The 41,602-nt window shown below is 41.5% G+C and carries 38 protein-coding genes; 11 read left to right on the plus strand and 27 right to left on the minus strand.

The features are described 5' to 3' along the window. Window positions 1–361 precede the first annotated feature (361 nt). A complete protein-coding gene (locus RMX98_RS29270; protein WP_322679454.1) occupies window positions 362–640 on the plus strand; it encodes a hypothetical protein in 279 nt (92 codons plus the stop codon). 90 nt (window positions 641–730) lie between these two features. On the opposite strand, the gene RMX98_RS29275 is transcribed toward RMX98_RS29270, so the two are convergent. The 6 genes from RMX98_RS29275 to RMX98_RS29300 form a co-directional block, all read right to left on the minus strand. Then, the gene (locus tag RMX98_RS29275; RefSeq protein WP_322679429.1) at window positions 731–2,512 is read right to left on the minus strand and encodes an iron uptake porin; all 1,782 of its coding nucleotides are present in this window, start codon (window positions 2,510–2,512) and stop codon (window positions 731–733) included. 525 nt (window positions 2,513–3,037) lie between these two features. Continuing rightward, a complete protein-coding gene (gene pabB, locus RMX98_RS29280) occupies window positions 3,038–5,218 on the minus strand; it encodes an aminodeoxychorismate synthase component I (protein WP_322679430.1) in 2,181 nt (726 codons plus the stop codon). A gap of 172 nt (window positions 5,219–5,390) precedes the next feature. Then, entirely contained in the window at window positions 5,391–6,851 is a 1,461-nt protein-coding gene (locus RMX98_RS29285; RefSeq protein WP_322679431.1) for a hypothetical protein, read from the minus strand. A gap of 38 nt (window positions 6,852–6,889) precedes the next feature. Next, window positions 6,890–7,330 carry a potassium-transporting ATPase subunit KdpA gene (locus RMX98_RS29290; protein ID WP_322679432.1) on the minus strand — a complete coding sequence of 147 codons (441 nt, stop codon included), beginning with the start codon at window positions 7,328–7,330 and terminating at the stop codon, window positions 6,890–6,892. A 31-nt stretch (window positions 7,331–7,361) separates the two neighbouring features. Beyond that, the gene (locus RMX98_RS29295) at window positions 7,362–7,760 is read right to left on the minus strand and encodes a hypothetical protein (protein WP_322679433.1); all 399 of its coding nucleotides are present in this window, start codon (window positions 7,758–7,760) and stop codon (window positions 7,362–7,364) included. Window positions 7,761–7,990: 230 nt separating this feature from the next. Then, window positions 7,991–8,356, minus strand: coding sequence for a TrkA C-terminal domain-containing protein (locus RMX98_RS29300; protein WP_322679434.1), 366 nt, complete (start codon window positions 8,354–8,356; stop codon window positions 7,991–7,993). 905 nt (window positions 8,357–9,261) lie between these two features. Between RMX98_RS29300 and RMX98_RS29305 the strand changes: the two genes are divergently transcribed. Then, on the plus strand, window positions 9,262–10,680 hold the full coding sequence (locus RMX98_RS29305) for a calcium-binding protein (protein ID WP_322679435.1): 1,419 nt from the start codon (window positions 9,262–9,264) through the stop codon (window positions 10,678–10,680). A 203-nt stretch (window positions 10,681–10,883) separates the two neighbouring features. Here the strand turns inward: RMX98_RS29305 and kdpC are convergent, their stop codons facing one another. From kdpC to RMX98_RS29335, 6 genes are all read right to left on the minus strand, one after another. Continuing rightward, window positions 10,884–11,522, minus strand: coding sequence for a K(+)-transporting ATPase subunit C (kdpC, locus tag RMX98_RS29310; protein WP_322679436.1), 639 nt, complete (start codon window positions 11,520–11,522; stop codon window positions 10,884–10,886). After that, complete coding sequence (locus RMX98_RS29315) at window positions 11,522–11,791, minus strand: potassium-transporting ATPase subunit F (protein ID WP_322679437.1); 270 nt, start codon at window positions 11,789–11,791, stop codon at window positions 11,522–11,524. The genes kdpC and RMX98_RS29315 overlap by 1 nt, the downstream gene beginning before the upstream one ends. 6 nt (window positions 11,792–11,797) lie before the next feature. Then, window positions 11,798–13,939 carry a potassium-transporting ATPase subunit KdpB gene (gene kdpB / locus RMX98_RS29320; protein ID WP_409881105.1) on the minus strand — a complete coding sequence of 714 codons (2,142 nt, stop codon included), beginning with the start codon at window positions 13,937–13,939 and terminating at the stop codon, window positions 11,798–11,800. Window positions 13,940–14,036: 97 nt separating this feature from the next. Beyond that, window positions 14,037–14,402 (minus strand): hypothetical protein, encoded by a 366-nt coding sequence (locus RMX98_RS29325; protein ID WP_322679439.1) that lies wholly within the window; start codon window positions 14,400–14,402, stop codon window positions 14,037–14,039. 94 nt (window positions 14,403–14,496) lie between these two features. Beyond that, on the minus strand, window positions 14,497–16,242 hold the full coding sequence (gene kdpA, locus RMX98_RS29330) for a potassium-transporting ATPase subunit KdpA (RefSeq protein WP_322679440.1): 1,746 nt from the start codon (window positions 16,240–16,242) through the stop codon (window positions 14,497–14,499). Window positions 16,243–16,923: 681 nt separating this feature from the next. Next, on the minus strand, window positions 16,924–18,210 hold the full coding sequence (locus tag RMX98_RS29335; RefSeq protein ID WP_322679441.1) for a glycosyltransferase: 1,287 nt from the start codon (window positions 18,208–18,210) through the stop codon (window positions 16,924–16,926). Window positions 18,211–18,334: 124 nt separating this feature from the next. On the opposite strand from RMX98_RS29335, the gene shc reads away from it, so the two are divergent. Both shc and RMX98_RS29345 read left to right on the plus strand, forming a co-directional pair. Further along, window positions 18,335–20,257, plus strand: coding sequence for a squalene--hopene cyclase (shc, locus tag RMX98_RS29340; protein ID WP_322679442.1), 1,923 nt, complete (start codon window positions 18,335–18,337; stop codon window positions 20,255–20,257). A 143-nt stretch (window positions 20,258–20,400) separates the two neighbouring features. After that, window positions 20,401–20,859 carry a DUF2141 domain-containing protein gene (locus tag RMX98_RS29345; protein WP_322679443.1) on the plus strand — a complete coding sequence of 153 codons (459 nt, stop codon included), beginning with the start codon at window positions 20,401–20,403 and terminating at the stop codon, window positions 20,857–20,859. An 83-nt stretch (window positions 20,860–20,942) separates the two neighbouring features. On the opposite strand, the gene RMX98_RS29350 is transcribed toward RMX98_RS29345, so the two are convergent. Both RMX98_RS29350 and RMX98_RS29355 read right to left on the minus strand, forming a co-directional pair. Further along, a complete protein-coding gene (locus RMX98_RS29350) occupies window positions 20,943–22,103 on the minus strand; it encodes a peptidoglycan-binding protein (RefSeq protein ID WP_322679444.1) in 1,161 nt (386 codons plus the stop codon). Window positions 22,104–22,267: 164 nt separating this feature from the next. After that, window positions 22,268–23,335, minus strand: a complete 1,068-nt coding sequence (locus tag RMX98_RS29355; RefSeq protein ID WP_322679445.1) for a DMT family transporter — start codon at window positions 23,333–23,335, stop codon at window positions 22,268–22,270. 237 nt (window positions 23,336–23,572) lie between these two features. Between RMX98_RS29355 and RMX98_RS29360 the strand changes: the two genes are divergently transcribed. Continuing rightward, complete coding sequence (locus RMX98_RS29360) at window positions 23,573–24,697, plus strand: class I SAM-dependent RNA methyltransferase (RefSeq protein ID WP_322679446.1); 1,125 nt, start codon at window positions 23,573–23,575, stop codon at window positions 24,695–24,697. On the opposite strand, the gene RMX98_RS29365 is transcribed toward RMX98_RS29360, so the two are convergent. Then, window positions 24,698–24,859: a hypothetical protein gene (locus RMX98_RS29365; protein WP_322679447.1), complete on the minus strand. Its 162-nt coding sequence runs from the start codon at window positions 24,857–24,859 to the stop codon at window positions 24,698–24,700. It lies immediately after the preceding gene. Between the two features lie 13 nt (window positions 24,860–24,872). Beyond that, complete coding sequence (locus RMX98_RS29370) at window positions 24,873–25,010, minus strand: hypothetical protein (RefSeq protein WP_322679448.1); 138 nt, start codon at window positions 25,008–25,010, stop codon at window positions 24,873–24,875. 139 nt (window positions 25,011–25,149) lie between these two features. On the opposite strand from RMX98_RS29370, the gene RMX98_RS29375 reads away from it, so the two are divergent. Further along, a complete protein-coding gene (locus RMX98_RS29375; RefSeq protein ID WP_322679449.1) occupies window positions 25,150–25,416 on the plus strand; it encodes a hypothetical protein in 267 nt (88 codons plus the stop codon). A gap of 488 nt (window positions 25,417–25,904) precedes the next feature. Then, complete coding sequence (locus tag RMX98_RS29380) at window positions 25,905–26,171, plus strand: hypothetical protein (protein WP_322679450.1); 267 nt, start codon at window positions 25,905–25,907, stop codon at window positions 26,169–26,171. Between the two features lie 214 nt (window positions 26,172–26,385). Here RMX98_RS29380 and RMX98_RS29385 read toward each other — a convergent pair whose 3' ends face one another. From RMX98_RS29385 to RMX98_RS29395, 3 genes are all read right to left on the minus strand, one after another. Next, entirely contained in the window at window positions 26,386–27,270 is an 885-nt protein-coding gene (locus RMX98_RS29385; protein WP_322679451.1) for a hypothetical protein, read from the minus strand. Between the two features lie 424 nt (window positions 27,271–27,694). Continuing rightward, the gene (locus RMX98_RS29390; protein ID WP_322679452.1) at window positions 27,695–27,835 is read right to left on the minus strand and encodes a hypothetical protein; all 141 of its coding nucleotides are present in this window, start codon (window positions 27,833–27,835) and stop codon (window positions 27,695–27,697) included. A gap of 84 nt (window positions 27,836–27,919) precedes the next feature. Further along, on the minus strand, window positions 27,920–29,533 hold the full coding sequence (locus RMX98_RS29395; protein ID WP_322679453.1) for an NAD(P)/FAD-dependent oxidoreductase: 1,614 nt from the start codon (window positions 29,531–29,533) through the stop codon (window positions 27,920–27,922). Window positions 29,534–29,770: 237 nt separating this feature from the next. On the opposite strand from RMX98_RS29395, the gene RMX98_RS29400 reads away from it, so the two are divergent. Next, window positions 29,771–29,992 (plus strand): hypothetical protein, encoded by a 222-nt coding sequence (locus RMX98_RS29400; RefSeq protein ID WP_322676357.1) that lies wholly within the window; start codon window positions 29,771–29,773, stop codon window positions 29,990–29,992. Window positions 29,993–30,081: 89 nt separating this feature from the next. Here the strand turns inward: RMX98_RS29400 and RMX98_RS29405 are convergent, their stop codons facing one another. The 3 genes from RMX98_RS29405 to RMX98_RS29415 form a co-directional block, all read right to left on the minus strand. Further along, the gene (locus tag RMX98_RS29405; RefSeq protein WP_322676356.1) at window positions 30,082–31,107 is read right to left on the minus strand and encodes an LD-carboxypeptidase; all 1,026 of its coding nucleotides are present in this window, start codon (window positions 31,105–31,107) and stop codon (window positions 30,082–30,084) included. 178 nt (window positions 31,108–31,285) lie between these two features. Next, window positions 31,286–31,666, minus strand: a complete 381-nt coding sequence (locus RMX98_RS29410; protein ID WP_322676355.1) for a KGK domain-containing protein — start codon at window positions 31,664–31,666, stop codon at window positions 31,286–31,288. A gap of 110 nt (window positions 31,667–31,776) precedes the next feature. After that, entirely contained in the window at window positions 31,777–34,209 is a 2,433-nt protein-coding gene (locus RMX98_RS29415; protein ID WP_322676354.1) for a dynamin-like GTPase family protein, read from the minus strand. Between the two features lie 119 nt (window positions 34,210–34,328). Between RMX98_RS29415 and RMX98_RS29420 the strand changes: the two genes are divergently transcribed. Both RMX98_RS29420 and RMX98_RS29425 read left to right on the plus strand, forming a co-directional pair. Then, the gene (locus RMX98_RS29420) at window positions 34,329–34,439 is read left to right on the plus strand and encodes a PCC domain-containing protein (protein ID WP_409881102.1); all 111 of its coding nucleotides are present in this window, start codon (window positions 34,329–34,331) and stop codon (window positions 34,437–34,439) included. A gap of 597 nt (window positions 34,440–35,036) precedes the next feature. After that, window positions 35,037–35,441 (plus strand): response regulator, encoded by a 405-nt coding sequence (locus tag RMX98_RS29425; protein ID WP_322676353.1) that lies wholly within the window; start codon window positions 35,037–35,039, stop codon window positions 35,439–35,441. 12 nt (window positions 35,442–35,453) lie between these two features. Here RMX98_RS29425 and RMX98_RS29430 read toward each other — a convergent pair whose 3' ends face one another. Continuing rightward, complete coding sequence (locus RMX98_RS29430) at window positions 35,454–36,437, minus strand: polysaccharide deacetylase family protein (RefSeq protein WP_322676352.1); 984 nt, start codon at window positions 36,435–36,437, stop codon at window positions 35,454–35,456. Between the two features lie 365 nt (window positions 36,438–36,802). Between RMX98_RS29430 and RMX98_RS29435 the strand changes: the two genes are divergently transcribed. Beyond that, window positions 36,803–36,985: a hypothetical protein gene (locus RMX98_RS29435; protein WP_322676351.1), complete on the plus strand. Its 183-nt coding sequence runs from the start codon at window positions 36,803–36,805 to the stop codon at window positions 36,983–36,985. 271 nt (window positions 36,986–37,256) lie between these two features. Here RMX98_RS29435 and RMX98_RS29440 read toward each other — a convergent pair whose 3' ends face one another. The 4 genes from RMX98_RS29440 to RMX98_RS29455 all read right to left on the minus strand — a co-directional run bounded on the left by RMX98_RS29440 (window position 37,257) and on the right by RMX98_RS29455 (window position 41,500). Then, window positions 37,257–37,637, minus strand: coding sequence for a DUF3011 domain-containing protein (locus RMX98_RS29440; protein WP_409881983.1), 381 nt, complete (start codon window positions 37,635–37,637; stop codon window positions 37,257–37,259). A 214-nt stretch (window positions 37,638–37,851) separates the two neighbouring features. Further along, a complete protein-coding gene (locus RMX98_RS29445) occupies window positions 37,852–38,205 on the minus strand; it encodes a hypothetical protein (RefSeq protein WP_322676349.1) in 354 nt (117 codons plus the stop codon). A 39-nt stretch (window positions 38,206–38,244) separates the two neighbouring features. Next, window positions 38,245–38,514 carry a hypothetical protein gene (locus tag RMX98_RS29450; RefSeq protein WP_322676348.1) on the minus strand — a complete coding sequence of 90 codons (270 nt, stop codon included), beginning with the start codon at window positions 38,512–38,514 and terminating at the stop codon, window positions 38,245–38,247. 250 nt (window positions 38,515–38,764) lie between these two features. After that, window positions 38,765–41,500: a PAS domain S-box protein gene (locus RMX98_RS29455; protein WP_322676347.1), complete on the minus strand. Its 2,736-nt coding sequence runs from the start codon at window positions 41,498–41,500 to the stop codon at window positions 38,765–38,767. Window positions 41,501–41,602 lie beyond the last annotated feature (102 nt).

Consider the following 41,602-nt stretch of genomic DNA (forward strand, 5'->3'; position numbering starts at 1 on the left):
CCGAATTCAATAAACGACTACCCGAATTCAATAAACGACTACCCGAATTCAATAAACGACTACCCGAATTCAATAAACAACTACCCGAATTCAATAAACAACTGCCCGAATTCAATATAAGAACTTATAGCAATCTTATTTGAGTTGTGAAAATTTTTGTTATGGTCGTCCTTAGTCAGTTGTGATTACAAAGGACAAATGACTAATGACATCTTCATGCCCAATCTATGTAAAAATACTTAAAATTCTATTGACAAGTATAAAATTATACTATAAATTGAAATAAGAAAGGCGATCGCGGACTCTTGGCCGAGGGCGATCGCCTTTCATTTAACCCCTACAATTGGAGTCAAGTATGATCATTGCACAATCAAAAAAGTTTGCCAAATCACAACAAAAGCACTATTTACCTACCCAAGGCAACAATGCACCCCCTCTGAATCTATCTAACCAAAAGCAATCACCAAAAAGAGAACCGATTAAACATTTATTGATTGGTTCACCAAAAGCCGTTACCAGCACAATTCACTTGTTGCAAGTTCTCGGCTATGCCAGCGTTGGTGACTGGAGTACGCTACTACCAACAGGTAATCCAGATGAAGTCATGAGTATTTTAAGCCGTCAGATTTTGATGCAATAACTCAGTCAAAAATTAAAAACTAAAAATTGAAAAAGAATGCAGAATTCTGAATTTAGAATTCTGCATTCTTGACACTTTTGCTATAAACCTTTAGAAAGTGAAAGTTGTTCTCAGTGTACCGATAATTGCATCGTCGTTGTTGCTGTTTTGGCCAGGAGAGGTCAACCAGATGACACCAGGGGTGATTGAAATGTTATCTGACACGCGATACTTGTAAAAGCCTTCAAAGTGATAAGGTATATCATTACCAGTACCAGCAAAAGCTCCGCCTCGGTTACGGGCATAAGGTTCTGCACCAGCAAAAATCCCTAAAACGTTACCCTTTTTACCGAGGTCAGGTAAGGCCACTCCAAGACCGTAACTCCAAGCTTCATAATCATCACCAGCACCAAAGCCTGTGACATCGTGGTAAGAAATAAAGCCACTGACTGAGAGTTTGTCGCTGGGTCTAAAAGCTGCTTCTATACCGTAAGAATTACTGGAAGATCCGTTTAAGGCAGTTAGGGTGTTAGCTTGACCAGTACCTACGACGCGGTTAGTACTACCCAAACCACCACCTAGATCGAATAAATTACCACCTCCAGCACCATGATAACCGTGAACGTAGGTAGCAGCTATGGATAAGCGATCGCCAACACTAAAGTTCAACTGTCCCAAGGCTGCATAATTACCCTCTAATAAACCTAGATTTGCCCCAGGATTGTTAGCATTTGATGCCAAGTAGCCGATAGTCAGCGAACTTGGTTTGAAAAAACTGCCGCCCTTACCAAAGGGTAAAGTCAGTGCCGCACCTGCACCACCACCAATGCGATAAATCGGACTTTCAGAAGCAAAGGTAGACAAAGCACCATTACCGCCATCATAGTCCTCAAAGTAAGGGTTATTAGTGGCTACATAATCGCTATGAATACCTCCGGTGCCCGCAATGTAGACTTGGGCTGGGCCTATGGGTACGTAATACGCCAGCCAGTCGATAATCACACTGTTGTTAGTAGTGCTGCCGATTTGAAATGTTTGCGTACCTTCAGAAGTATCGATCCCAACACCATTATTCCCTACTTGTGTAAAGGCTAGTGCATTCCCGGCTGCAAGACGAGTGTGTAAAACGTCTTTACCCGTGAAGCTGGTTTGCAAGTCTAAACGTACCCTATCTTGGAAGACAGTATTATTCGCATCGCCAGTGTTATTGCCAAAAATATCAGTAGCGACAAAAATAGCTTCACCCACCAATTTTGTGGTAGTAGAAAACTGATTAGCTTCAAGTTCCGCAGTCCGCGCTTCTAGAGAATCTACTCGACCACGCAGAGTTGCTAGTTCTGCCGAGAATTCCTCCTGCAAGCGCTGGAGAGTCGCCAAATCCTGTTTTGTCACCAAGTCAGCAGTTGCTGTCGCAATCAGTTCATTAACTCGATCTAAACAAGCATTCAAACCTGCGGCAAACTCATAACGAGTCAGTGCCCGATTGCCACGGTAAGTAGAGTTTGGGTATCCTGCTATACAACCGTAGCGTTCAACTAGGGATTGCAAAGCTTGGAATGCCCAGTCAGTCGGTTGTACATCAGAAAACTGAGAAACTGATGTGACTTGAGATAGTGAATTCTGGTTCTTGCCTTCGCTGTTGTAGCGATTAACTTGTTCTAAAACCTGATTATCATCAGTCTTTTGGGCAACCAACTGCTGATTTTTTGGTTGCTTTGTTTGAATGAATATTGAAGCATTAGAAGCTATTGGTGCTTCTGTCTGAGCAGGTTTTAACTTTATATCTTCAAAAGAGCTTGCTCCTTCAGCAGCTATAGCTCTTGCGGAAACCAACACCGTCACTCCCAAAACTACTGGACTTAGTACCAGAGTTTTCCACAATAAATCAGACATTTTTATTTTCCTTTCCCAAAAATAACCTAAATCAGTTGGTTTAAGAAAAAGAGAACAAGCAATTATTCTACTTGTTAGAAATCTTATCAGATTGCTGTTACCTAAGCCATATCTAAGAAAGTTTTATCACATGAAGAATCGTAAAGTATTGCAGATGTATGTTTACTAAAGGTCGTGATTATAAGGTATTTTTGTGCGTTTTTGCGCTATTTGTGAACTTTGGCTTCTCGTTTTTAACCTTGATTTGCGGTAGATAGTTTTTATCTTTAAATTTATTGCTGAATCAAGAACGTGCATTTATTTATTGGGTTTGGAATTATGAATTAAGAATTTATTAACTATGAATAATTTTGACCATACAACCTGCGAAATATCGGTTTCAAGTCGAGGTAAACAGTGCGTAAAGCACTGCAATTAAGCGAGAAGGCAGCGATTTATTATCTATATAAACTGTTCGATCTGATTTATAACTGATTACTTCTATATTCCATCCAAAACACATTTTTATTTTTTTAGTTCCCTGATTTAAGCAGTTAATTTCTCATAACTATCGGCGATTGTTTCTAATCCCAGAATGTCATAATTCTTTGACTCAGAGGTTCCATCCATCGTCATAACCATAGCGTCGATTAAAGCTTTGGCTTTCAGCAGCGTTTCCTGAAACTCCATCTCAGGCTCAGAAAGAGCTATAATTCCACCACCTATACCAATGGAAGTTTGATTGGGAGTCAAAACAGCAGTCCGAATGACAATATTTAAATCGGCTGAACCATTCAAACCCAAAAAACCGATCGCACCTGAATACACTCCCCGCGCCTCTTGTTCTAGGCGATCGATAATTTGCATGGTGCGGATTTTCGGCGCACCAGTCATCGATCCTCCAGGAAATGCAGCTTGCACGCAATCCACCGCTTGTAAATCCGAACGTAATCGCCCGCGTATCGTTGTTACCAACTGATGTACTGTTGGGTATGTTTCCACATCCATTAATTTTGGTACGTGGATGCTACCGACTTCACAGACTCGTCCCAAATCATTGCGTAACAGATCGACAATCATCAGATTTTCAGCCCGATCTTTTTCGCTGTTGCGTAGCTTCTCACGGAGGACGAAATCGGCTTCGGGGGTTTCTCCTCGTGGTAGCGTTCCCTTGATGGGCTTAGTTTCTACCCAACCTTGGCGATCAATGCGTAGAAACCGTTCTGGAGATGAGCAAGCGATCGCTACGCTCGCCGCAGGCATCGCAATTTCACCAAAGCGCAAAAATGCAGAGTAAGGAGCTGGGTTGATTTTACGTAATGTGCGATAGAACGTCAATGGATCGGGGGTTACATCGGTATGAAGCTGATTTGTTAGGCAAACTTGATAGGTTTCCCCTTCGTGAATTTCGTTCAAGCAATGCTGAATATCTTGGATGTAATTTTGATAAGTGCGACTCAAACGGAACTTCACCGGCTGACAATTTTCTTGGGGTATAAGAGAAGAAAGAGGATCTAGAGTTTCGAGTTGTTGTTGGATTGTATCAAACCAAGTTTCTACCTGTTCTGTTTGTCCTTTTTTGATTAATTGCAGCAAATAAAGACACTGTTCTTGATGATCGATGGCAATCATGCGATCGGCAAGTAAGAAAATTGCATCAGGTAATGGTGAAGAATGTACCAATGACGATCCACACTCCGCCTTAAGTTCATAGCCAAAATAGCCCACAAATCCACAGTTAAAATCAAACGGTAACTCATCAGCTTGGCAACTTCGGCAGTTTATTTCTCGCTTCAAATACTCAAAAATACTTTCGGTGTGACGAGTTACGGCATCTGACTGGGTGACGATGATTTCTTGCGTTTCGGTATTATATCGCACCAACAGACTGTTTGCTCCGCTGCCATCACCCATAAACGAGAAGCGAGATAGACCAAGTTCTACACGGCTGCTATCTAACCAAAAAGCGTTGGGTGCATTCTCAAACAACTGCACAAATATTTGTTCTGTATTTGGGCAGATATCTAACTTGCGCGTATACAATTCAAATTTCTCTTCCTGTTTTTGGCAAGATTCATCTACAGTAGAAGTAACAGATCCATATCGAATGCAATACTGTTTTTCTGGACTTATTGACGATTTCTTTGGAAATTGCAGCGTAATATCTCGAAAGTTTTCTAGTAATCTTTGCCCATATTCTGTACAGATAGACTCTGGGTGAAACTGCACACCCCAAAAAGGTAGATGTAGATGACGCAATCCCATCACCAATCCTTCTTCAGTCCAAGCAATTTTTTCTAAACACTCAGGTAGTTCATCAGCAACTAATAATGAATGATAACGCACCACAGAAAACTGATTAGGAATACCTTGAAATAATTCTGAATTATTATGATAAATTTTACTGAGTCTGCCGTGTCGAACTTCCGGTGCATGAATCACTTTTCCACCATATAGGTAGCCAAGTCCTTGATGTCCCAGACAAACTCCCAACAAGGGCACATCCACATTCTCAATTATTTGCCGACAGACTCCAAAATCTTCTGATCTCTCTGGACGACCAGGGCCAGGTGAAATCACAATGTTGTCAAATGCAATTTCTTTCAATTCATCCCAGTTAAGCTGATCGTTATAAATTACTAAAGGTAGTTCCCCATTTACCTCGGCAATCATCTGGTAAAGATTAAATGTATAAGAGTCATAGTTATCAATAATTAGCGTTTGCATACATAGTCACTTAACTAGCACATATAGCAATCCTAAATCATTCGTGAAAAATTAGATCCCCGACTTCTTGAAGAAGTCGGGGATCTAGCTTAAGTTCTATAGGCGCATCTTCAAAAATAAAGGGTTTCAGAACATTTTCTTAGATGAATGCTGGCTTTGCCAAAGGTCGCATTTATACGAGAATTTCGCTCGATTTTGTGCCATTTCTAGATTTTACCTTCTTGTTTTTAACTCTGATTTGTGGTAAGTCTTTTTTGTCTTTGTAAAAGTAACAGATTTCTACTAAAGTTGGCCATATTTCTAGAGAGCCATGAAATTGGCTAATGACATCATCGATAATTCTGGAAACGTTTTGCTGAAAAAAGTCTGGTTCAAATCCATAAAATACTCTGGATAAATTCTCAGCAAATAATTGAAGTGACTGCTTGCGTTCTTCATTCTGGGTAGAGATTGAGGCTTTGACTACTTGTCTATGAATAGCAGAGATTTTTTCCAGGATTTCCTCAGAATCTTGTAAGGTGACTTCGCCTGAGTAATCAAACTTGATTCCCAAATCGTCAAGATGATAAACACTGTTTTTAATCTTCTTTTTCAGCAAGCTACATATTTCTTCATTAAATAGTTCGCTAGCCAAAGGATTACGCATATAGTTATTTCTAATATGGTTTTGGACAGCATCAACGTGTGCAGCTGCAATCCCTTCTTGCTGTATCCAAATCCTGTAGATATAATCCTCAAATCTAAGCCGAGTTGGAAAAAAGGGTGGTAAACCTAATTGATTATCATATCCAGCAACTCCACAATCCATTCGCCAGTTTTTATTAGTAATAACGGGTCGAAAATTGGTAAGAATATAAAAATCATTTAGGTCATTGGGACTAATTTGGTTTTCATCATTGAGATACATGTGAATAAAATCAAGTGTATCTATATCATTAGTTCCTGTGCGAAAAGTTTGGGCAATCTTAACGATCGCATTATTTAAGACTCTCCCCTGTTGTAATAAAAGGCTGTTTTCTCGAAAGTAACCTTTAGTTGTATTGGTTTCTAAATCCATTGCTGTATCAAGTACCAATTCTCCAGCCTCGAAGTTTTCTGGTACATGACTGGCTTTTTGACCTAAAACATCACCAAAAGCCGTGAGTAAGTCAAAAGATTTATGGACATAGCCGCCTTGTTGGCTAGACTTGATTAATTTTCCTCGGCATATTTCATCACCAGATAAAGATTCTGGGCTAGTTTCAATTAATGCATCTGGACGCATATCGTCATCTGCACTAACCATTAAATGTCCAAGGGTATACATGAGTGTGAAGTTACGATTTCCGCCATAACTAGGTCGGAATAAGTTTTTGACTAGTGATTCTAGCTTGCGATCGCGCAGTCTTTCATTTAAAAATGTAATAAATTGCTCTTTCTGTTGGGGACCAACATAATACACATCATTGACTGTCTTAGTCTGCTCCAAAAGTGGGTAATATTTCTCATGGTTAGCAACGCTAGAATCGTCAAAAACGATAATTTTTAAAGCATGACCATTCGCCCAGAAATTCTCATCATACTTTTCGATGGTCTGTGCTACATCTCTTAGGCGATGAGTCGGAATAACAAATATCGTCTCTTTTGATTTCATAAAATGTGTTTCAGGTTTTAAAATGAAGTTTTACAAGTTCAAACTCTGTTTAGATGTTTAAACATCTCTACATTGGTGGGGTTCAACGGTAGTAAACTTTGAAACATCAGCAGTAGTAGCGCTAAAACTGCCATTGCTGTATTGCTGAGTAAGAGAGCGATCGCATATTCTCTTCCAGTCATGCTCTTTTGCGGTTCAATACCTATAAAGAGATAAATTAAGCGCTCCAGTGGGTTCATTATTGGGCGTTGCTGATTGCGGTATGAAAAATAATTTTGCGTTATTTCAAAATCCTTGTAGAGACGTTGCATTGCAACGTCTCTACATCCAAATTCATACCTCGATTCAGCAACACCCATTATTGGATCAAGCCAGGTTCTTTCCATACAGAAGACTTTAGCTAGGTAGTGTCCTGCGATCGGTACTGATATCACAACCAAGAATAAGGTGAGGAAGATTTGCACAAAACCTTGGAGCATAATCGGGAAGCTTCGCCATAGAAGGACTCACTTATTTAGGACTATAGTCAGAGCAATTGAGCGCTTCTTTAGTTAGAGCAGTAGCAGGATTTACTGCACACTTTAGATAAGAATTTTTATGAAAAAATTGGCAGTTTTTACAAGGATGTTGCTCTAAATATTTGATGCTTACTATTTCGTCTTTATCTTGCGCCCTATTTTCTGGTGGATCTTCTATTGCTTTGCAGACAGATGAAACGAGATAAACGACAATTCCCCAAACAATCATGAAGGAAATATGAGCCAAAAATACTGCGACAAAAGGAATGTCTCCGTTTTGTGGTTTTACGTCACTATGTGTTGGCTTAACCAGGTTAGCTTCAATCAGGGTAGACTGATGAACACTTTTTTGGGCGAATACATAAAGTCGGAAAAGCTCCGAAGTATGCATATTAAAAACCTTTAATTTAGTCGAACTCAGATTCGGTAAATTGATGAAAATTCAACCTTTTTGTCAATTAGCAATAAACTATTGTGCTTGTTTTTCATCCAGGAATTTATAGATATTTTTTCTGAAAAAAATATCTATAAATTCCTGAAATTGAATTGTAATCGGATTACCTAAATTTTTTAATCATCTTTGGGTCAGATTGAGAAAAGAAGAAATAAATTTTCATTTGTCTAATAATATGTGGAATCGAAGGCTGTTGGCAGTCTTGAGTAATCTGAATTAACAGATTGAGTGTCTGTTGGTCGAGCTTCCAATAAGCAACAGTTTAGGGAATAGTAAAGAGAATGGATTTTTTTAAGAGTAACCTTGAGAGCGGGAACCATCATGAAATGAGTTGCTATTGCTAAGACGTAATCACCAGCAAAAATAATTGGATTATCTGTTGCATAAATGACTTGGGTTTCTCTTAAAATTACCAAAAAAGCACATTTATTAGGTAACTGAATTTCTGTTAAATGAATGCCGCAGTAAATACTATTTTCTTTAATTAAAATAGCAAATAAGCTTGGTTCTAAAAATTTTTTATTTTTCAACACAAAATGTTTTTATTGAACTCTAATAATATTGTCCAATACTTTGGATAAAATTTGATTTTTTTTGGATATATTTTGAAGGTATATGAATTATATAGATATAAATAAAAGATATATTTATTGACTAGTTAAAACGGCATATATTTAGAGATATATTTTTGATATATAGGACGCATATTTGATTCTTGAAAAAATTCAGTAGAACTCAAAGAGGCTTCTTGCCTATTGCAAGAGTGCCTCCTACGCAAATTAAGTATGGCTACGCCAAGCTGCGCGAACAGAAATCAAATCGGATTGCAATATGGCCCTAGTTAATCATTTGAGCGAAAGCTTAAACTGCTAACGGTAAAATTTTAGTCCATGCTTGACACCCACTGATTCATTTTTTTTGTATTTTATTATACTAAAAAATTTATATCTGATGCTTTATAACAAACATGACTCAGGTTTAAAAAAGGCGATCGCTCCATACATATACCTGGTTTAAAAGCTTGTAGAGCAAGGATATCAGCCGTTCATAGATGTAGTTATTTGCCTTGAAGAGCGCGATCGCTTACTTTAGTAAAAAATATTATACTTAAATTCAATATTACTCAGTATTAACATCTAAAAATACATAAATATACAAGTAAGCCAAAGTAAAAAAAAATATAGTTCGAGTAGTGACACTTAATTTTTTAAAGAATATAGTGATTAAATTAACTCAGTTTACTCTGTAAGCAGATTCTTGATTGCTGCTTGTAAAGCTATTAATGGCTTGATTATCTTGAAAAGCCAGCTTTGCATAATACGTAAGAAATTATACTTAGAATTAATAATCTAGGCTAATTTTTGGTGCGTGAAAACAGCAATACTAACGGGTTAATATCTCAAGCTTCCAAAACAATTAATTTAGGTAGGTAAAACTTATGGCAACTTTCAAGGGTACTAATGGTAATGATGTCCTCAATGGCACCGCGAGCGCTGACATTATCTATGGCTATGAGGGCAATGACTCCCTCAGTGGTGGAGCCAGTAACGATACCCTAGATGGCGGTACTGGTAACGATACATTGAAAGGTGGAGTGGGCAACGATATTTACATCGTTGATACCACTGAAGATATTGTCAGTGAAGATAACGGCTCCGGTGGCGATGCAGGTGGTATTGATACAGTTAAGTCTTCTGTTAGTTACACCTTGGGTAACTATATCGAGAACCTCATCTTAACCGGAACAACAGCCATAAATGGCTATGGAAATGCACTAAACAATGTGATTACAGGCAATAGTGCCAATAATTACATCTCTGGGGGAGATGGTAATGACAGCCTCTATGGTCTTGAGGGAGACGATACTCTGATTGGAGAAGCTGGAAACGACAAATTGTATGGTGGTGAGGGTAATGACAGCCTCTCTGGTGGCGAGGGAGATAATAGCTTATACGGCGATTTAGGTAACGATATTCTCAATATTTCCTCTTCTTCTGGGAAAAACCTTTTAGACGGAGGCTCTGGGAATGATTACTTTTATGCTCAGTATAGCACTGGCAACAACACCCTCAAGGGAGGAACTGGGAATGATAATTTCGATATTTATTATTCTTCTGGGAATAACCTTTTAGACGGCGGCTCTGAGAATGATATATTTTATGCTACCAATCCCACTGGCAGCAATACCCTCAATGGAGGAGATGACAATGACTCCTTCTATTTTAATGCCCCCTCTACTGCCCCCTCTTCCTTAGTAACTCAAACGGTAGATGGAGGTGCGGATGACGATTTTTTGTCCCTCAATTACGGCAATTATAATATCGAGGGAATCACTTCGACTTTCAATGCAACCACTAAGCAAGGCTTGATTACGGCTGGGACATACCGAGTTAGCTACAAGAATATTGAACGATTAAATCTCTACGGTACAGCCAACGCTGACACTATTGTGGGCAGTAATGGCGACGATAACCTCAATGGGTACGATGGCAATGATCTCCTGATTGGAGGGAAAGGCAATGATATTCTGTATGGAGGATCTGGCACTGATACCTTTACCTTTAATACATACAATCAAAGTGTTGATAGTCTTTATGACTTCGACACGACTGGTGAACTTATTCAGGTATCAGCTGCTGGTTTTGGCGGTGGGTTAGTAGCAGGTACAGTTTCGGCGGGTCAGTTTACCATCAATTCAGGCGCGACAACAGACGCTCAACGATTTATCTACAACAATAGTACAGGTCAACTTTTCTTTGACAAAGATGGTAGCGGTGCTGCGTTTATTCAAGTACAATTCGCACAATTAAATGGTGGACTCTCACTAAGCGAAGCCAATTTCGTTGTTGTTGCCTAATTGTAATATCAAATCTCGGCATTGCAGATTTACAGCGATCGCATCACAAAAACGGCGTTGCTGAATTGAAGTATGAATCTAGATGTAGAGACGTAGCAGTGCTACGTCTCTACAAGGATTTTGGTATTATGCAAAATCGTTTTCATAGATTGAATCTGCGTGTAGAGACGTTGCATTGCAACGTCTCTACAAAAGTTTTGAAATCACCCTTTAATCTTATCCAGAGCTAAATTCAGCTTCAACACATTAACTCCAGGTTCGCCAAAGATGCCGAGAAAGCGGCCATCGGTGTTTTGAGAAATTAAAGTTTCGAGTTGGTTCGGCTGAACTCCTCGCGCCTTGGCTACTCGTGCGACTTGCGCGATCGCAGCTTCCGGGGTAATATGCGGATCAAGGCTAGAACCAGAGGTGTAAACTAAATCGCCAGTCGGCTGCACACCTGCTTTTTTCAAACGATTGAAGTCACCTTCAACTTTTTTACTGGGGTCTGGGTCATCTTTACCTTTAATGCGTTCCATTAATGCGGGATTACTGGGAGCCAAGTTACTAGCGCCAGAAACCCCAGTTCTCAAAACTCCCGCATCGTCTTTTTTCGGATCGGCTGTGCTGTAGCTGGTGGTACTGGGGCGGCTGTTAAAATAGCGATCGCTACTAAAAGGTTGACCAATCAAAGCAGAACCGACAACTTGACCAGCGCTATTTTTCAGGAGACTACCGTTTGCTTGAAACGGAAACACAATCTGCCCAATGGCAATCATCGCAAAAGGATAAATAATCGCTCCAATAACCCAGAGTACCAAGGTAGAACGAACGGCTCTACCGGCTTCGCGTGCAAAACTCATTAGAATTTCTCCGGTACAAACATGACAAAAAATAAATAGATGGAAAGCCCTAGTGTCACCAGTCCTAACAGTCCCAATCCCCAAGATTGACTCCGGGAAAGTTGTTCATTAGTAGCGGCATAAACCATAGGTGCAACCACTAGGTTGAAACACATCGCCAAGAACAAATACAGTGGCAGCTTTTGCCTACGCCATTGACACCAGATTTCAGTTATTTCTTCTAATACTTGGGATGCAAGAATAGTGCGGCGGATCTGAATAAATTTCATAGTAAATTAAGACAAAGGTAGGATTATATCTATCAGTTTGATGGCAATGAAGGGAGCAACGATACCGCCAAGACCAAAGATAAAGATGTTACGACGTAGCAGTTGATCTGCTGTTAAAGGTAAAAACTTCACCCCTCTGAGTGCTAGCGGAATTAGTGCTGGAATAATTAAGGCATTGTAAATCAGCGCCGAGACGATCGCAGATTGGGCACTCTTTAATCCCATAATGTTAAGTGCGCCGATTCCAGCAGCAGCAAAGATTGTCGGAATGATCGCAAAATACTTGGCAATATCGTTAGCGATGGAGAATGTTGTCAACGCCCCACGAGTAATTAGCAACTGTTTACCGATGGTTACTAAGTCAATCAACTTAGTGGGATCTGAATCTAAGTCCACCATGTTAGCAGCTTCTTTAGCAGCTTGCGTTCCAGAGTTCATCGCCACACCCACGTTTGCTTGAGCCAAAGCAGGCGCATCGTTCGTACCATCCCCAGTCATTGCCACCAGTTTACCCTGAGATTGTTCCGAGCGAATCACTTCAATTTTGTCTTCTGGAGTCGCTTCGGCAATGAAATCATCCACCCCAGCTTCCTCGGCAATCACCGAAGCGGTAATTCGATTGTCACCTGTAAGCATGATGGTGCGAACACCCATGCGGCGGAGTTGGTCAAATCGCTCCCGCAAACCAGGTTTGACAATATCTTTCAGGTAGATGACACCATAAATTTTGTCATCTTGGCAAACAGCCAAGGGTGTACCGCCTAATCGGGAAACTCGCTCATAAGCTGCATCTATATCATCAGGAACATTGCCGCCACGGGAACGGACAAATCCCTTAATGGCATCTACCGCACCTTTGCGAATTTGTTTACCATCGGGTAAATTCGTGCCACTCATCCGGGTTTTCGCGGAAAATTCCACACCTTCGGCTTTATCAATGTTAAAGTCTACCCCAGCCTGGGACTTTTCTGCCAAAATCACAATCGATTTGCCTTCTGGCGTATCATCAAACAAGCTAGCAGCTAGGGAGACTCGCGCCACATCTATGATTGAGTGGTTATCCAGGGGAATAAACTCATCAGCCATCCGATTTCCCAAGGTGATCGTGCCCGTCTTATCCAGCACCAAGGTGTTGATGTCACCGCAAGCTTCTACCGCTCGACCAGAGGTTGCAATGACGTTAAATTGAGCAACTCTATCCATCCCGGCAATGCCGATCGCACTGAGCAAACCACCGATAGTTGTGGGAATTAATGCTACCAAGAGCGAGATGAGAATAGCAACGCTAGCACCCGCCCGCAAACTGTTCCCCGCTTCAACTCCAAAGGCGGTGCTGATAAAGCTAGCGATGTAGGCGACAAATGGGGGCATAGTTGCCACCACAATTAAGAACACCTGCGTTAACACTGCCAATAATACCGTCAAAGCAATCTCGTTGGGAGTTTTGCTGCGTTCTGCCCCTTCTACCAGGGCAATCATGCGATCGATAAAGCCTTGTCCAGGATCGGCACTAATGCGAATTGTCAACTCATCCGAGAGTAGGCGTGTACCGCCTGTCACCGAACTGGCAATATCTGTACCTGGTTGCTTCAGTACCGGGGCAGATTCTCCAGTGATTGCCGACTCATCCACCGAGCCGATGCCTTTAATTACATCTCCATCGGCGGGAATCATGTTATTTGCAACCACTTTTACCAAATCGCCCCGTCGCAGTTCTGTAGAATTGACTTTTACTATGGAACCATCGGGGAGGATTTTGTTGGCAACAGTATCCGATCGCGTCGAGCGCAGTGAATCGGCTTGTGCTTTACCGCGTCCTTCAGCTACGGCTTCGGCAAAGTTAGCAAAAACGAGGGTGAAAAAGAGAATGAAGGTAATTAACCCGTTTAATAAGCGTTGTTGATTAATATCTGCTTGAATTGTGCCAAACAAATTTGGGTTAAGGCTAACAAGAAAGGTGACAATTGTCCCCACCCAAACAACAAACATCACTGGGTTTTTGACAGTAATTCGCGGATCGAGCTTGACAAATGACTCACGAATTGCCCTTTGGTAAAGCCCCTGCATATTTGCTTTAGGCGTATGCTTGCGCGAGTCACGAGTTCCAGATCCAATACGAGGCGAAGGAGAATCAGTAGTCATTGGCATACATTAAATTTTGGGAATGCGGCATTGGGCACTTGTACTGAGTTTCGACACTTCGACTCCCTTCGGCTTTGCTCAGGGCAAGCCGCTCAGTGCATCGCTACGCGGTAATCGAGCGAAGTCGAGATTCAACTACCGCGAAGCCGTTGGCGTGGTCACTGAGCGTAGTCGAAGTGCAGCCTCTCGTAGAGAAGTATTGGGCATGGGAAGATGAAGTGGATGAATGAGTATCAAAGGTGGATGAATGAGTATCTGAGGTAGATGAATGAGTATCAAAGGTGGATGAATGAGTATCTGAGGTGAATGAATGAGTATCCAAGGTAGATGAATGAGTATCTGAGGTGAATGAATGAGTATCCAAGGTAGATGAATGAGTATCTGAGGTAGATGAATGAGTATCCAAGGTGGATGAATGAGTATCAAAGGTGAATGAATGAGTATCCAAGGTGGATAAATGAGTATTCAAGGTGGATGAATGAGTATCCAAGGTGGATGAATGAGTCTTGAAGTCAATGCTTTAACTCCTAACTCTTAACTCCCCACTCCTAACTCCTAACTCCCTACCCAATACCTTTAGCAATAAAGAAAGCTTCACCAATGGGCCCCAATGCCAGTACTGGGAAGAATGTAAGTGCGCCCAGGATTAAAATTACGCCTGCGGTAACGCCTGTAAATAGTCCGGTATCCGTTCGCAATGTACCAGTGGTGTAAGGAACAGCTTGCTTACGAGACATACTATCTGCTAGAAACAACAAACCGATGATGGGAATATAGCGTCCAGCAATTAAACTGAAGCAGGTACTCAAGTTCCACCACAAAGCAGTTGCAGTAGTTTTTGTACCTGTAGCGATCGCCAAAGGAGACGGTTGTGAATCTCCCAAACCTTCAAAGCCAGAACCGTTGTTAGCAGCAGCTGAGGCGTATTCATAGATAACTTGAGCAAAGCCGTGGAATCCTGGATTACTAATTCCTGATAATTGATCGGGAAACGCCAAGGCGATACCTGCGGGAATCATAATTGCGATCGGGTGAACTAGCAAAATCAGAAAACTAGCAAGTACAACCTCGCGCTTCTCAATCTTGCGTCCCAGAAATTCCGGTGTGCGTCCCACCATCAACCCTGTAGCGAACACAGCTAGAATCAGGTAAGCGAACAAATAAGCAGTTCCTGTACCCTGTCCACCCCAAATAATTTGCAGGAACATATTAGAAAGGGTAATAAAACCACCATTGGGCATGAAAGAGTCGTGTAAACTATTGACTGCACCGCACATCGTGCCAGTTGTACTTACGGCAAATAGCACAGATTGCGCCCAACCAAACCGGACTTCTTTGCCCTCTAAATTCGGTTGCTGACTACCCAGTAGTCCATTCACAGCCGGATTGCCGTTGTATTCACCAATGGCAGTGACGATGATAAATACTAAATAGAGAATGCCTACCATACCGTAGACTAACCAAGCTTGCTTAGTGTTATTCGCAAACAACCCATAAGTGTAGATTAGGGATGTAGGAATTGAAAGCATCGCCACGATTTGAATTAAGTTAGTAAATCCACTAGGATTTTCAAAGGGATGTGCTGAGTTGATGGCGAAAAAGCCACCGCCGTTCTCTCCTAATTGCTTGATAATTTCAAAATGGGCGACGGGGCCACGAGCGATCGCCTGACTAATATTCGCATCTTCCAAGGTGGGGAATACAACCGCACCCCCCAGTGTTTCGGGAACGCCAGCTGCCATAAGAGCGATCGCGCCGACAATACAAATAGGCAGTAAAATTCGGGTAATCGAGCGAATTAAATCTACATAAAAATTGCCTAACGATCTACCAGTCAATCCCCGAATAAAGGCAATCCCTACCGCCAAACCAGTAGCAGCAGAGGTGAACATGTGATAACCAAGCCCCCACATTTGGCTGCCATAGCTCATGTAGGTTTCACCAGAATAGTGCTGTTGGTTAGTATTAGTAATAAAAGAAATAGTCGTATGCAGTACTGTATCCCAAGTTGGGGCATTTATCTTGGTTGGGTTTAATGGCAGCCATCCTTGATTCATAATAATCAAGAAAATCAGCAACCCCATTGCGACGTTACTGTATAGGATTGCCCGCCCATACTGCCAGCCAGTCATATTTTCTTTGCTTTTAACGCCAACCAAGGAATAAAGCACTCGCTCGACTGGATTCAAAATCGGGTCGAGAAAAGTACTTTGTTCTAGGTAGACACGCGCCATGTAGCGTCCAAAAACGGGAGTTATCGCTACTACAATTAATAGCGTTAATACAATTTGAATCCATCCTTCTAGCATGAGTTAATCAAACTCCAATAAGAGTAAATTCGAGATGAATATCAGATATTTTCTGGTTACGAATTGGAAATATTTATGATTTATATCGGCATCATTATTAACTAACCAACTTATAACTATGGGCTTTCTCAATCAATCATGGAACTTTTTTTTGAAGAACACAAGGTATAAATTGATATTTAAACTAGGCTATAGAATAAATATATTCTTCTATATATCCAAGTCTTCAGAGCGTTTATTTCGATATATATCTGCAAATATAGAAGGACAGCCAAATACTAAACAAATAGCTATTTGATACTAACAGGACTTACGCAAGAACTTTCTGAAACTGTTATTCCTTTGTGTCCAACTCTTACGAGACGCTACGCGTAGCTTGCTTCCCCGCAGGGGTATGCGTCCTTTGCGGTTCGTTTTATCATAATTTGGCGTAAGTCCTAACTAAATCTAGCTGAGTCTTTGAGGATTACAGTAATTTTCAGCTTTATTGACTACGTAGTGAATAGACCTCTTGCAAAAGTCCCTAACACCCTAACCCCTCCCTGCTCTTCGCTATCCATTACCCGGATCTTTCTTAACATTTGCGATAGTCTTGACTCAGGTTTTGAATATTTTACAAAACACCAAATTAACCTAAATATCTCAATTCTGCTGTAACTCTTTTAATCAATCACTTTTGGCTTACTTGGATTTTACGGAATAAACTCTTCCTTTCCAAGCGCCGCCGCGCCCTTGCCAGTGACGTAGTGCTGAGTCTAGAGTCATCAGGGTATAAAGAAAAGCGATCGCAGGTAAACTAAAAACTAACCAAGGAGAACATTTATAAAAGCGGATCGTCGGGTAATAAGCGAAGCTCATTAACAGCCATCCTAATAAACCTGTAAGTGCGATCGCCCAATTGCTCCAAACTGCACCTAGAATTACACCCACAGGTGGAACTAGATAAATCAGAGGCATTCCCACCAATGTGCCCAATAGTAGTAATGGAGAATAATTCAGTTGGGTATAGGCAGTACGAGCAACCATATCCCAAATCGTTGCCAGCGAGTCATAAGGGCGCAAACTGCGAGTCAAGGTACTCAATCCTAGCCAGATACGTCCTTGATTGGGGATTGGGTATTGGGAAGAGGCAGAGGGGCAGGGAGAAGGGTGCAGAGGAGAGGAATTTTCCCCCTGCTCCCGTTCGGCTACGCTCACGGCAAGCCTGCTAAGAGCTCCCCTGCTCTTCTTAACAGCCTGAGCCAGGGCGCAATCGTCAATTAAAGCTTGGCGAATGACTTGAATACCACCGATTCTTTCTAAAGCTTCACGGGCAATCAAAATAGATCCCCCAGCTGCGGCGGCTGTGGGATTGTTAGGATTATTTACCCAGTGGAAAGGATAGAGTTTTTGGAAGAAAAAGACGAAAGCTGGAATCAAAAGTTTTTCCCAAAAGCTTTCACACCTGAGTCGCACCATTACCGAAACCATATCTAAATCTTCCTGCACAGCTTTCTTCACGAGTCGGCGGAGATTATCAGAATCGTGTTCAATATCTGCGTCAGTTAGTAAAAAATAATCGGGTGCAAATAAATTCGCGCTCTTTATACCTTGCTCAACTGCCCAAAGTTTGCCCGACCAACCGGGAGGCAGTGAAGCGCCAGAGATAATATGCAATTGCTGGGATTTACCTACAGCGTGTGCAACCCCTTCAGCAAAATTTGCTGTGCGGTCTGTGCTGCGATCATCTACCAAAAACACGTTGAAAGAACCAGGATAATCTTGAAGTAGGAGCGATCGCAAACTAGTTGGTATTAACTCAGCTTCGTTACGCGCTGGAACGACCGCACAAACCGCAGGTAACGATTGTAGCTGAGTTTCTGTAACCTCTAATTGCTGGTCTGTCCGCCAAAACTGTCCCCAAAAACCCAGTAATCCCAACCAAATTGTCAACGATAAGAGCATCAATCCTAATACAATTACATCCATGACCTATTGCAAATTATCAGTGACTCAGACACAATACTATGTCTATTGATAGAGGAAAAAAAATTTTTTCGCTGTAATACCGTGTTCATAAATAGTGTTGGGTGTTGAGGTTAAATAGTTTTTCATGCAAACACAAGACAGGGTAAAAGTCAATAAAGTTGCAGAAGCGATCGCAGCCAGTCAACAACATTTGCTTTCGATTCAAAATCTGGCAGGTTATTGGTGGGCAGAGTTAGAATCTAATGTCACGATCACTGCTGAAGTTGTCCTCCTGCATAAAATTTGGGGAACAGACCAAACAAGAGCTTTACACAAAGTTGAAGCATATTTGCGTCAAGAGCAACGACAGCATGGCGGCTGGGAACTTTACTACGGTGATGGCGGAGAACTCAGCACCTCGGTTGAAGCCTACATGGCGCTCAGACTGCTAGGTGTACCAGCAACCGATCCGGCGATGATTCGGGCACAAGCTTTTATTCTCCAACGGGGTGGGATCAGCAAAACTCGGATTTTTACCAAGTTGCACTTAGCCTTGATTGGCTGCTACAACTGGCGCGGTATTCCCTCGCTACCAGCTTGGGTGATGCTGTTGCCAAAAGCTTTTCCTGTCAATATCTACGAGATGTCTAGCTGGGCACGTTCTAGCACAGTGCCGCTATTGATTGTATGCGATCGCAAACCTGTTTTTCTCACCGACTCAGCTATCAACCTAGATGAGCTATATCTTGAAGGTATCGATCGAGTCCAATGGGAATTACCCCAAAGTGGTGATTGGACAGATTTATTCCTCACCCTCGATCGGGGTTTCAAGTTGGCAGAAAGTCTGAATTTAGTACCCTTTCGTGAAGAAGGCATCAAAGCCGCCGAAAAGTGGATTTTAGAGCGTCAAGAAGCTACAGGTGACTGGGGCGGCATTATTCCGGCGATGTTGAATTCAATGCTAGCTTTGCGGTGTCTAGATTATGACCGAAGCGACCCCATTGTGGAACGAGGTTTGCAAGCAATTGATAACTTTGCGATTGAAACAGAAAATAGCTATCGAGTACAGCCTTGTGTTTCACCTGTTTGGGATACAGCTTGGGCGATGCGTGCTTTGATAGAATCTGGCTTTGCACCAGATCATCCGGCTGTGGTCAAGGCTGGAGAATGGTTATTGCAAAAACAAATTTTAGATTACGGAGATTGGGCTGTCAAAAATCGCCAAGGAAAACCAGGGGCTTGGGCTTTTGAGTTTGAGAATCGCTTTTATCCCGATGTAGACGACTCGGCGGTAGTGGTGATGGCACTACATTTGGCAAAACTTCCGAATGAAAAAATCAAGCAGGCTGCGATCGCTCGTGCCTTAAACTGGATTGCATCTATGCAATGCAAACCAGGTGGGTGGGCTGCTTTTGATTTGGACAACGATCAAGATTGGCTTAACTCCATTCCTTATGGTGACTTAAAAGCCATGATCGATCCAAACACAGCAGATGTTACGGCTAGGGTATTAGAAATGCTAGGTGCTTGTAACTTGGCAATTGATAGTGATAATTTGGAGCGATCGCTGGTTTATCTTCTGCGCGAACAAGAAACTGAAGGCTGTTGGTTTGGGCGTTGGGGTGTAAATTATATCTACGGCACCAGTGGCGTTTTGTCAGCTTTGGCGTTAATCGCTCCTCAAAGGCATAAACTCAGTATAGAACGGGGAGCAGCTTGGTTAGTTGGATGTCAAAACCCAGATGGGGGTTGGGGTGAGACTTGCCGCAGCTATAATGATCCCAGTCTCAAAGGAAAAGGAAATAGTACTGCATCTCAAACTGCTTGGGCTTTAATTGGCCTCTTGGCAGCAGGTGAAGCAACTGGTAAATTAGCTCTTGATGTAATTGAACGGGGAATTAATTACCTGGTGGTAACTCAACAGCCCGATGGTACTTGGTTTGAGGCAGACTTTACAGGTACTGGATTCCCTTGCCATTTTTATCTCAAGTATCATCTGTATCAACAATACTTTCCTTTAATCGCGCTAGGTCGCTATCAAGCAGTGATATCATCTTCGGGAAATTAGTTATGATTCCCATAGTCATTGCACATTGAACTGATTTTGCCAAATTCTCTATCCAAGGGAAAAAGTAGGGAGTTTTATACCTCTTACTTTTGGCTGATTAGTGCCTGATTAATTTAGCGATCGCATTTTTTTGTGAAAATTTTATGGTTAAAGGATTGAGACTTAGTATGCTGCTATTAGCAGTTCTGGGAAATCTGGCATGGTCATTTACTGCCAAGGCAAATTTTAATAATGGCAAACTCAACGTGGAAATTGATGGCTTGAAGAATAAAGAAGGACAACTCTGTGCGAGTATATTTGCAAGCAGTAAAGGATTTCCTAGCGATGGCGATCGCGTCATACAAAAGCAGTGTACCAAAATTACTGATACTCCCTTAAACATTACCTTTGACAACTTGAAACCAGGTAGTTATGCCGTTGCTGTTTTCCACGATCAAAATAATGACGGCACTCTCAATACCAATATTTTAGGTATACCAAGCGAAGGCTTTGGATTTTCCAGCAACCCAGAAATTCTTGCAAGAGCGCCCAAATTTAGCGAAGCAGTATTTTTAGTGGCAGGGCCGGATACCAATATCCAAATACAGTTGAAATATTTTTAAGCTGACAATTTTAGATTTTAGGGCGCAACTTAGATTTTGGATTGAAGGAAAAATCTAAAATCTAAAATCGAATGATTTTTGCTCTATTCTGGTGAATCGTTGTCTGAGTCTTCCGGTAGACTTTGTTGTTCTGGCAAGCCACGCATTCGATTCATCTGATTTAAAGCATATCGTGCTGTTGCTTGCACTTCGGGATCTGGGTCTTCCAGTGCGTGGCGTAACATCTGACTCATTTGACCCATCATGTCATAAACGCGCGTCAGGTCACGGATCGCATTTTGCCGCACTTGTGGACTTTCATCTTGGATTGAAATTGCCAAAGCACGATTCATCGGTTTGAGTGTACGGATGCCAATTTCTGACAAAGCTGCCAAAATTAAACTGCTTTCTTGAGAATCAGCATCAATCATCAGGTCAACCAAGTGCTGAATTGCGCGCGAATCTCCCTGCTGACCTAAATCCCAAATAGCCTTGCGCCGCCTCATTCGGTCAGAACTGCGTAAGTCTTGAATTAATTCTTCAACGATATTCACTTTAGCAAGACGGGAAGTTTTTTCTGGTAGCAGCAATTGTGTGGCGAGTGGTGGCGTAGCTGTTTGTGGACTAGTTTCAGTCTCTGGTGAGGATGATGTCATTGGGTCTTGGTTAGCTTCACTAAAACTTTTAATATTTGATCTTTCGGACTTTTGAACTTGTTTGACCTGACGAATCCATCTCAGCAGGTAAAAAACTGCGCCTATACATCCTAGAACTCCGATGGCAAATATTAACCACCAGACAAAACCTCTTTCGGTTGCTCTTTCGGTTGGCTTAGGTTTTGCAATTGGTTTAGAAATCTGAGCAGGAGAGGTAAATATTGGAGAGGTGACAATCTGATTTTTGTTTTTGGCAGCCAAAGCTGCTTGCAGTTTTCTCCTAGTCTCCGAACCCGTAATACCATCTACTTTTAAACCCTTTGCTTTCTGGAATTTAGCTACAGCGATTTCCGTACTAGCGCTGTACTGTCCATCTACCACACCACTGTAGTATCCCAATTGCTTTAATTGGGTTTGTAGTCTCTGCACATCTGATTTTCGACTACCATATCTCAAAACAGCCGGACTAGCAGTAACAGTAGAACTAGTTTGTGCAAGTTCTAAAATTTTCGGTGCTAGGTTAGGGGTGGCTGTGCTTGAGCGATTCGGGTAAAAACCCATGCAAGAAAAACAGGTAAATATCAGAATTGAGGAACGGCATAGCCTCATATTGCAAGTTTCAGCCTGAACGTGCTTTTGAAGTCTTCGATACCACAATACCTTCTAGATGAGCAAATGTTAACTGTCATTTTTGGGGATTGGGAATTGGGAATTGGCGATTAGGGATTGGGGATGGTTATTCTCCTTGTTCCCTTATTTTTACCTTTAACGAGTTAGGGTAAAATTTCTGGTTCAGATTCTCTTACTGCTAGGCTTATAGAATTTAATTTTTTAGCAGATGTTTCTAAAACTGGTTGCTGTATATTAGCTATTTCGCCGACAGTAATTGTGTCGTTTTGTCCTACTAAGGTATCACGTTGGTTGATGAGATAGATGCTGATTAAAGTCAGAAATACTCCTACCCATTGCAATGGACTGAGGACTTCTGAGAGGAAAATATTGCCGAATAATAGGGCAAAAACGGGTGTGAGGAAGGTGAGGGAACTAAGACTAGTGAGACTGCCACTAGAGGCAAAGTAGAAGAATAACCCGTAGGCGATCGCACTGCCAAATACGGTAGCATAACTCAAAGCTGCTAAATCAGATCCGCCCAGATTCTCCCATTGCTGGGATTCGATAACTGATGAAACTCCCCATAGTGGCAATCCACCCAAAATCATGTGCCATCCTGTAGCAGTTACCGGGTCAGCATGTCGGCACACAAACCGAATCAACACTGTTCCCACTGCCATTGATAGGGCTGCTAACAGCATCAACCACTCACCACTAGCAAACAAATCTTGCCAGTTGCCAATTGTAATATTTGCGCCTGAGTCGAGAAAATGTAAAATCCACTCATCAGGTAAACCAATTAAACTAATGCCTGTGACTCCCAAGCCTAGCCCCAGCCATCCCCAAAAACCAATGTGTTCTTGGAATAACCACAACGACAGCAAGGCGACAGCCAAGGGTTGCGAGTCAATCATCACAGACCCTAACCCTGCACTAGTTCTGACTAATCCCTCTGCCAAAAAGCCTTGAAACAGTGCCCCATCTACTAGGGCAAATAAGGCAATCCACAACCATGCAGCCCAACCCTTCGGTTGGGGTTTACCCATGAATGCTGCTGCAATCAGAATTAACATCCCTGCTGGTATCAAACGCACTCCCGCCATGAATAGCGGTGTGGTATGGGGTATCACTCCTTTCATGGCTACCATTGCCGTCCCCCATAGGAAAAAGGGGGCGATTAATAGAAGCGGGGCGAAGGGAAGTCGAGATGCACTGAGTTTCAGTTGCATGGGTTTGCTGATGCCTTTGTTTAACAAGCGCAAAAATTGCTTTACCCAATTTTACCGAATTATGTAGTTTTGCGATCGCTTTGGCGGGTGCTTTGCACTATCGCATTGCGTCTTAGAAAGCAGGAATTAATGCTCAGGTGATGAAAGTCCGAATTACCAATAATTCGGTAACAAAATTTAAGTTAAGCTAAAGTTCGTCAATGGGTCAGCAGTGAAGACAAGGCTTTGGATTAGAGGATGAATCAATATTTTGCAACGGTTGCTCGCGGATTAGAAACCCTTGCGGCTCAGGAGTTAGAGCAATTGGGCGCTCATTCAGTGGAGCCAGGGTTTTGCGGTGTAGCCTTTGAAGGCGATCGCACCCTACTTTATCGCGTCAACCTCTGGGCTAGGCTGCCGTTCCGAATCTTGGTGAATATTCATGAGTTTCCTTGCCTTGATGCCAAGGATCTCTATCGCGGTATCCAAACTATCGATTGGCAAAACTATCTCACGCCAGACATGACCTTGGCGGTGAATGTCACGGGTAAAAACAAACACCTCAACCACACCCACTTCACATCTCTTCAGGTCAAAAATGCGATCGTTGACCAACAAAAAGAAAATCTCGGCGAACGTTCAAATGTAGAGCTTCATGAACCAGATGTGCGGATCAATGTTCATATTGAAAGCGATAGTTGTACCGTTAAACTTGACAGTTCTGGAAATAGTTTGCATCGCCGAGGCTACCGCCCTGCGGTTGGAGTAGCCCCTCTCAAGGAATCTCTCGCTGCGGCTCTCATTCAGCTTTCAGGCTGGCAACCAAACCAGATGTTCTACGATCCTCTCTGTGGCTCTGGCACTTTACCTCTCGAAGCTAGCTTAAAGGCGCTGAATATCGCACCAGGGTTGTTTCGTGAATCCTTTGGATTTGAAAATTGGCTAGATTTTGATTTATCCCTTTTAGAAAAGCTGCTGCAAGAAGCTAAGGATAGCCAATTGCATACCCTGCCTGCACCTATTTGGGGAAGCGATCGCGATGAAAATATAATCGAGCAAGCGATTAACAATGCTCAAAACTGCGGCGTTGATAACCATGTATGGTTTTCTCAAATGGAGCTTGCTGATGTTGTCGCCCCCGCAGACAGTGGGATTTTATTGTGCAATCCACCCTATGGCGAACGGCTGGGGCGAGATAGCGATTTAGGGGCATTTTACAAACTTTTGGGCGATGTGCTGAAACAACGTTTCAAAGGCTGGACTGCATTTGTCCTCAGTGGCAATAAGGAACTATCTCAATCGATAGGACTAAAATCATCCCAGCGAATTGCAGTGTACAACGGAACGCTGCTCTGTCAGTTAATGAAATATGAGCTTTACTAATTACTGCATTTCATTAATTTGTAACAAATTAAATTTGGCATCCCCCTGCAATGCCAATGCATCCGCCTGCAATGCCAATGCATACCGATACAATGTTAATGCATCCGCCTGCAATGCCAATGCATGCCGATACAATGTTAATGCGTCCGCCTGCAATGCCAATGCATCCCCTGCATTAAAAATTCTGGTGTTGCTGAATCGAGGTATGAATTTGGATGTAGAGACGTTGCAATGCAACGTCTCTACAAGGATTTTGAAATAACGCAAAATTATTTTTCATACCGCAATCAGCAACGCCAAAATTCTCTTTCATAAATTTAAGTTGAGCTAAAAAAACTTCAACCTTTCTCTGAGCATAGAATCTGACACTTAAGATCGCAAATGCTTTAAAAAAGTGCCAGTATGATCTGTGACTGACAATTTGCAATTTATTTATTGCTAAAAGGCTATTTATGTCAGACCAATTCACCTTTACCGTTACCAATAAAACCGAACTGACAATTACAGAGTTGTGGGTATCTGTCGATGATGAAGAGTGGGCTTCATTTAACTTGGGTGAGTCTGGGATTCCACCAGGTGAAACAGCAACAATTGCTTGGGCTGAATATACGAATGGTTCGCCCTGTGAATGGTACATCTCTGCTGTATTTGAAGATGAATCAGAAAGTGAGTCCGCTCTATTTAACTTCTGTAAAGAACCAGCTTTAACAATCAGATAAATTCCCACTGCGATCGCCTACGGTGGGCGTGTACGCCATCGCACTTCATAGATGATTGCATATCGACTTTAGACATAAAAACAAAAGCCCTACCTAGAAAGTATCTAACCCGCATTTCTCACAAGCTTGAGGGGATATTGGGCAGAGGGGCAGAGGGGCAGAGGGGCAGAGGGGAAAGACTTACTGCAACTGCTCCCCTGCTCTCCTGCTCCCCTGCTCCCCTGCTCCCCGCTTATTTGGGAAAGCGATCGCTCTCAACTATTTCTGTTAGATCGTAAAGACGCGAGAAATTATTGTAGAGACGGCGATTCATCGCGTCTTACCTATGATATTTTTAATACTCTTTAACAAAATTAAATTTAGTCAAAAAAAGATTGAAACTATTCTTGAATCTATATTGTGGGAGTTTGTATGACAACGCTTTAAAAAAGTGGCAGTATAATCGGTGACTGACAACCTGCAATTTATTTATAGCTAAGGGGCTATTTATGTCAGATCAATTCACCTTTACCGTTACCAATGATACCGAACAAGCAATTACAGAATTGTGGGTATCTGTCGATGATGAAGAGTGGGCTTCATTTACCTTGGACGATTCAGGGATTCCATCAGGTGAAACAGTAACAATTGCTTGGGCTGAATATACGAATGATTCGCCCTGTGAATGGTACATCTCTGCTGTATTTGAAGATGAATCAGAAACTGAGTCAGCCCTATTTAACTTCTGTGAAGAACCAGCTTTAACAATCGGCTAAATTCTACAGTGCGATCGCCTACGGTGGGCGTGTACGCCATCGCGTTTGATACATGATTGCATATCAACTCCAGACATAAAAACAAAAGCCCTACCTCGAAAGCATCTAGGTGGGGCTTGATATTAGAATTGACATGACTATTTCGCGATCGCCTTTTTGAAATTGACAATCTAGCTACTTGAGTAGACGAATAAAGCTGGCTTTGTGATTTAGCCTAATTTGTCGGGCTGAAACAGGTTTCATCCTTACTTGTTAGACAAAGCTGTTTCTGACCTAGATCGGTTTTGAATTTCACTTGATAAGTTTCGTTTTCCGCAGGCAAAGTTTTCGTGTAGTTATTCGCTCTGTCGCACGAAAAGTCACGAGTGAAAGATCCTGGAGACCAGTTAATTGTCATCGTACTGCCGCTCAGACTGGCTTTTCCTTTTCGAGATTGGAAAATTTGCTGGTTGCAGCTGCCGTTCATTACGTTCATTATTCCTGTAAATTCGACCGTTCCGTTCGGCAGAAATTGATAAGTGAAACGCGAACCGTTTGAGCCGATATATGTACCATTCGTACTTATAGCACTGTTTCCGGTACGCGTCCAAACCCATTTTCCAACTAACGACGAAATCTCTCCAACGCTACCAGATGAATCATCAGTATCATTTGAAGCAGTTTCGCCCGCGTGGGCGCTATCGTAAACAGACAGCAAAAGTTTAGCTTCTGCATCATTCGTTAAATTTCGCAATTGCCCTACAAATTCTCCGTTAAATGCCTGCCGAATCCGGTTTTGTTCCTCTTCATTCTTAGCACGAGCTTGTGTATAATTAGAAATTATATTGTCAATGCTTTTTCTAGTTCCATCTGGATCTTGGCGAAACTCATTTAATTTGATTGACTGATATTCATTGCGCTGTTCGCTAGTGAATTTAGCTGAAAATGCCCATTCGTAAAAAGCGATAACTTTATCAATATCCGATTTGTTAAGAGATTCGTTTTGAGCCGTTACTAAAACTTTACTTCCAGCAGCCTGGGCAGAAATATTTATAGTCGTTCCGTCCATCAAAACGATAGATAAAAATAAGATGGAAAAATATTTTAATTTGTTCATCATTACTTTAATTCTGTTGCCATGAAATTAATTTTCCCAGCAATTGGGGAGTTTATACGCAAGATCACACCTGTAAGTGTGTGACGCACTAGTTAGGTTGCATTAAATTAATTGTAAACGTTTAGAGGGTACAAATAAAAATAAAAACACCCAAGGCTAAATAATTCGTATTACGTTCGCAAGCTGCCAGAACTTATAAAAAGTTAGATCAAGCTATTATAAATGCACTTAATGTAGTGACTAAAAAGGACATGAGAGCTTGTCCAATATAAAAGTAATTTCTGTGCCAAATCAGGAATATCTACAATCAGAAAGCCAATTAGTTGTAGAAGCAGGTATATGTCTATTTGCTGGATAAAGTTCGATTAAAATTAAGTTGTTAATTGTTGTGATAGTACTCGCAATACAACTTCCTCTAGAGACTTATTCAAAGGTTTTGCTTGAGCATTTCGGCTTCGCTAGCTCGACTTCGCTCGGCACAAGTCAAGGCAAGTCGCTCAGTACAAGTGCGCCAACGGCAAGCTACTTCGGCTCCTTTCGGCTTCGCTAGCTCGACTTCGCTCGGCACAAGTCAAGGCAAGTCGCTCAGTACAAGTCAGTGACCACCGTAGGCATCGCATCCACTATTTCAGATTTTACGATGCCTACGGCACTAAACTACGCAATTCCTCAAAATACTTAAAGCCACCGCCTCCGCCACTTTAATACCATCGATACCGGCTGAGAGGATTCCCCCGGCGTATCCCGCGCCTTCACCAGCCGGATAAAGACCGACTGTATTTAAACTTTGATAATCCTCTTTGCGTTTAATCCGAATTGGTGATGATGTGCGGGTTTCTACCCCAGTCAACACAGCATCATCCATCGCAAATCCTTTAATTTGTTTGTCAAAAGCGGGAAGTGCTTCACGGATGGCTGCGATCGCATAATCTGGTAAACTCTGACTCAAATCACCCAAATGTACTCCCGGTGTATAAGAGGGTTTAACAGTGCCCAATGCTGTAGAGGGACGATGGTTGAGAAAGTCTCCCACTAACTGCCCTGGAGCTTCATAAGTCCCACCGCCTAATTGAAAAGCCCCTTCTTCCAAGCGCCGTTGGAAGTCAATTCCCGCCAAGGCATTCCCCGGATAATCTTCGGGGGTGATGCCGACAACGATCGCACTATTGGCATTACGCTCATTGCGAGAGTATTGGCTCATGCCATTGGTGACGACTCGCCCTGGTTCTGATGCGGCTGCAACCACTAAACCTCCCGGACACATACAAAAACTATAGACGGAACGACCATTTTGACAGTGATGAACCAGTTTGTAATCGGCAGCACCTAAAAGCTTATGACCAGCGTGAGTCCCGAAACGACATTGGTCGATGAGAGTCTGAGGGTGTTCGACCCGAAAGCCGATGGAAAAAGGTTTAGGCTCGATGTAAACTCCACGATCAAATAGCATTTGGAAGGTATCACGGGCGCTGTGACCCACCGCCAAAACTACATAATCGCTGGCGATATATTCGCCACTGGCGAGGGTGACTCCCCGCACTTGTCCATTTTCGATGTTGATATCTTCCACCCGGCTTTGAAAGCGAATTTCACCACCGAGGGATTCAATTTTGGCACGCATACTTTGGACGATTCCCACCAGTTTGAATGTGCCGATATGCGGTTTGTTGATATAAAGAATTTCCGGTGAGGCTCCGGCGTTGACGAGTTCGGTTAGCACCTTGCGCCCATAATGTTGAGGATCTTTGACTTGACTGTAGAGTTTGCCATCGGAGAATGTACCCGCCCCACCTTCGCCAAACTGGGCATTAGATTCGGGGTTGAAGTCTGATTTTTTCTTCCAAAAACCAAAAGTATCAGCAGTGCGATCGCGGACTTGTTTGCCACGTTCTAAAATGATCGGACAAAAGCCCATTTGCGCCAGCATCAAACCCGCAAACAAGCCACAAGGCCCAGTACCAATGACGATGGGGCGAATCTTCAAATTGCTCGGTGCTTTTGCCACTGGGCGATAACTCATGTCTGGAGTCACCATCACATGAGGATCTTTTTTCAGGCGCTTGAGTAGATGAGTTTCCTGAGTCGTTTCTACATCCAGAATATAAACAAGGGTAATCTCTCCTTTCTTACGGGCATCGTAGCTACGCTTGAAAATGGAATAGCTGATCAAATCTTCGTCCGTGATTTGCAGCTTTTTGAGGATGGCTGTCTTAATCTCATCTTCAGGATGATCAAGCGGGAGCTTTACTTCTGTTAGTCGTAACATAGCGAGGAGAAATGCATACTGTCTATCAAAATCTTAATCAAAATTACTATGGCGCGGCTGATTTACTTTCGAGGCTTAAACGAAACGTGAGTTCGATAAACCTCTCCCTGCCTTGAACTTTAGTTCAAGTCTGTCTCTCTCCGAGTCGGAGCTACGGTGTACACACAAATCCTAAAAACCTAGCTTGATTAGGCTTAACTCATTCTCATACAAAGTATCGGAACGAGAGAAATAGCATTGTCAGTCGATGCAATGCCATTGTTATTCGATGCAATGCCATTGTTATTCGATGCAATGCCATTGTTATTCGATGCAATGTCATTGTTATTCGACGCAATGCCATTGTTATTCGACGCAATGTCATTGTTATTCGATGCAATGCCATTGTCAGTCGATGCAATGCCATTGTTAGTCGATGCAATGCCATTGCAGCTTAAGAAACTTGTGTGTATACCGTAGCCGAGTCGGAGAGGGACGGTTTTGCGTAGTAAAACCAGGGAGAGGTCTTTTTATGATGGCTAATTCGATAGATAAGATATTATGTCGCGTTAAACAAGACTAACAGCCGCCTCTAACATTCGTATTGTCCCAAGTTCAGCATTTATTTCCACTTCTACACCGATTGGCAAAGTAAATTTATCCTTAATATGACCAATCATTGAACCGTACCAAGCAGGAATACCTAAAGGGAGTATGTGTTGTTGCAATACTTGGATTAATGTAAATGATGGTTCATCTCCAAGACTACATTTAGTGCATTGCCCAAAGATAAAGCCAGCAATTTGATTAAGTATTCCAGCAGTTTTTAATTGCGTCAGCATCCTATCTATACGATAAACATCCTCGTCAACTTCTTCCACAAACAGAATGCTTTTGTTCCAAGAAGGTAGGTAAGGTGAACCTACCATTGCTGATAAAACTGATAAGTTTCCACCCACAAGTTTACCTGTAGCTTTTCCCGGTGCTATTATCTCTATCCGCACTTCGCTAGGGTTGAGATTTTGCATAGTCACTGCTTCAGCATTAAATAGGATGCGCTTGAAGTAATCCACTGTAAATTGATTCCAGGTAGACGTAGCAACTGGCCCATGAAAAGTAATCATCTGACTACGGGCATTAATTGCTAACAACAGCGTCGTAATATCGCTGTAACCGATGATAATTTTCGGATGGGAGCCGATTAGCGAGTAGTTGAGTAGGGGTAAAATTCGATTACAACCCCAACCACCACGCATAGGAATAATTGCTTTGATGGTGCGATCGCCAAACATCGAGTTTACATCATCAGCGCGATCGCCGTCTTTACCAGCTAAATAGCCATAACCGTCTAAAATATGCTTCCCCAGCTTGACTTTTAACCCTAACTGTGAAATTGATTGCTGCGCTGCTTCGATATCTTTAGCGTCAACAATACCCGCAGGGGAAATCAATCCTACGGTATCCCCAGCTTGCAGGCGGGGTGGCTTGCGGCTGGTGTTTGTGGATAGTTTACCTTCAGCTGTAAGTGGTGATATCTGGGTGGCTAGGGTAGCTAGTCCACAGGTTGTAAGAAATTGCCGACGTTTAATAGTCATAACCATTCAGTTGGGGATTAGGGGTTGGGATAGTGACGAATTTTAATAGGTTATAGCAACGCCTAAATCATTCATAAAAAGTTAGATCCCCGACTTCTTTTAGAAGTCGGGGATCTGGACACCGAGAATTTTCACAAATAGAATAAGATTGCTATATATAAATTTTGATTGACTAATTTTACTCATTAATCATACGGCGAAGATCATCAAGAGGCGACTCTAGTTCGGTGATTTCTGAATTGTTGCTGTTAGTTATTTGTATATCTTCCTCTTCAATATAAAATTCGACGCTTATTTTAATTTTAACTTTCCCCTTTTTCCAGCTTGGAGAACCTAGTGTTAAAATTTCGCAATCTTTACCCTTCTGAAACCAATTCATATTCGGAGATTCTTTTATATGTATTCCTTTGCTACTTAATTCTTGATTAAATCTATATTCTAACGTGGAGTTAAATGAGGTATCTATTGCTTGTTTCAATTTACCAACTTTATATGTGTTGTCTCCAAAGTCCAAAACATCACCATCGCTGCACTGTATTGGCTTGAATTCATCTTGCATATCAACCTCAATTTTTTAAATTTCTACTTTACGCAGAACTGTAGTTAGTGAGTGTTAAAACACTCACTAACAGCTACAATTATCTCAAAGATGATTTGAGATTAAAATTCTCATACCACATTTGAAACCAAAAATTCATTATTAGCAAGCTTATCAATAGGCTTAAGCAAATCACCAATTACAGGTAAAAGATGGTCAGATAATTGCATTGACTGTAAACAACTATTGATACTAGATGCTGCTGAATTATATGCTGTAATCTTTTCTTCAACAGCATTCAATAATCGTCGGTTATTCGCAATTTTTTCTTCAGCTTCTTGTTCCAATGTTTTCTCTAAATAAGCACGGGCTTGTGGATATTGCTGTAAAATTTCATCTGCTTGCTGTTCTACCTTTGGTAACAGTTGGGTTTTGAGAGTTTGAGTAATAGTTTGACGAAAAGATTTACGAATAGTTTGGGAAACTTTTGGTTCAAAATCTAACTTCAATAATTGTCTAATTGCTGGTTCTGCTTCTACGATACTTTCAGCGTCGTAACCTTGAGAAGTTTGTAATAGAGTTTGGCGAAATTGATATATAGAAAAAGTTCCTTCATCATAAAATCTAGGACTTTCTCGCACAAAGCGATCGCACTCTACACTAGCTGCACTAACTAATGCTTGAGTAACTCCTTTTTCTAAACTTCTCATCTCTTGTTCAATGCCACCATCATGATCTAATAAACGATACAACTGGCGATAATATTCGGAATTGCGAATTTTTTCAATCAACCTCTGGAAATAATTTGCCACTACTTGCTGAGAAGATTCAACTAAAATATCTTCTAATTGATTTGCTAAGTAATAAAATGCCTCTACTAAAATAGCAATTAAAGGTGCAGTAGCGTTGCGAGGATGGCTGATGGTTGCACGTCGATAAGCATAAGCTACAGAAAAAGTATCTAGCAATTCATCTAGACGGCGAATCATTCGTGATTGCAATTGCTTAAAATCTGCTTCAAAAGCATCACAAGAATTATTAATTATATGGTTAACTTCTTCTGTGATATGCTCATGAAATTCTTTACCAATTTGCTGGAGTTGCTGATTCAGGCGTTGCAATTCTTGCGCCTTCATCGTCTCAATTTCTTGGGGCTGACTATCTAAACTGCGTTGGACATTCTGATAATGTTTCTTCAGTTTAATACAAATATCTTCTAAATCATCAGCAAGATTTTTAAATAACTGTGGGCGTTTTTCTTCTGTTAGATAGCGAGTAATTGCTGTACGAAATTCCTCAGTTCCACTATCTTTAATTATTTGTTCTATGAGTTCATTTCCCCAATCTCCCAGAATCCGCACATAATTTTGATTGGGGGTTTCAAAACCATTAACTGAGACACGGAATTTAGTAGAAGACAGCTTTCCTGAATTTACACAGTAGTTGTTAAACGCATAGACAAATTGTGGCGTTTCTTCTTTACCATCTAAACCTTTAATACTTTCGGCAAAAACAGAATCTAAACCAAATCTATCTTGTTTGCTTGTCTGTTTAAGCTGACTGCCGTAGAATCCTAATAATCCACTGGTTTTATAAACTTTGCTTGAATTGCGAAATTGCCCACTAATTAAATCGTCTAATCGTTGCCGAAGCTGGGTATTATACCAAGTTTCATCGATCCGGTTGAAGACATAAAAAACGCGATCGCGTACTCCTGTGTTTTCCCGCATTAACTCCAAAAGTTCTGTTTCTTCTTTTGTCATGTCACCTGCTGAAGCAGGTTTTAGGACACATACCACCGCCGAAGTATCAGGATGTTGAATTTTGGCATAAGTTAGTTGTGCATCTTTCTCCACAGGTGCATCGATACCCGGCGTGTCAATAATCACATTTCCATCTTGTAGCAGAGGATGGTTACAGTAATATTCTATTCGCTTCAATACTGCACTATTACTGCCACGACGGGCATATCCAGCCGCTTCCTTGAGATTAGAGAAGTTAAATTGCTCCATTGAGTATGTAGCATTATTAACCGTGTTGATGCGATCGCGGTTTGCCATATATCCCTCTAGCAACAACATTAATGCCTTCGCCTGTTTTGCACGTTCTGATTGACTCTCACCCCCTTCCTGCTGAATAATCACTTCAGAACCTTGATGTAGCAAGTTAATTACATCAGCTTGATTAATATTAGGTACTGTCTTAAATCCTAGTTGCTTACACAAATAAACTACTTGTTCTCGAATTTCTGCTTCACTTAAAAACGTCAAAACGACACGTTCTTGATCTATTTCCGCATACTCGATTTTGCATTCTGTACCTGTAGCGTGTCCCTCTGCACTGTAGAGTAATTCCCTTTCTAATAGTGCATTGATTAGCATTGATTTCCCAGCACTAAATGCACCCGCAAATACAATTTCAAATTTGGGAGAAATCGCCTTACTTAAAGAAGTTCGTACAGGTGTAATATCTTGGGAACGTAGCGTTGGTTCTTGCTGCAAAAGTTGTAATATAGACTCAACTTGCTCTTTCAAATTTTGGCACTGAAGCGGTAAATCTGACATATTCGGCATCCTGACAATATTTATCTATATATTAGTAATATTTATTGTCCTGACGGTTCAGTAAAATTCCTGAGAATTTTTATGCCGTCTAACTGCAACTAATTAATACTTATTGACTAATGAAAGTTTTTGCAATCAGATTGAAACCCCACGACGATTTAAAACAAAGCTTAAAGAATTTTGTCAAACAGGAAGACATCAAAGCAGGGTTTATATTCAATACTTCTTGATTAAGTATTTTTAATTCGGAATCGGGTTTTGGGAAAAGGTTAAGCGCTATTGGTAGTCTAGAAGAAGCAAAAATTCGCTTTACTGATCACTGAGCGAGAAGGCAAAACTATCGGTGGACATCTCGACGATGGATGCATTATCTACACAACTGCTGAAATAGTTATTGATGCGAGTGAAGAATTTATTTTTAATAGAGTTTTTGACCAACAAACAGGTTATCAAGAACTAGAAGTTATACCTGACCATTTATAAATATGGTCGCATTACAATACAACTGATAAGATTTATCTGAATTCGCTATAAAGATGCACTTAATATCTATCAAACAAACTGTTAAGTACGTCAAGTACCCTAAGAGAGAAAGAGTAATTATTAAGTGCAAGCTTAGGGAAAAATGATACCAGGGTTATCGACTATTTATCTTCTTAGATTGGCGAACACCACACAAATATTAACATTATATAAAGTACTATAGAGATAGAATAGAAAATGGTTAAAAGCTATTGCTAGCTACAAGATTGTTGTGCTTACGGTCAGAGTAAAACAAAATCTTTAAGTCGGCATTGTTGTTAGACAAAATTAAAATGTAATTTGTTATGCAACCTTCTCTGCCTCTTGCTGGCTTAAATATTCTTGTAGTTGAAGATGATGATGATATTCGCTTTTTTATTACTACAGTATTAGAAGCAGATGGAGCCACCATTGTAGCAGTTCCATCTGCACCAGAAGCACGGGAAGTATTACCCCAGATGCAACCTGATGTTTTAATTTGTGATATAGGTATGCCTGGAGAAGATGGCTACACTTTTATCCGAAAAATACGGGCACTGAAGCCAGATATGGGTGGAAAAGTTCCAGCTATTGCCTTAACTGCTTATAGCGATAGCGAGAATCGAATTCGCGCTTTGGAAGCCGGCTTTCAGACTCATGTATCTAAACCAGTCTCTCCAGGAGAACTAGTTGAGATTGTTGCTAATTTGTTTGCTTCTTGTAATTGGTAATAAATCATATTTTTACCTCTTTTGAGGCACTAATACAGGCAGTTCACGAACATCAGCTACGAATTTGGCGTGTTGTCCAACAGTCAAAACATTAAACTGACTAGATATAATTTCTAAACTTTTGTTCACTATTGCCAGCTTTTTGTAAGTAGGAACACTCATCCCAGGGAAAAACGATAGTTCTGGCACATCCTCTTGACTTACAAAGTCTGTAGGATGGAGTAACAAAGAAGGTTGGACGCGTGTAAGTTTACACAGCCACAGAGCAATTCGCAGGTAGAGTAACGCCACTTCCGAAGAAAATGTACTCAGATACATTATGTAACTGAAGTGAATTGGCACTTTGAAAATTGGCATGGTGGTAACAGGAATCTCAGTCAGTTTATCCTTACCCAGATGCCATTGGTAAGGTTTTAGAGGCTGTAAACCCTCTTTAAAACCACCAAACAGCGCTTCCCGTTTCTTACGTTCTTCCTTGCTCAATTTGCAAGTCATTAAATAATAAGCTCGTGCTATGGGCCCCAAAAATGTGGGAAAAGTCGAAGCATCATATTCGTATCCACGTCGTGCTAAAACTTTCAATACTGCGGGAGAAAAACTGTATCCAGGGCCCCGGAAGCCGATAGGATGTTGATGAGTGACGCGCTTGATATGTTTTTCGGCAAGGGCCACCTCTTCTTCAATTTCATTCTCTGAATACAGATGTAGCCAAGGATCGTGATAAAATGAATGATTGCCAATTTCGTGACCGGCATTAGCGATCGCTTGTATTGCCTTAGTATTCTTTTCTAGGGCTGCATCCTGACCCACAATGAATACTGTGATTGTCAAATCCCATTGCTGGAGAATATCTAAGAAACGAGGTACTGCAATATCCAGATAAGAGGGAAAAGTCTCCCAACCTGAAGCGCCCTGGTTTTTTAAATAAGACCAAATATTATCCAAGTCTAAAGAGAGACTGGCTATTGGTCTTTTTCCTTTTGGCTTGGTTTTCATTATGAGTTCAAGTATTTGGACAATTTTAAGAGGAAATTATAATGTTAAATTTGGGCTTTATCGGTCAAGTTTCATAGTTCGACTAATAAGAGAAACCTGAAACCAGAAGGTTTACTGCTCCTCATTTTCAAAATCAAGACTTAATCAGCTTTTCGGACAAATTTTTACCCTGATACTTAAATTATTAGTAATCAATATATCATAACTAAGACACATTTAAACTTATACAACTAAGTATAAGTAAGTTTTAGCGTAGGCGTAGCCGGCATTTCGGCTACGCGGAAATCGAGCGACTTGCACTGAGTTTCGACTACGCTCAACTATCGCGGCGTCGAAGTGAGTCGAGATTCAATGACCAACGCTCAGTGACCGTCGCAGACATTGCGTTAATAAATATAGAAATTATTCCTGATTTGGATGCTAAGTTTAAATTATTACCTAGCCCGGATTTCTCAGAAATAGAAAAAAATTGTTTATCCCATCTCGATCGCAGAGATTTTTTCGATACTACAATTGAGCAAAAAGAAAAAATAAGTATAAATAGGTAAGATTTAACAAAATAACTTACTTGTATGAGATTTGGTGCAGCTTCACAAATAAACGGTATAACCTGAATAATCAGGTAATTCAGGTTGATTTTGCGATCGCCTGAAAGAGGAGAAAAAGCCAATGTCGCTCACTCCTGTTAGTCAGCATTGGCTAATAGGAGTGCAATTGCGATCGCAAGACCCGACTAGGCAATATGCTCTCGGATTTAACGAAGTTGAACTGTAGTATTTCTTAACTTCTACTTACTATTTTGATGAAATACCCAGTTAACTATCTGTCATATCTGTCGTCTCTATCATATCTGCCGTCTCTGTCATATCTGTCATCTCTATCATATCTGCCGTCTCTGTCATATCTGTCATATCTGTCGTTTCTACGACCGCCAACTGAAAACTCAGCTCGGCAACCATTTTTCACCCAAATACGATTTCTTCTATAGCCCCAATTTCCTCTACAAGTGGCGTTAGACAATTGCCTGACAAGCCTTACTCTACCTCTTGTATTTACCGAACAAGTATTCCTTTGATTATTCTGGCTTGAACAAGTTATTATTTCCTGAGCTGAAGCTGGGGTAGCAATACCCAAAAGTGTACCTGCACTAAGACTGGCAACTAGAAAGGTGGCAGCAATTATGGGAAGTCGCATAATCATATAAAATGTTAGATTTCTTTCAGATTTAAGAGAGAAAAACTATATTTTATTGTAGCGAATTGCATTAAGAGCCAATGTATGAAATCAGATTAAATGCAAATATTCTTTGCATTAGTAACCTCATTAAACACAACAGTCTCAAGACCATCACAACTTAGACCAAGCGCAGTTGCAGCACCGCCAATTCCACCACAGATATGGAAAGCCGCAACACCTAATGTCGGTCATTTGCTTCAGAGGTTGGAGTTTCAACTTCCAAGTTGTTCCCCTGCTTCTTGACTGAAAAATCCGGCTCATTGTTACTACTTTGAGCAAGACCAGCAGCACCCGCAATGGCGGTTCCTGCAAGTCCAAGTCCAGCAGACCATTTGGCATCAGTGATATTTGGCGAGACTACAACAGCAACACCAATGACCGCTCCAACAGTTGCCATAAATATGGGAGTTATAGCTTGAATTACTTCTGGGGTGAGAGATTTCATATAGGTAGATGATAAAATTGGTTGGGTTCGTGACGGAGCAGCGCCAAAACTTGACAAAATTCTGATTGATGATGCATGGTACGCCATAATTTGCGTCAAGTTTTTTGGATATGTCCAGTCCTGTTCTTAGTGTCTGTCAACTGGGTCAGAGGCTGAGGTTTCAACTTGCAAGTTGTCTCCCTGCTTTTTCACTGAAAAGTCCGCCTCATGTTTGCCATTTTGAGCTAGTCCAGCAGCAGCAGCAATGGCGGTTCCTGCAAATCCAAGTCCAGCAGACCATTTGCTAGGCTCAGTGATTTTTGGCGAAACTAAAACAGTAACAGCAATGACGCCGCCAATAGTTGCCATAAACATGGGGGTTACAGCTCGAATTACTTCTGGGGTGAAAGATTTCATAAGGTAGATTAGAAAATTTGTTTGGTTCGTCAGGTAAATACACGGTGTCAAATTCCAATTCCAGAATATGACCAAAACTTCGTATACGAATTATTTACTGACAAAGCATAACGAATAGACCTCTTGCAAAAATATATTTTTCTACTCTTAGGGTAAAGGTTAAAGGGGAAGGATTTGGAGTTTCTTTACCCTTTTCCCCTTCACCTTTACCCCGACTTTTGCCAAGAAGTCTAATGCTTTCGTTGGCAGCTTAGATTAAACTAGCGATCGCTTCTACTAGTTCTTCGGGATCTATCGGTTTGGATAAGTGTCTTTGAAAACCTGCTTCTAGAGCTTGTTTTTGATCAGATTCTCCAGCATAAGCTGTCAGTGCGATCGCTTTTATCTGTCCGCCTTGTTCTTTTGGCCAAGTTCTTAGCTGACGGATAAGCGTATATCCGTCCATCTCTGGCATGGCGATATCACACACTAGAATATCTGGCGGAGATTGTTTTAATATCTTTAATGCCTCACTGGCGGATGCGGTGGCTGTTACTTCTGCACCATACTGTTGGATTATGAATACCAGTAGTTCTCGTGTATCTTCCTCATCCTCTACTGTCAGCACCCGCACGCCGCGTAAATTTAACGAAATTTTAGGTAAACTTTTATCTTGATTTGGTTGTAAAACTGTAGTGATGAGCGGGAATTTAACTGTAAAGGTTGCTCCTTGGTCTTCTCCTTTGCTGTCGGCGTGAACTGTACCACCGTGCATTTCTACAATGTGTCGGACAATTGCTAATCCTAATCCCAAGCCGCCAAAATTGCGTGTTGTGGCGCTATCAGCTTGACGGAATGTTTCAAACACATAAGGTAAAAACTCTGGTGTAATCCCCTTGCCTGTATCGCTAACTTGAATCTGAATGTCGGTATTGGTAGACTCTAATTTGATTTTTACCTCGCCGCCAGTTGGGGTAAACTTTACCGCATTAGTAAGTAAATTCCACACCACTTGTTGCAGGCGACTAGCATCACCCATAAAAGGCTGGACATCTGGTGCAATCTCGGTGTGAATTTGAATCGATTTAGCTTCTGCTGCTAAAGCGACTGTTTCATTGGCAGCTGCAATAGTTGCAGCTAAATCAACTGAAGAAATGTTCAGCGTTAATTTGCCTTGCAGAATGCGGGAGACATCTAATAAATCAGCGATGAGTTGAGTTTGTAATTTAGCATTGCGTTCGATTGTTTCTAAAGCGATCGCTTTTTTCTCCTCACTTAATTGGCGAGTCCGCAGCAATTTTATCCAGCCAAGTATCGGATTTAGCGGCGATCGCAATTCATGAGACAACACCGCCAAAAATTCATCTTTAATACGGTTGGCAGTTTCGGCTGCTTCTCGTGCAGCTTGTTCGCGTAGCAATAATTCTTCGCGTTCTTCTTCGGCTCGTCTGCGTGCTGTTACATCAATTGCGACTCCTCCCACCAGAATTTGCCCAGATAAATGAGCAATGGGGAATTTATAAACGAGAAAATCGCCTATTGTGCCATCCAGACGAGGTGCCATTTCAATTGTCTCTAAAACCTGATTAGTTTTAACGACTGTTTGAATGTTGTTTAAGAATTGTGTGCCAATCTCAATATCAAACAGTTCAAATACATGTTTGCCGATCGCATCTTGAGTAAATAGCTGAAAAGTATTTACATAAGTCGGACTAAGGTAAATAATTTGACCATTTGTATCTGTAATCCAAGCAGCAGCAGGACTATGTGCCATGAATGCCTGAAAGCGTTCCTCGCTTTCTCGCCGCACCTCTTCGGCTTGCTTGCGCTCACTAATGTCAATGTTGACTCCTAAAAAACGTTCGGCAAGTCCCTTGGCATCTCGGATAATTTGTCCTTTCGATGCTACCCAAATAACTGTGTTATCTCTGCGGACAACGCGAAATTCATCGTAATATTCCTTACCTTCAGCTAATACTTTTTCTACTCCTTCCATAACCTGTGGGCGATCATCAGGATGGATAAAATCAACCCAAGGTTTCACACCAGGTTCTTCTGTACCTATTTCCAACCCCAAAATCTCCCAGATTCCTTCCGACCAAGATACCTCACCAGTACGTACATTCCACTCCCAAGTGCCAATTTTTCCTGCTCTTTGTGCCAGTCGGAGGCGTTGTTCGCTTTGTCGCAATGCTTGTTCCGTTTGCTTGCGTTCGCGTAGCGCGGCTTGCTGTTCGCTAATATCACGAGATACAGCAATTACACCTGCGATCGCTTGCTCAGGACTATATAAAGGAGCCAAAATATATTCGTAACAATGTATTCCATCAACGGTATTATATTCAGTCTCTGCTCTGATGGGTTGCCCCGCGCTCATTACTGTTTCTCGTTGGGTGTCTACCTGACGCATCGTAGTAAACATTTCTGCGGCAAAATCACATTCTTGCCAAGTCTTACCGACTATATCCTCTGGCTGACAACCTAAAACCGCAGCACCGCCTTCACTGACATACTGATAACGACCATGCGGATCAAAAATATAAATATGATCTACCGAGGCAGAGAGAATGGCATTTAAGATATTGGCTTGATGTTGCACCTGGCTCATCAACTTACGTGTGCGTTCTTCTGTCTGCTTGCGTTCAGTAATATTCAAAAATGCAGCTACCGATCCTCTAGGATTACCCTGTTCATCAATTAAGGGAGCAGCATAACCAAATAAATTAAATATAGTGCCATCACCGCGAACAATATCAACTTCTGTGCCTTTGACTTCTGTATTATGAATAGCTGCATAACGTAGCGGATATTCTTCTGTTGAGAGTTCCTTTCCCTGCCGCAAAATTTTGTAAGATGGAGGCGGGACATTAACGGGAGTAGAGGAAACATTAGCTTCAGGCGAAATCCCTAAAATTTCAGCAAATGCTGGGTTAGATTTTACCTCCTTAAATTCCATATCTTCCGCGATCACAATGCCAATAGGAATTAACTCAAATAAAGTTTGCATATTTTGGCTTACAGAAGCGATCGCTATCAGGACTTACGCAACTGGCACAGCGTGATCGCTATTTTATAGTATTTATGTACTATATAAAGTGGCTGACCCATA

Source organism: Nostoc sp. DedQUE02 (assembly GCF_034531035.1).
Classification (GTDB): Bacteria; Cyanobacteriota; Cyanobacteriia; order Cyanobacteriales; family Nostocaceae; genus Nostoc.

Excerpts from the sequence above, each read along its gene's own strand:
- RMX98_RS29275 (WP_322679429.1), bottom strand. The coding sequence starts at position 2,512 with ATGTCTGATTTATTGTGGAAAACTCTGGTACTAAGTCCAGTAGTTTTG.
- pabB (WP_322679430.1), bottom strand. The coding sequence starts at position 5,218 with ATGCAAACGCTAATTATTGATAACTATGACTCTTATACATTTAATCTT.
- RMX98_RS29285 (WP_322679431.1), bottom strand. The coding sequence starts at position 6,851 with ATGAAATCAAAAGAGACGATATTTGTTATTCCGACTCATCGCCTAAGA.
- RMX98_RS29290 (WP_322679432.1), bottom strand. The coding sequence starts at position 7,330 with ATGCTCCAAGGTTTTGTGCAAATCTTCCTCACCTTATTCTTGGTTGTG.
- RMX98_RS29295 (WP_322679433.1), bottom strand. The coding sequence starts at position 7,760 with ATGCATACTTCGGAGCTTTTCCGACTTTATGTATTCGCCCAAAAAAGT.
- RMX98_RS29305 (WP_322679435.1), top strand. The coding sequence starts at position 9,262 with ATGGCAACTTTCAAGGGTACTAATGGTAATGATGTCCTCAATGGCACC.
- kdpC (WP_322679436.1), bottom strand. The coding sequence starts at position 11,522 with ATGAGTTTTGCACGCGAAGCCGGTAGAGCCGTTCGTTCTACCTTGGTA.
- RMX98_RS29315 (WP_322679437.1), bottom strand. The coding sequence starts at position 11,791 with ATGAAATTTATTCAGATCCGCCGCACTATTCTTGCATCCCAAGTATTA.
- kdpB (WP_409881105.1), bottom strand. The coding sequence starts at position 13,939 with ATGCCAATGACTACTGATTCTCCTTCGCCTCGTATTGGATCTGGAACT.
- kdpA (WP_322679440.1), bottom strand. The coding sequence starts at position 16,242 with ATGCTAGAAGGATGGATTCAAATTGTATTAACGCTATTAATTGTAGTA.
- RMX98_RS29335 (WP_322679441.1), bottom strand. The coding sequence starts at position 18,210 with ATGGATGTAATTGTATTAGGATTGATGCTCTTATCGTTGACAATTTGG.
- shc (WP_322679442.1), top strand. The coding sequence starts at position 18,335 with ATGCAAACACAAGACAGGGTAAAAGTCAATAAAGTTGCAGAAGCGATC.
- RMX98_RS29345 (WP_322679443.1), top strand. The coding sequence starts at position 20,401 with ATGGTTAAAGGATTGAGACTTAGTATGCTGCTATTAGCAGTTCTGGGA.
- RMX98_RS29350 (WP_322679444.1), bottom strand. The coding sequence starts at position 22,103 with ATGAGGCTATGCCGTTCCTCAATTCTGATATTTACCTGTTTTTCTTGC.
- RMX98_RS29355 (WP_322679445.1), bottom strand. The coding sequence starts at position 23,335 with ATGCAACTGAAACTCAGTGCATCTCGACTTCCCTTCGCCCCGCTTCTA.
- RMX98_RS29360 (WP_322679446.1), top strand. The coding sequence starts at position 23,573 with ATGAATCAATATTTTGCAACGGTTGCTCGCGGATTAGAAACCCTTGCG.
- RMX98_RS29370 (WP_322679448.1), bottom strand. The coding sequence starts at position 25,010 with ATGAAAGAGAATTTTGGCGTTGCTGATTGCGGTATGAAAAATAATTTT.
- RMX98_RS29375 (WP_322679449.1), top strand. The coding sequence starts at position 25,150 with ATGTCAGACCAATTCACCTTTACCGTTACCAATAAAACCGAACTGACA.
- RMX98_RS29380 (WP_322679450.1), top strand. The coding sequence starts at position 25,905 with ATGTCAGATCAATTCACCTTTACCGTTACCAATGATACCGAACAAGCA.
- RMX98_RS29385 (WP_322679451.1), bottom strand. The coding sequence starts at position 27,270 with ATGATGAACAAATTAAAATATTTTTCCATCTTATTTTTATCTATCGTT.
- RMX98_RS29395 (WP_322679453.1), bottom strand. The coding sequence starts at position 29,533 with ATGTTACGACTAACAGAAGTAAAGCTCCCGCTTGATCATCCTGAAGAT.
- RMX98_RS29405 (WP_322676356.1), bottom strand. The coding sequence starts at position 31,107 with ATGACTATTAAACGTCGGCAATTTCTTACAACCTGTGGACTAGCTACC.
- RMX98_RS29410 (WP_322676355.1), bottom strand. The coding sequence starts at position 31,666 with ATGCAAGATGAATTCAAGCCAATACAGTGCAGCGATGGTGATGTTTTG.
- RMX98_RS29415 (WP_322676354.1), bottom strand. The coding sequence starts at position 34,209 with ATGTCAGATTTACCGCTTCAGTGCCAAAATTTGAAAGAGCAAGTTGAG.
- RMX98_RS29420 (WP_409881102.1), top strand. The coding sequence starts at position 34,329 with ATGAAAGTTTTTGCAATCAGATTGAAACCCCACGACGATTTAAAACAA.
- RMX98_RS29425 (WP_322676353.1), top strand. The coding sequence starts at position 35,037 with ATGCAACCTTCTCTGCCTCTTGCTGGCTTAAATATTCTTGTAGTTGAA.
- RMX98_RS29430 (WP_322676352.1), bottom strand. The coding sequence starts at position 36,437 with ATGAAAACCAAGCCAAAAGGAAAAAGACCAATAGCCAGTCTCTCTTTA.
- RMX98_RS29440 (WP_409881983.1), bottom strand. The coding sequence starts at position 37,637 with ATGATTATGCGACTTCCCATAATTGCTGCCACCTTTCTAGTTGCCAGT.
- RMX98_RS29445 (WP_322676349.1), bottom strand. The coding sequence starts at position 38,205 with ATGGCGTACCATGCATCATCAATCAGAATTTTGTCAAGTTTTGGCGCT.
- RMX98_RS29450 (WP_322676348.1), bottom strand. The coding sequence starts at position 38,514 with ATGAAATCTTTCACCCCAGAAGTAATTCGAGCTGTAACCCCCATGTTT.
- RMX98_RS29455 (WP_322676347.1), bottom strand. The coding sequence starts at position 41,500 with ATGCAAACTTTATTTGAGTTAATTCCTATTGGCATTGTGATCGCGGAA.